The following is a 55,961-nucleotide window of genomic DNA, read 5'->3' on the forward strand; positions in this document are numbered from 1 at the left end:
TCGGCTCACTGCTGGGCGGCGCCCTCGCGGACCGCTGGGACCGGGTCACGGTCGCCCGCTGGTCGTACGCCCTCACCGCCGTATCCGTCGCGGGCGTCGTGTGGATACCGGGCCCGGCGCTCTACCTGTTCGTTGCCCTCACCTCGATCGGCCTGTACGTTCCCTTCTCCCTCCAGGTCACCCTCGGCCAGGACTACCTCCCCCACCGCGTCGGCACCGCCAGCGGCATCACCCTCGGCCTGACCGTCAGCGTCGGCGGTCTCGCGAGCCCGGGCATCGGGGCGCTCGCCGACGGCACGTCCCTCCAGGCCGCGCTGGCCCCGCTCGTTCTGATGCCTGTGCTGAGCTGGCTGTTCTTTCGTACGTTGCCCGAACCCGGCGGTCAGTCGCGTACGTGCAGCCCGAAGCCTGTCCTCCCCGCCGGCTCCAGTCCCTCCTTGAGCCGCAGCGACGGGATCTCGTAGTCGCCGTGGTTCTGCCGCCGGAACGCGATCGGCTCCGTCGATTCCAGGGTGAACAGGCGCTCTTCCCACGCCTTCGCGATGTCCGGGAAGTCCGCGTCGGTCGTCCGGTCGGCGCCGTGGACCGCGAACGGCGGGAGGACGTCCAGGCCGGGGTAGTAGAGGATGCCGTGGTGGATCGGGAACAGCAGGTCGTCGAGGGGGCCGTTGATGCCGCGCGGCGAGTAGTGCGACTCCGGGCCACCGATGGTCACCGACACCAGCGCCCGCTTCCCCGCGAGGGTGCCCTCGCCGAAGCGGTCGCCGTACTTCGTGTCGCTGTGCTCCCCGACGCCGTACGCGAAGTGGTACGTGAACACCCGGTCCACCCAGCCCTTGAGGATCGCGGGCATCGTGTACCACCACAGCGGGAACTGGAGGATGACCGTGTCGGCCCACAAAAGCTTCTCCTGCTCGGCGCGGACGTCGGCCGTGAGGGCGCCGGTGTCGAAGGCGCGGCCCGAGTCGAGGGCCACCTTCAGCGGGGACGAGGCGGCGGGGCCGTAGTCGGCGGCGTCCACGACGGCCTTCCAGCCCATCGCGTACAGGTCGCTCACCCGCACCTCGTGCCCGGCGCCCTCCAGGGTCTTCACGGCGAGGTCCTTGAGTGAGCTGTTGAGGGACTGCGGCTCGGGGTGGGCATGGACGATCAGCGTCTTCACGGGAACTCCTTCGGATCGGATGCCTTCGATCCTGGGGCCGCGAACGCCCGTTGTTCAGGGCCGCCCGTACCGTCGGACCGGACTTCCTGGTACTCGCAGGACCACCCTCGCGCCCGGCACCGAAGCCATACTGGAACCCATGGACGATCTCGCGGGCTTCCTGCGGACCCGGCGCTCCCGGGTCGACCCGGCCGCCTCCGGCATCCCCGTCGACAGACGACGCCGGGTCGCGGGCCTGCGCCGCGAGGAGGTCGCGCACCTGTCCGGCGTCAGCGTCGACTACTACGTACGCCTCGAACAGGGCCGCGCCACCCAGCCCTCCGAACAGGTCCTCGACGCCCTCGCCCGCGTCCTCGGCCTCGACGAGACGGAACACGAACACCTCCACCGCCTCGCCCACCAGCCCCGCCGCCGTACGAAGGCCCCGAGCGGACGCGTACGGCCGGAACTCCCGCGCGTCCTCGACCTGGTCACCGACGCCCCGGCGTTCATCCTGGACCACCGCCTGAACGTCCTCGCCGGCAACCGCCTCGCCGGTCTCCTCTACGGCCGCCCGGTCCCGGGCCTCAACGTGGCCCGCCACATCTTCCTGGAGGAGAAGGAGCGCGGCCTGTACGCCGACTGGGAGAAGTGCACCCTCGACGTCGTCGGCCACCTCCGCCTGGCCGCCGGCCAGTACCCCGACGACCCCCGACTGGCGTCTCTCATCGGTGAGTTGTCCATGGGCAGCGAACGCTTCCGCCGCCTCTGGGCCCGCGCCGACGTCCGCGCCCGCACCCACGGCCGCAAGGCGTACCACCACCCCCTCGTCGGCCTCCTCGAACTCCACCAGGAGAACTTCGCCCTGCCGGACGCGTCGGGCGTGGAGATGATCGTGCTCTCGGCGCCACCCGGCAGCGCTGCCGAGGACGGCCTGCGCCTGCTCGCGGGCCTCGGCGCCACCAGCGACGAACGGCCGGACAGAGTACGGCTGTTGCCCTAGCCGGATACGGCGGATCTCCTTCGGCCGGGTCTTCCTCGGCCGGGTCTTCCTCGGTACGGACGGCAGCTGTGAAGGCGGACGCATTCCGCATCCGCAAGGAGATCATCAAGGCCACCCGAGCAGGTGCGTGCGGTCGCCGTCATTCCCCGGTCAGGTCGCGATCGGCGCGCCCTTCGACCACCTCGCGCGCCACGTCGTTCAACGGCCGTTGGTGTGAACGCGCATGCCTGCGCAGGCGGGTGAAGGCGTCGTTCAGGGGCACCGACCAACGTGTCGCGAGGATGCCCTTGGCCTGCTCGATGATCACGCGGCTGGCCAGGGCCGTTTCCAGCTGGGCGGTGAGAGTCCGGCTGTGGTCGGCCTCCCGCGCGCGTTGCAGGGTGACGGCGGTGAAGTCCGCCATCGACTGGCCGAGGGCCAGCGCGTCCTGGGAAAGGGTGTGCTGCCGTGCGTCGGACAGCAACACGAGCGCACCGCTGGTCCGGGTCTGCTCGCGCAGGGGGAGGGCCGCCACGTGGGTGTAGCCCAGTCCCAGGGCCCGCGGGGCATAGTGCGGCCAGCGCTGCCTGGTCGGGCGGCTGTCGAGAGCCGCCTGGGCCGGCAGCCCGTGGGTGAGGTGGCAGTCGTGGCCGGGACCTTCCCGCCAGCCGACGGCGTCACGCTCCAGCCCCCACACCTCGGAGTCGGAACCCGTCACGCGCGTGGCCTCGTGCTCTCCGGGGGCGAACACCACGGCGGCGGCACCGGCGCCGAGCAGGGCCGGGCTGCGGCGCGCGAGGACCGAAAGGGTTCCGGAAACGTCTAAAGGACCCTCCGTCGTACCACCTGCCAGGGCCACGAATACGTCGGCCAGCCGCTGTTCGGGCGTCATGACACCTCTCCCTCAGTCGAGTTCCGGAGCTTCGTGCACGATCCTCTGTGCGATCACCTCGGTGGACACCTCCTCGGCGAACGCCCGGGCCTTGATGAGCGCCAGCGCGTCGCCGATCGTGCAGCCGATCCGTGCGGAGAGCATGCCCGCCGCCTGCTGCACGATCACCCTCAGATCGGTCCCGCCGTAGAGGTCCGGGTCGGCGTCGGGGCCGAGCAGCACGATGCGGGTGAGGGCCGCGGCGACATCGGCGAGACCGGCCGGCCCGGCGAGAGCGGGGTGCGGGTCGAACACCGTCAGTGCGCCGATGCAGCTGTCCTGCGTCTGTAGCGGAACGGCGGTCACCACGGTGATGCCCAGAGAGGTGACGGCGGGCCCGTAACCGGGCCAGCGTGTCTCGAGTGCCCGGCCCGACACCCGGACCGGGCGGCGGCCCGACGCCGCGTCCAGGGACGGGCCCTCGCCGAACACGTATTCCAGGTCCTGGGCGGCGCGGGACTGTTCGTCCGACACCGCGACCGCGAGCTGGTTGTGACTGGAGTCGACCAGGGTGAGCGCCGCGCTGTTCGAGCCGCACGCCTCCGCGACGCCGGTCATGAACCGGGGCTGGGTGCCTCGTCCGGCCCATTCCGTCGTGCGACGGGCGAATGCCTCATGGAGGGTCGCCGAGGAACGATGGCACGCGGCCGTGCGGCGGTGCGTCGCCGCGATCTGCGCGTACACCTCGCGTCCGGTCTTCTCCGCCAGTCGTTCATGACGCTCGGCGGACGCGTCGGCCCGCTCCGCGCGTTCCAGCGCCCGGGCTGCGCGGCGCCGTGCCACCGCTGCCAGACCGTGGGCTTCTTCCTGCCCCCGCGGGTTCATGCCTGAAGCGTACGTCGTGGTGTCAGACGGAGTCGTCGCTTCTGCTCTCCTCCATCAGCAGGACGACGCCTCCGTGGTGGCCGTCGAACGGGGAGCAGAACACGTCGCACGTGATGGACCGGCCGATGCGGCTCAGCGCCTCGACGCCGATCGGCCCGGAGCGCTCACGGGTCTTGAGGCAGGTGTGCACGACGGTCTGCAGCACATCGGTGGGCAGCCCGAAGTCCAGTGCGAAGAACTTCTCGTTCATGACCTCGTCCGTACGCAGTCCCCACAGGTCGACCGCGCCCCGGTTCCAGCCCTTGACCTTCAGGTCGCGGTCCAGAACCACCACGCCTGCCTCGATGCTGGTCAGGACGGCCTCCAGGAAGGCCCTGGCCTCGTCCAGCTCCTCGGTGCGGATGCGCATCTCGTCGTTCATGGTCTCCAGTTCCTCGTTGCCCGACTGGAGTTCCTCGTTGGTGGTCTCCAGCTCCTCGTTGGTGGACTGGAGTTCCTCGTTGGTCGTTTCCAGTTCCTCGATGCTGGACTGGAGCTCTTCGTTGGTGGTCTCCAGCTCCTCGTTGGTGGACTGGAGTTCCTCGTACGCCGTCTCCAGATCCTCGCGAACCCGCTTCACCTCGGCCTTCAACTGGGTGGCCACTGTGACGTCGAGGAAGGAGATGGTGGTGGCGACATGCAGACCGCTGGGCCCGGCGATCGGCTGGATGACGATGTCGAAGTACTGGAGGTCTTCTCCTGTCCTGCGCTCCACCCTGTTGACCCGCAGGGTCCGGCGCTCGTGCGTGGACTGGTCGATCAGGGAGCGGAGTTCGACCGGCCGGTAGGAGATCTCCAGGTCCTGGAAGGGGCGCCCGATGTCGCCGGGGGTCAGGCCGAACTGGATCCTCGCCTGGCTGTTGATCACCACGACGGTTCCGTCGTCGTCGATGGCGATCGACGGGGCCGGGCTCGCGTCGAGGACGAGGTCGCGCAGCTGGCGGGTGCGGGCCACCGAGTGGAGTTCGATGCCCGCGCCGGCCCTGATCTTCGTGGGTGTCGGGTGGTACGGCAGCCCGGCGTCGCCCGCGCGGCGCCGGAAGATCCGCTGCCGCATGTTGACCACGTCGAACCGGTCGGCGTCGTTCAGGAGCATCTCGGCCTTGCCGAGGAAGAGGAAGGCGTTCTTGCGCAGGGCGAAGTGGAAGCGGTCGATGATCTGGGTCTGGGCCTCGACGTTGAAGTACATCAGCGTGTTGCGGCAGATCAGCAGGTCGAGCCGGGAGATCGGGGCGTCGCTGGTGATGTCGTGCCGCCCGAAGATCACCCGGCGCCGCAGATCGGGGCGGAAGCCGAACTGCGCGCCGTTCTGCTCGAAGTACTTCTCGCGCAGCTCGGCCGGGAGCGGCTCCAGGGACTTGGCCGGGTAGAGCCCCGACCGGGCCTGGCGCAGCGCCTCCTCGTCTATGTCCGTGGCGTAGATCTTGACACGGCGCAGGCACTCCTCGACGCTGAGCGCCTCCGCGAACATGATGGCCAGGGAGTACGCCTCCTCGCCGCTGGAACAGCCGGCGCTCCACACCCTGATCTCCTGGTCGGGCGGGACGTCCGCGAGCAGCTCGGGGACGACCTCGCTCTGGAGGAAGGTCCAGGCGTCGGGATCGCGGAAGAACGACGTGACGTTGATCAGGATCGTGTTGAAGAGGGCGCCGAATTCGTCGGCGCTGGTTTCGAGGAGATCCTGGTAGTCCTGGTAGGAGCGGACGCCCACGTCGGTCATCCGCTTGTGGATGCGCCGGCCCAGGGTGGAGCGCTTGTAGCCCGTGAAGTCGAAGCCGCGGGCGTCTCTGAGGAAGACCAGCAGCTCCTCCAGCGCCTCGTCGGTCTGTGTGCCCTCTGGTACGCCCATCACTGCCTCTTGACCTCGACAAGTCCGCGGACGACCGCCGCGATCTCCTCAAGGGGTAGCACGAAGTCCACCGCTCCCGTGTCCACCGCGGCCTGCGGCATCCCCGCGAACTCCGCCGACCGCGGATCCTGGGCGATCACCGTGCCGCCGCGCGACTTGACGGCGTCCACGCCCATCGCGCCGTCGTGGCCGGTCCCGGTGAGTACGCAGGCGATCGCCTGCGGCCCGTAGGCGCCGGCGACGGACTCGAAGAGGAGGTCGGCGGAGGGGCGTACGAAGTGGACGAGCTCGGTGTCGGACAGCGACATGACGCCGTCGGCGCCGATGAGGAGGTGCCGGTCGGGAGGGGCGATGTAGACGGTGCCGGGCTGTGCGTGTTCCCCGGCCTCCGCGAGCTTGACCGGAAGGTCGGTGCGGCGGGAGAGGACGTCGGCGATCACCGTCCGGTGCCGGGGGTCGAGGTGCTGGACCACCAGCACGGGCACGGAGAGCTCCGGGCCCAGCGCCCCCAGGAGCTCGGTCAGCCCGTGGATGCCGCCGGCGGATGACGCGACAGCGACGATGGCGTATTGGTCCGTGGAGGACTGGTCGGCCGTCACACTGGCGAGCCTAGCGGAGCCCGGGGACGGGCGGGAACTTCCTACAGGCCGATCGTGTCAAGTCCCTGTGGCGAATTTCCTCCCGACGGAGGAGTTCAGCGCTTTGCGGAGTGCGTGGTGATCGTAAGCGGTCAGGGAGCGTGGAACGGGTTGCCCGGTGGCGTCGTTCGAGATCGAGTTGCCCCTTGAACGTCTCGTTGATCGACTCGATGACCTCGCGGACCCGCACCGTGGTCACCGCAGCGACATCGGCGCCGGGCTCCAGGCGGAGCACCGGCCGACCATCCGCCGCTCTCGGCAACGGCGCGTCCGTGCACAACAGCGCGTCGCGCAACTCGAACAACGCGTCGCCCTGATGCGCCGAACCCACGACCACGGCCTATGACAAGCTCACCCCACCCCCGCCTCCCCGAACCCCCGCATCACCGCCTCCGTCTGCCCCGGCGTCAACGCCCCCACCGACAACGGATGCGCCGCCTCCGCCCGCAGCCCGTCCAGCAGGAACCCGACGCTGCGGCGCCACGCGTCCGGCGCCACCCGTGACGTGTTGCGGACCAGCATCGCCGTGGACCACCACACGAACAGCATGTCCTCCCGCGTGAAGTCGGCCCGCAGCGCCCCCGCCCGCTGCGCCCGCTCGATGATCTGCCGCTCCCTGTCCTCGGTGACCCGGCACACGTCGGACAACCGGTCGGCGGCGTACCGCCGGGAGACGACGTCGTTGAGGGCGGGGTCGGACGCCTGGACGCGGCAGACGTCCTCCACGTACCCCGTGAACGCCTCCCAGGGATCGGCGCAGGCCAGCGCCTTGTCGGCGACCCTGTCCAGCGCGTCCTGCGCGAGGTCCGGCACGACCGCGTCGATGAGCGCCTCGCGCGAGCCGAACCGGTTGTAGAGGGTCCCCGCGCTGACCCCGGCCCGCTTGGCGATCTCCTCCAGCGGCGCGTGCAGCCCCTTCTCGCGGAACACCTCGACGGCCGCCGCCTTCAGCTTCTCGATGTTGCGGCGCGCGTCCGCCCGCAGGACCTGGGCCATCGAACCCTCCTCATAACTTGATGCCACCACCAACTTTACCGCCCGGACCCCGCACACACCCGGCGCAAGGCCCCCGCCCGGCGAGGCGGCGGAACCGGACAACCTCCACGGCACCACAAACCCGCCCCGATCACCGCGGAGCACACCGCACACCTCGTCAGCGCGTCGCCACAGCACACCGACAGGCGCTCCGCATAATGGCGACGGCAGTCAGGAGATCGGCTCATATGTGCCGACCCACCCCTCCGGGCCCAGGTGTCACGCTTGGCGATCTCGCTGTGCCGGGCAGCCTCGGAGGGATCGCTTCCGGCTTGCGGGAAGGGGGAGTTGGACGACTCGCACCCAGCCCGCCGTACGGCCCGACCGAGGCGACGCACCCTGAACGGCCGATTCGAAGGAGCTCGCATGTCCAAGCAGCAGAGCGGCGTCCTCAGCCGCAGACAGGTCGTCGGAAGGCTCGCGGCGACCGGAGTGGCGCTGACCGTCGCTCCGGCCCTGCCCGCCGAGGCGGAGGCCGCCGAGTCCGACGCCGTCCCCGGACCGACCGTCAGGGACCTGACCGTCGACGGCCGTACGGGACGCCTCCTCGGCGTCGACGACACCGCCCCCCGGCTCGGCTGGCGCACGGAGGGCGTGAACCGCGGCTGGACGCAGGCCGCGTACCGCATCCGCGCCGCGCGCGGCGCACGGGACCTGGCGGCGGGACGGTACCTCTGGGACTCCGGCACGGTCCGCTCGGCGGCCCAGCACGACATCCCCTGGGGCGGACCGCCGCCGGGCTCCCGGCAGGAGGTCGTCTGGCAGGTCCGCACCTGGGGCACCGACGGTTCCACGACCGGCTGGAGCAGCCCGGCGACCTGGGAGACGGGCCTGCTCAGACCCTCCGACTGGGGCGGGGCCCGCTGGATCGACCACCCCGCCCGCACCCTCGACCAGCCCCTCCCGCTCTTCGCCCGCGCCTTCTCGACGACGGGCCGCACCACCAGGGCCCGGCTGTACGTCTCCGGCGTCGGCCTGCACGAGGTCACCCTGAACGGCGCCCCCGTCACCGACGAGGTCCTCGCCCCCGGCAACTCCAACTACCAGCTCTCCACGGAGTACCGCGCCTACGACGTGACGCACCTCGTCCGCCCCGGCGCCAACACCCTCGGCGTCGCCCTGGGCCACGGCACCGCCCTGGTCACCCGCTCCGTCACCAACCCGGCGACCGGGCGCGCCGCGCCGTACTCCTGGTGGCAGAGCCAGTCCAAGGGCGACGGCACGCTCGTGGCACCGGCCGAGGCGGGCGCCACCACCGTCAAGGTGAGCGGCGTCGCCGGCTACCACGTCGGCGGCACCGTCAACGTCGACACCGGCGACGGCGGCGTACGCCTGGAGTCCCGCAGGATCACCGCCGTCGGCACGGCGGGCGCGGACGGCACCGGCATCACCTTCACCCCCGGCCTCACCGCGTCCCACGCCACCGGCGTACGGGTCACCGGCTCCGGCAACCCCCTCGCGAGCACCGACCCCAGCGCGGGCGCCGCCGTCGCCCCCCGCCTCATCGCCCGCCTCGAACTGACCGGCGCCGACGGCACGGTCCACGCGATCGTCAGCGACCGCACCTGGCGCACCGCGCTCGGCCCCGAGACCACCGCGAACTGGTTCTCCGGCTCCGACTACGACGCCCGCCGCGAACAACCCGGCTGGAACGCCCCCGGAGCCGACCTCACCCCCACCGCGCGACGCCGCGACGGCACCCCCGTCGACTGGACGGCGGCAGGCTTCGCACCGCCCCCCAACCTCACCACCGCCCTCGTCTGGCGCATCGGCGAACCGGTGAAGATCGCAGCCCGCCTCCGCCCGGTCGGCATCACCCAGCCCCGACCAGGCGTCTGGGTCTTCGACTTCGGCCAGAACTTCGCGGGCTGGCCCCAACTGCGCCTGACCGGCACGCTCCCCGCCGGGACGACCGTCACGATGCGGCCCGCCGAGTCCCTCAACGCCGACGGCACGGTCGACCAGCTCTCCGTCATGGGCGGCGGCGCCGTACGCGGCACGGACGTCTTCGACGCGTACACCACGTACGGCGCGCCCGGCGGCGAGACCTGGCACCCCCGGTTCCACTACTTCGGCATGCAGTGGGTCCAGGTCACCGGCCTGCCCGCCGGGTACACCCCGACCGAGGACACGCTCACCGGACTCCAGGTCCACGCCGACGTCCCCGCCGCCGGGGACGTACGCACCTCGAACGAGCGCGTCAACCGGATCCACCGCATGGCCCGGTACTCGATCATGAGCAACACCATGTCCACCTTCACGGACTGCCCCGGCCGCGAGAAACTCGCCTACCCCGCCGACTACCTCCAGCCCTTCGGCGCCCTGCACCGCACCTTCGGGTACGGCGCCTACCTGCGCACCATGGCGCGCCATCTGGTGGAGGGCCAGTCGCGGGCCGGGGACAACATCGGGAACGTCGCGCTGAAGGCGCCCGTGTACGACTACGGCTACCTCGGCCGGTACGGCGACGAGATCAACTGGGGCGACGGGATCGTCCTCACGCCGTGGCTGCTGTACCGGACGTACGGCGACACGCAGGCCATGGCCCGCGCCTACCCCCGGATGCAGGCATTCCTGGCCTACATCCGCACCAAGAAGGCGGGCACGGGCGCCGACGCGCACATCGTCGACGCGGCCCTCGCCGACTGGAGTTCCGCCGAGGCCACCTCCGGGCGGATCACCGGCACCTGGGCCTACCACCAGGTCGCCGACCGGATGGCGCGGATGGCCGCGCTCATCGGACGCGACGGCGACGCGAGCGAGTACCGCGACCTCGCCTCGACCATCAAGCGCGCCTTCAACGACGCCTTCTACAACAGCGCGCTGGGCCGCTACACCAGCCAGGGCGACCAGGGCACGGCCGGCGCGACCCAGGCCGCGCAAGGGCTCGCGCTCGACGAGGGGCTCGTACCCGACGCGGAGCGCGGGCGCGTGCTCGACGCGCTGGTCGAACTGATCGAGGGCTACCACCCGTTCGGCGGCGGCCCCCACCTCAGCGCCGGGACGATCGGGCTGTCCCCGGTGATCCGGTCCCTGATCGCCGGGGGCCGCGACGACGTCCTGTGGAACGTCCTCCAGGAGAACACCCGCCCCAGCTACGGCTACTTCCTGACCCCCACCACCGCCAACCCCCAGGGCCTGACGACCGTCCCGGAACAGTGGGACCTGCTCAACTCGAAGAACCACATGATCCTCCTCCAGATCGACGAGTGGTTCCACAGCGCCCTCGCGGGCATCCGGCAGACGGACACCTCCGTCGCCTACCGCGACCTCGTCATCGACCCCCGCCCGGTCGGTGACCTCACCGAGGCCGCCGGCAGCTACCGCACCCCCTACGGCGAGGTCACCTCCGCGTGGTCGCGCCAGGGAGGTGTCTTCCGCCTCACGGCCGTGATCCCGCCCAACACCAGCGCCGAGATCCGCGTCCCGGCCGGCGGCGGCGCACCGCCCGCGGCCAGTGGGGGCGCGGTCCTCCAGGGCATCGAGGGGGACCGGGCCGTCTACCGGGCGGGCTCCGGGACGTATCGCTTTGTCTCCCGCGTGAGCTCCTGAGAACACCGGGGCGCCGGCCGTCCCTCCGGCCGGCGCCCCGATATGTGTGACGCGGATCACCTCTTGAGGAAAACCTGACGCCCACGCCCCGCGTCTTGGGGGTGTGAGAGCACGAGGAAGACCACCCGGCGAGCTCGACGAGGAACACCTCGTCCGGCGCATCGCCCACGGGGACCGGGCCGCGTTCGAGGAGCTGTACCGGCGCACCTCGCCCTGGATGGCCGTACGGCTGCGCAGGCGCTGCGCCGACGAGCAGATCGTCGCCGAGGTCATGCAGGAGACGTACCTCGCGGTGTGGCGCGCGGCCGGCGCCTTCGTCGGAACGGCGGCCGGCGGGAGCGCCGTCGGCTGGCTGTGGACGATCGCGGCCCGCCGCCTCGTCGACGCGTTCCGGCGCCGCGCCCACCACGCGCAGCCCCCGGCCGAGGCCGCCCCGCGCCACCCGGCACCCGCCGCCGAGGACGAGGCGCTCGCCGCGGCCGTCGGCGGCGAGGTCGGCGACGCCCTGCACCGCCTCGCCCCCGAACTCCGGGACGTCCTCCAGGCGTTGGTGCTCGACGGGCTGTCCGTCCGCGAGACCTCCGTCCTGCTCGGCCTGCCCGAGGGAACCGTCAAGACCCGCGCCCGCCGGGCCCGGACCGAGATGCGGAAGGCGCTGACATGAACGCGGACCACGCGTCGACGCGACTCGTCGACGGCTACGCGCGCGGCGACACACACCTCGCCCCCGACGAGGTGTGGGCCCTGGAAGCCCACCTGGAGACGTGCCCCACCTGCCGCGAGCGGCTCTCGGCCGCCGTCACCACACAGGCACCCGCCGTCGCGGCCCTCACGGACACCGTCTGGGTCGGCCTCGAACCCCGCCTCACCCCACCGCCCGCCCGGCACCGCCGCACGGCACGCCTCGCCCGCTGGCTGACCCCCGCGATGGTCCCCTGGCTCGCCATGGCGGTCAGCGTCACCCTGATCGCCCTGCTCCTGGACCTGACCGGCGCGGGCAGGGTCTCGCTCGTCCTGCTGCTCGCCCCCGTCCTGCCCATCCTCGGCGTCGCCGCGTCCTGGTCGCGCGGCCTGGACCCGGCGTACGAACTCACCGCCTCCACCCCTCGGTCCGGGCTCTACCTGGTGCTGCGGCGCACCGCGTCCGTCCTCGCCGTCGTCGTCCCCGTGCTGCTCCTGTGCGGCTGGGCGACCGGGGCGAGCGCCGCGCAGTGGCTGCTGCCCTGCCTCGCGCTCACCTCCACGACGCTGGCGCTCGGCGGGGTCGTCGGGGTGACCCGGGCCGCCGTCGCGCTCGCCGCCGGGTGGGCCGCGGGAGTGGTGGCGCCGGCGCTGGCCGTCGGCCGTACGACCGTCGTCCTGGGGACGGGCGGGATGCCGGTGTGGGGGATCGTCCTCGCCGCCGGCGTGGGTGTGGTCGTCGTGCGCCGAGGGGCGTACGCCAACGAGGGAAGGAACACGTCATGGTGAGCGCGTCCGACATCGCGCCGACGACCTACGCCTGGCAGATCCGGGCGACCGGGCTGAAGGTCAGGGTCGGCAGGAACCGGATGGCCGTCGACGGCCTCAACCTGTCGCTCGGGACCGGAGTGCACGGCCTCCTCGGGCCGAACGGGGCCGGGAAGACCACCCTCATCCGGGCCCTGGCCACCGTCCTGCGGCCCACCGAGGGGAGCCTCGAACTGCTCGGAGAGTCCGTGGGGGAGCGGGGCGAGCACCGGGCCGTACGGCGGCGGATCGGGTATCTGCCGCAGGAGTTCGGCTACTACAAGCGGTTCACCGTCCGCGAGTTCGTCGAGTACATGGCCTGGCTGAAGGAGGTGCCCAAGGCCGACGTCCCGGCCGCCGTGCAGCGCGCCGTGGAACGCGTCGGCCTCGCCGACCGCGCCGACTCGCGCATGAAGACCCTCTCCGGCGGGATGGTGCGGCGCGTCGGCATCGCGCAGGCCATCGTCAACGACCCGGCGCTCCTGCTGCTCGACGAACCCACCGTCGGCCTCGACCCCGCCCAGCGCCTGCGCTTCCGTGAACTCCTCCAGGAACTCGGCCAGGACACCTGCGTCGTCGTCTCCACCCACCTCGTCGAGGACGTGGCCGCCGCCTGCACCAGCGTCGTCCTCTTCGACGAAGGACGCCTCGTCATCCAGGGCACCCCCGAGGAACTCGCCGCGGCAGGCGGACCCGACCACCTCGGCGACAGCCCCCTCGAACGCGGCTACTCCGCCCTGCTCCAGCACCCCGGACGAGGGAAGGGCTCCTGGTGAACGTCCTGCGCACCGAACTGAAACGCTCCGCCGCCCCCTGGGCCGGCGCCCTGGTCCTCACGACCTCGCTCGCCTTCCTCCACCTCCCCGACGCCGCCTGGTGGAGAGGCACCACCGCGTGGACCGCCCAGTGGACGCCCCTCGCCCTGTGGACCCGCTCCCTCCTCTTCTACCTGTGGCCCCTGGCCGTCGGCATCGGCGCCCTCCAGGGCCTGCGCGACCACCGCTCGACGATGTCCGAACTCCTGACGAGCACCCCGCGCCCCGCCTGGCACCGCGCCGCCCTCCGGGCCGGTACGACGGCGGCGGCGCTGGCCGTCGGCTTCGCGCTGCTCGTCCTCGTCGGCGGGGTCCAGGTCCTGGCCCACTCGGAATACCCGCACCTCGGCTGGCTCCCGGTCTCCCTCGTCGCCGTCCTCGCCCTCGCCGCCGGAGCCGTCCTCGGCATGGGCATCGCCCGCGCCCTGCCCTCCCCGCTCACCCCGCCCGCCCTCGCCGTCGGCGCGTTCGCGTTCACGGCGCTCCTGCACATGTCCCTCGGCCGCACGCGGACGACCACACCGGACGGCTTCCCCGTCTCCCGGCCGAACCGGCTCTCCCTCCTCTCCCCGGCCATCGACGACGTCCGCGCCGCCTACGTCACGCTCTCCGGCGCCGTCGACCTCGGCCAGACCCTGTGGTTCCTCGGCCTCACCGTCACCGGCTTCGCCCTGCTCGTCGCGACGACCCGCCGCACCCGCCTGCTCGCCCTCACCCCGGCCCTCGCCTGCACGGCCCTCGCCCTGCTGGTCCTGCCGACGGACCCGGGCCGCATGTACGTCGTCGACCAGGCCGCCGCCGCGCCGGTCTGCGACGGCCCCGTCTGCGTCACCAGGACCCACCGGGACCGCCTCACAGGCCTCGCGGGCCCCGGCAGGGAAGCACTCCGCCGCCTGCACACCGCCCTCGGCGACAGCGCGCCGGTTGCCGTGCGCGAGAACACGACGCTCCTGCCCGAGGGCTCCACACCCCGCTGGTCCCGCGACACCGTCCTCGTCGACTTCGACACCCTCACCCCCGAGAAGGGCGAGGCACTGACCCGGGCACTCATCGGGCTGGGGATGGTCCCCGGCTGCACGCCCGTCGGCTGGCAGGGCATGGGCGAGGAGGACATCGCGCGGACCGTCGCGGTGGGGTGGGCGCTGGGGAGCCTGGAACCCTCGGCCGACGCGCAGGCGCGTACGGCGTGGCGGGACCTGAGGGCACGGCCGTATCCCGAGCAGCTCGCGCGGATCGCCGCGATGCGGACGGCGGCGTACAGCTGCCGGGGCGAGCCGTTCGAGGCGCTGAAGGGCGGGGGCCGGTGAGGTGGCCGGCCCCGGAGGGGCGGATTCCGATGAGATGGCTGACGCTGTACGCCCGCTCCCGCCAGGTCCCCGCGACGCTCGCCGTGATCCTGATCGGTACGGCCTTGGCCCGGGCGTTCACCCGCGACGGCACCGGCGACCCGCGTCTGACCACCCTCGCCCTCGCGACCGGCGCGATGGCCGCCTCCACCGGCCTCGGCGGCCAGGACCCCGCCCTCGACCGCACCGCCGCGATCCGCTGGACCACCCGCAGAGCCGCCCACGTCCTGCTCGCCGCCGCACTCCTGACAGCGGCCCTGCTGGTGACGGGGACACCCGTCGCCCTGATCGCCCGCGACAGCGCGGGCCTGATGGGCCTGGCGGCCCTGGGCGCGGCCCTCCACGGCGCCCACCACGCCTGGACCCTCCCCTTCGGCTGGCTCGCCCTCGCGTTCGTCACCCCGCCCCCGACGAGCACGGCGACCCGGATCGCCTCCTGGCCCCTGCTGCCGCCCGACTCGACGGCAGCCGCCTGGACCGCGCTGGTCCTCACGGTCACCGGGGTCACGGCGTACGCGCTGGCGGGACCGTCCCGGCGAGGGTGAGCCGCTCAGCTCCACGCCCCCGGCAGATCCCGCGTCACGACCGTGCTCAGCACCCCTCGCGTCGACGCCGGGTCCAGGCCCGTGAGGTCGCGGACCCGGCGCAGGCGGTGGTCCAGGGTGCGGGGGTGGACGTTGAGTGTGCTCGCGGTGAGGGCGCGGTTCATGTCGCAGTGGTAGTACGGGTCGAGGGTCAGGAGCAGGTCGGGGCCGGGTGCGAGGAGCCGGGCGTCGGCGAATGGGGCGTCCGCGACCGCGAGGGTGTGGGGGCGCCGCCGGTCCGGCGCCCGGCGCAGGGGCGCCGTACGGCTGATGTGCCGGGCCCGGTCGAGGGCGTCGGCGAGAACCGGCCCGCCGGCGGTGCCGGCCGCGCAGGGGTGGCCCAGCGCCTCGGCGAAGTCCCTTACCAGGGCGGCGACTTCACGGCCCTCGGGGGTCAGCGTGATCAGCTCGCCGCAGCGGGACGCCACCACAGCGGCACCCGGTGCGTCCTCGCCAGCGCCTCGACCTCCGCGTCCAGGTCCCGCTCGTCACCGGGCCGGTCCGGCACCCGGATCACCGACACCTCGTAGGCGTCGGCCGGTTCGACACCGGCGACCCGCGCCAGCTCCTTCGCCACCGGGTATCGGCCAGCAGGGCCTTGGTGAGCAGCGCGACTTGGGCGACGTACGGCAGCCGCCGGCGCAGCGCCGTCACGAACCCCCGGCAGTAGGCGTCGATGCCGCGCTCACCCTGCGGGGCGAACCAGCCCATGACGCCCATGAGTTCGTCGAGGCTCCCGTCGCTGCGGGCCCGCGTAGCCTCGTCGATCTCGCGCAGCACCCCCTGCCGCGACGTGAGGGACATGCCGGTACCGGCCCTCAACTCGCCCATCGACGCGATGTGGTCGAGATCGCTGTCGGTCAACATCCCGCTGTCCGAGGCCGGTTCGACCGTGCGTCGCCTGAACCACACCGCGTACTCCAGGGCTTGGGCCTTCCCTCGGGAGTCGGAGTCGAGGGAGGCGAACTCCGGGATCTCGCGGGTGTACGCCTCGACCTCGCGACGGGCGTTGACCGGTGCCTGGCGGGCCGTCGGCGCGCGGGAGGGCCGTAGGAGAAAACCGGACCTGTGTTTGTCAGTCGGGGTGAAGGCGTGAAGAGTGTGGAGGCCGTGGGTTCGTGAGGGTGCGCAAAGTTCGCGGGGCGGGTGGGCGCGCGCTTAATGGGACCGCGAGGGCGCCCTCGCCATGGCCGGCACACCCGCCCCCACCGCGCCCGCCGTACCCAGCCTGCGAGCCTTCGGGATCACCGGCGACGGCACCCTGATGGCCACCTTCACCACCGACCGGCCCCAGGTCCTCGACTGGGTCCGCGTCATCACCGGACTCAGCGGCGACACCACGCTCGTCGACGTCGACACCTCCAACGACCAGATCGTCATCCAGTCGCCCCCGAACGCCGGGAACCTCGACGCGGGCATCGACATCTTCAGCACCCTCACCAACGGCAAGACGACCGCCAACGCGGCCTTCGCCTCCCTGACGCCGTACGGCGCGAGCACCCCGACCCTCTACGGCGTCGACATCCTCACCGGCTCCCCCACGGCGATCGGCCAGTTCCCGCTCAACACCACCGACCTCACCATCACCCTCACGGGCACCTACTGACCCGGCGCGCAGCGCCGCCGACTCATTCACCGCGTTGATGACCTACGCGCAAAATGACCGCTACCGGCCCGCCCGCACCCCGTCGACGATCGGTGCATGAGCACAACAGGACAGGCCGTCGCGTCCCGAACCCTCACGCCAGGGCTTCTCGTGGCGGCGACCGGTACGGCCGTGGCGTTCACACTCAGCTCCCGCGTACCGGCGGTGAGCGCGCTCACGGCCGCCGTCGTGCTCGGGGTCGCGGTCGGCGGGGTGCTTCCGGAGGAGACGCGGGACGGCATGACCTGGGCGGCGCGCAAGTGCCTGCGCCTCGGCGTCGTCCTGCTCGGACTCCAGCTCGGGCTCGGGGAGGTCCTCGGCCTCGGCGCCGGGACGGTCGCGGCCGTCGTCCTCACCGTCCTCGTCACCTTCGCCGGGACGCTCCTGCTCGGCCGGCTCCTGCGCGTCCCGCCCGGCCTCACGCTCATGGTCGCGACCGGGTTCTCGATCTGCGGCGCCTCCGCGATCGCCGCGATGGACAGCGTCACCGACACCGACAAGGAGGAGGTCGCCACCGCCGTCACCCTCGTGACCCTCTACGGCAGCGCCGCGATCGCCTTCCTGCCGTTCCTCGGCCGCGCCCTCGCCCTGAGCCCCGAACACCTCGGCACCTGGGCGGGAATCTCCGTCCACGAGGTCGCCCAGGTCGTCGCGGCGGCCTCCCCGGCGGGCCCCGGCGCGGTCGCGGTCGCCGTCGTCGTCAAGCTGACCAGGGTGGTCCTGCTGGCGCCGATGGTCGCCGGAGCCGGCGCCGTACACCGCCGCCGCACCCCGGGCGACCGCCCCGCGCTCGTCCCCCTGTTCGTCGCCGGCTTCCTGGCGACGATGCTGCTGCGCACGACCGGCACCGTCCCGATGGCGGTCCTGACCTCGGCCAGGACCACCACCACACTCCTGTTCACCGCCGCCCTCTTCGCCCTGGGCAGCGGCGTACGGATCGGCGCCCTGCTGCGGACGGGGAGGCGGGGGCTGCTCCTGGGGGCGCTGTCCACGGTCCTGGTCACGACGGTGGGGTACGGCGCGCTGACGGCGGTCGGCACCTTCTGACGGCCTTGTCCCGGACGGCTCGTGCGGGGGGATGATCTCGGCCGTGGCGCGTGGAGATCCGACTCACTCACACGGCTCGTTCCATGCAGACCAGCTGGTCCCGCTCGTCCCACGACTCGGTGACGGTGAATCCGAGCCGCTCGTACAGGGCGATCGCGCCTGCCCGCCACTTCCACACCGACAGCCGCACCGCGCTGACGCCGCTTTCCGCGGCATGCGCGAGCGCGGCGCCGACCAGGCTTGACGCGATGCCCCGCCCCCGGAACGCCGAGTGCGTCCAGAGCCTTTTGACCTCGGACCGTCCGTCGACAGGAGCGGTCACCACCAGGCAGCCCACCGCGGTGTTCCCGCTCAGAGCCAGCAGCACGACATCGTCGGCGAACACGGCCCGTGGATCCGCGACCTCTGCCCGGTAGCGCTCCGGCAACCCGTCCACACCGGCGACGGCCTCACCCTTCTCGGCCTGCGTCTGTAGATGGTAGGCCGCCAGCAGATCCGCCGGCCCGTCCTGGGCGGAAGGCGCCTGACCCGGCCAGCGGACGACGGCAACCTCGCGTCGATCAGTCATGACCTGAGCATCGCACGACACCTACCAGGGCGGCCCCGGCAGCACCGCCCGCCTGAACGCCGCCCTCGACGGCGTCGACGCCGAGGGGGCTCCTACGGCTTGAGCAGCTCGCGCATCCGCCGGCCCACCCCGGGATCGACCATGATCGGATGGGTCGCCCGGGCGTCGTACCAGGACACCTCGAAGCCGGGCGCGGCCCTGGGCCAGTACAACGCCAGCTCCTCCCGGGCCTCTTCACGGGCGAACGCCGTCACGGGCCCGTCGTACGGCAGGATCTCGAAGTGCTCCTGCGCGAACATGCCCGCCGACCACAGGACTTGGAGACGGGCGAACTCCTCCGGGGCGACGGCGTCGTCGTACCAGTGCAGCGGCCTGATGCGGGCCAGCGTCTCGGCGGGGTCCAGGGGCTGCGGGAGGCCGAACTGGGCGGACAGGGACGCCAGCCGGAACGAGAGAAGCTCGTCGAGGCCCCAGCCGGGGTCCACCAGGGACACCTGGGACGGCGGGTTGACGAGGACCAACGCCCGCACCTCCTCGCCGGACGCGCGCAGACGGCGGGCCATCTCGTAGGCCACCAGGCCGCCCTGGCACAGGCCGCCGAGGAAGTACGGGCCGTGCGGCTGGAGTTCGCGCAGCTCCAGGAGGTAGCGGTCGGCCATCGCGGTGAGCGAGATGAGGGGGCGTACGTCGCCCCGGTAACCGGGGGCCTCGAAGCCGTAGAACGGGCGGCCCGCACGCCAGCTCTCGACGACCGGCTCCGCGAACCGGATGTTGCCCGTGCCGACGTGCACCAGGAAGAAGGGCTCACCGCGGCCCTCGGGGGCGAGCGGGACCAGGCAGGTGACGGCGTCCCGGTCCCAGGGGCTCGCGGCGGTGCGCCACACGTCCGAAGCGGTGAGGACGGGCGCGGCCGGGGGAGCGGCGGGGGTGGTCAGGGCGGCGGCGAGCGACGCGACCGTACGGTGCTCGAAGAGGTCCTCCGCGCGCATCGCCAGGCCGCTGCGGCGGGCCGCGCCGACGACGTCGACGGCGAGGAGGGAGAAGCCGCCGAGCTCGAAGAAGTCGTCGTGGGGGCCGACTTCGGTGTCCAGGAGGTCTTCCCAGATGGCGGTGAGGGTCTGCCGGGCGTGGGCGACACCAGCGGCATCCACAGCGCGGGCGGCCTCCACGGTGTCAACGGCTCCAGCGGTGTTCATGACGTCTCCTTCGCAGTACGAGGCGCGCCGAGCGCACGCCGGTCCGTCTTGCCGGACGGAGTCAGGGGCAGCGCGTCCAGCACCTGATACCGGTCCGGCACCATGTGCGCCGGAAGCTCCGCCGCCGCGTGCTTGCGCAGCCGCCCCGCGAGCCCGTCCGCGTGCCCCGGCGCCGCCACCACCCCGGCCAGCAGAAAACTCGCCCCCGCGGCTGTCGTCGCCACGGTCACCGCGACGTCACTGACCAGCCCCGACCCCCGCAGCACCGCCTCGATCTCCCCGGGCTCGATCCGGAACCCGCGCAGCGCGAGCTGATCGTCCGCCCGCCCCACGAACTCCAGCTCCCCGCCCGGCAGTTCACGCGCCAGATCCCCGGTCCGGTAGTGCACGACGCGGTCCAGCGCGACGAACCGCTCCCGGGTCAGCTCCGCCCGCCCCAGATACCCGGACGACACCCCGGCCCCGGCGACCCACATCTCGCCGACGGAACCCACCGCCACGGGCCGGCGATCCGCGTCCAGCACCCGCACCGACAGATGAGGCAACGCCCGCCCGATCGGCGACCGCACCTCCCCGGCGAGCGCGTCGTCGTCCAGCTCCTTGTACGTGACGTGCACCGTCGTCTCCGTGATCCCGTACATGTTCACCACCGACGGCCGCACCCCGCCGGCCCCGCCCAGGAACTCCCGTACGACCGGCAGATCCACCCCCTCCCCGCCGAACACGAGCCACCGCACCGCGAGCCCCGGACACCCCGCCTCCCGGTACGCGGTCGCGGTGTAACGGAACACGGACGGCACCTGGTTGAGCACGGTCACCCCCTCCTCCACCAGCAGCTCTACGAACCGCTCCGGCGACCGCGCCACCTCGTCCGGCACGACGACGAGCGTCCCGCCGGTGACGAACGCGCCCCACATCTCCCACACGGAGAAGTCGAAGCTCAGCGAGTGGAAGAGCGTCCACCGCTCACGCGGACCGAACCCGAAGAGCGGCAGGGCCGCTTCCAGCAGTGCCACGACGTTGCCGTGGGTGACGACACAGCCCTTGGGTCTGCCGGTGGACCCGGAGGTGTAGATCACGTACGCGGGATCACCGGCGGAAGGCGCGGACGGCCGCCCCTCGGCGGGCCCGTCGGGAGCCAGCACCACGCCCGGAACCTCACGGGCACGAGGCCCCACCGAGACCCGCACGCCCGCATCCGCCACGATGTACCGCAACCGCTCGGCGGGATACGCCGGGTCCAACGGCACATACGCGGCACCGGACTTGAGAATCCCGAGCACCGTCACGACCGACTCCGCGCACCGCCCCACCACGGCCCCGACCAACTCCCCGGGCCCCACTCCAGATCCTGCGAGCACCCTCGCCACCCGGTCCGACCGCGCGTCCAGCTCCGCGTACGTCACCTCCTCACCCCCGCCCCGCAGCGCCACCCCGTCGGGCACACGCCCCGCGCTCGCGCGGAACAGATCGACCAGCGTCGTCATGCGACGTCTCCTTCCAGCCGTACGGCACCGTCGACGAGAACCTTCGAGGCCAGCCCCGCCGCGAGGAACACGGCCGCGAGGACCAGCCAGCCGGCCGCCCCCAGACCGACGGTGAGAGAGGTGACCAGCACCGGGCCGAGGAACTGCTGGACCCCGCGCCCGAGTCCGAACACGCCCTGGTACTCGCCCATCCGGTCGGCGGGCGGCAGCCCGAACGAGATGCCCCAGCTCCCGGCCGACTGCGCCAGCTCACCGAAGCCGAGGACGACAACTCCGGCCAGCAGCACGGCGGTCGCCACCGGCGCCGGACCGAAGGCGCTCAGCGCGAGCACCGGACAGGCCAGCGCGAGCAGACCCCCGGCCCGCAACTGGGCCCGCGCGGCCCCCGCCAGCGTGTCGGCCCCCCGGCTGACGGCGACCTGGAACAGCACGACCAAGACCGTGTTCGTCACGGACAGCGCCGCGTTCACGGCGGCGGGCGCCGAGGTGCTGGTGACGATCCACAGCGGCAGACCGACGGTCAGCACCGGCTGGTACAGCTCAAGCACCCCGCTGCTGAAGGTGACGAGCAGGAAGCGGACGTCCCGCAGAGCGGCCCCGGAGGACGCCGCCGTACCGGCCCGGCGGGTGGGCGGAGTCGGCGGGAAGCCACGCCCGATGAGTACGCAACCGAACTGCGCGACCGCGTTGGCGAGCGTCACGACATAGAAGGCCCGTCGGCCGCCGACGGCGAGAGCCGGCGCCGCGACCGCCGCCCCGGCGGCGAGCCCCAGGTTGAACAGGCCGCGCGTCTGGGCCCGCACCTTCGTGGCCCGCTCCCCGCCGAACAGGGCGTGGGTGAGGGCGCCGCGCAGCGAGCTGCCGGCCGTCTCGCACAGGGAGATCAGACAGGCGACGACGACGAACGACCCGTAGTCGTCGACGGCCGCGTACAGCGCGAACAGCACCGCCAGCAGCCCGTACATCGTCAGCAGCGGCCTCTTGGGCCCGATCCGGTCGGCGAGCCGGCCCGCCGGGACCGTCCCGAGGAACCCGCACAGACCGGCGGCCGACAGCCCCAACGCGACCTGCCCGGCGCCGAATCCGAGGACCCGCGTGAAGAAGACGGTGCTCGCGGTGAGGAAGAACCCCGTACCGCCCGCCTGCACCAGGACGAGGAACGCGAACCGCCGCGCGTCACCCGGCTCCGGGACCAGACCGGTGGCCCACCTCGTGCGAAGTGCGGTGTCAGACAAGGCCGTTGCCCCTGAGGTCGGCGGCCGTGGCGCTGCGGACACACCCGTCGTCCGTCGTGAACGCGTAGGAGAGCAGACCCGCCGCCTTCTCGACCGTCGCCAGCATCGCCGCGTGGTCCGGGGCGTGCCCGAACGCGATGTCCAGCGGCGCCGTGTGCACCCCGCCGGGCAGCCGCTCCCCGCGCCGCACCAGCGGCACGATCCCGGTCACACCTTCCAGCGCCCGTACGTCCGCGACGCCCTGACACCTCGTCAGCGTGCACGCCTCGCGCGGACCCGGCGTGGAGAACTGGAAGTGCACCCCGTCGAACGACAGCGGCGGCACCTGGACCCGCTCGCCGAGCGCGATCCGCCCCGCGACCTCGATCAGGTTCACCCCGGCCGCCCGCCGGGCGAGTTCACCGACCCAGCCGCCCAGCCTGCCGTTCACCTCGATGATCCGGGGCCCGTGAGGCGTGAGCTTGATCTCCGTGTGCGTGATCCCCGACCGGACCCCGAGGGCCCGTACGGCGTCGGCGGCGAGGTTCCCGAGCGCGGCCACCTCCGGCGCGGGCAGGTGGCTCGGCCAGAACTGGCCCGTCTCGCGGAACGGCGGCAGGAGTGCGGGCTTGCCGGTCACGGCGAGGACACGCACCTCGCCGTCCTGCACGAGGCACTCCACCGACACGTAGTCCCCGAAGGGCCGTTCGGACCGGCCGGCCAGGAACTCCTCCAGCACCAGGGCGGTTTCCGCGTCCGCCAGCAGCGCCTCGGCCAACTCCCGCCCCTCGTCCGGGTCCTGGACCAGGTAGGTGTTGCGGCTGCCTTCACCGCGTACGGGCTTGAGGACCGCCGGGAGCCCGGTGACGGCGACGGCCTCGGGCCACTGCGCGGCGCGGTCGAGGCGGTGACTGCGGGCCTGCGGTATCCCCGCCGCGCGCAGACACCGGCGCTGGGCCGCCTTGTCCGTGAGGAGGCGGACCGTCGCGGGGGAGTGGTACGGCAGCGCCAGGCGCTCGGCGAGGAGAGCGGTCGTGTGCTGCATGCGCTCGCTGAACGTCGTGACGGCCCGGACGCCGACGGCACGCAGCGCGTCCACGACGGCCTCGAAACCGGCGTCCAGCGACACGACCGGCCCGAATTCCCCGACCAGCGGACGCATCGACCGCGCGTGTTCCGAATCCCCGAGAACCGTCACCACGGGAATTCCGGTCCGTCGAATTCCCGCACCGATCTCACCGGCGGAAGCGGCACCTTTGTCGTACACGACGGCTATCGGGCCGACGGCGATATCTGGCACCCACCTGGTCCTTTCCTGCCGGTCCAACGTGGTCGAACGGCCCGACCACGCTGCCCGAATCTATCGTCCCTGGGTAATGAGGCGCCCGCGGGGAGGTAAAGGGAACGTCGTCGAGAAAGCCGTTCACATATTCTGAAGCCCACTTGACAATGCCGATATCCGCGCTCGCTCCACAGAAATCCCCGGCGCGAAGAACAAGGCCCGCATCCGCCCACGACCTGCCGCACTACGATGCCCCCATGCCAAGGACCGACCGCTCCGCCCGGCTCATCCCGGCCCCGCCGGCCGTCGTCTACGCCGCCCTCGTCGACCGTTCCGCCCTGGAGACCTGGCTTCCGCCGGCCGGCATGCGGGGACACGTCGAGCACTGGGACCCCCGCCCCGGCGGCGGCTTCCGGATGACCCTCACCTACCTCGACGCCACGGACGACCCCGGCAAGACCTCGGACGGCACCGACGTCGTGGACGTCGCCTTCGTGGCCCTCGTCCCGCCCGAACGGATCGTCCAGCGGGCCGTGTTCACGTCCGACGACCCGTCGTACGCGGGCACCATGACGATGACCTGGGACCTCACCCCCACCCCGGAGGGCACCCGCGTGACGGTCACCGCCACCGACGTACCCCCCGGCATCGGCCAGTCCGACCACGAGGCCGGAATCGCCTCGTCCCTGGCCCACCTGGAGACGTACGTGACGGGCCGGACCGGGGACTGACCCCGCGCTGCACGGCCGACCGGGCGTTGCCGAGTTCCGCCGGCCGCGCCGGCGCGGGGAGAGCCGCCGCGCGCGACGACACCCTTCAGCGGACCCGGCGCCCCGCCCGGTACACCGCCCGCACGTCCGTGACCGCCCCGATGTCGTCGACCGGAGACCTCCCGAGCACGACGACGTCCGCGTCGGCCCGAGGCTGCAACACCCCCTTGCGGCCGGTCATCCCGACCGCCTCGGCCGCCTCGGAGGTCGCGGACCGCAGGACGCCCACGGCGGGCATCCCCAGCTCGGCGAGCTGCCGCAGCCCGTGCGGATACATTCCGTGCGCCTTCTCGGGAGCGATCCCCGAGCCGGTGCCGGGAACGACCCGCGCACCGGAGGCGACGACCTTCGCCATGAGGTCGGTGAACTGCTCGAAGGCCGCCGCGATCGCCGGAGGAACGGTGCGGCCCGGCACCGTGCCCACCGTGAGACTCACGAACGTCCCCCGCCGCGCGACCTCGTCCAGCACGTCCGGCGGCAGGACGACCCCGGCCGGCGTCATGAACGAGAAGTGCTCGATCGTGTCGAAGCCGACGCCGACCGTGTCCACGACCGCCTGGAGCGCGTGCGCGTGCGCGGCGGTGCCCAGCCCCAGCCGGTGCGCCTCGTCGACGACGATCCGCAGGTCGGAGCGGCCGTACTGCTGCCGCGTCGGATCGGACCCGGGTGTCATGGTGCCCCCGCCTGCCATCACCTTCACCACCTCGCACCCCCGCGCGGCGCGCTCCCGCACCGCCGCCAGCAGCGCCTCGGTGCCCTGGGCCTCGCCGCCGAGGAAGTGGCAGTGCCCGCCGGGGGTGGTGATCGGCGGCCCCGCCGCGACGATCTCGGGACGTTCCTCGGCCGGAACCTTGTCCCGCAGGTCGAGGGTGAGGTAGTCCCGGTCGCCGAGGTCCCGGACGGTCGTCACCCCGGCCGCCAGCGTCGCCGCCGCCGAGACGCGCGCGCTCTCCAGGACGGCCGCCCGGTCGTCGGACGTCACCTGCCGTACGGCGTCGGGTCCGCCGTCCCAGGTCAGGTGGACGTGGGTGTCTATGAGCCCGGGCAGCAGCCAGGCGTCAGGGCCGAAGTCGGTCACCGCCGCGTGCTCCGGCGGCTGTGCGCCCGTGCAGTCGACGTCGAGGATCACGCCGTCCACGACCAGAACCGTGCCCGACGGCCGGACCCGCACGCCGTCGAAGACGTGCCCCGCTCTGAGCGCCAGCAGTTCGCCGCGCATAAGTCTCATCTCCAAGAACCGCAGTGGGGGGGGGAGGGGGCCGGAGAACGGGCCCCTGAAGAGAGACTCTCGCCGCTGACCAGGCACGTTGGGAACAGTCGATCACCGATGCCGGTCATCGACCGGGTCGATGCCCCAGCGCCCCCAGCCCCGCCGCCACGATCACGTCGGTCCGGTCGGGATGGTTCTCGTCGCGCCGCGCCATCATCGTCGCCGTCACCGCCCCGATCGCCGCCACCACCCGCACCCGCCGCTCCTCGTCCTCCCACGCACCCGGGTCGAACGCCTCCCTCAGCGTGCGCTGCGCCCCCGAGAGCCGCTCCAGCATCTCCGGCTCCCGCGTCAGCCAGAACGCCCCCATGACGAGCGCCCCCATCCCCGGCCGCTCCCCGAGCGTCCGCACCAGCGCCTCGACGAGTACGGCGTCCCGCCCGGGCCCGACGGGAGCCGCCGCGGCGATGCCCGCCAGCGTCGCGGCGGTCCGCTCCGCCTGCGCGACCACGGCGTCCTGGATGCGCTCCTTGGAGCCGAACCGCTTGAGGACGGCGGCCTTGGAGTAGCCGGCTGCGTCGGCGATCGCCTGGACCGTCCCCTGCGCGAACCCGTGCTGGGCGAACACGAAGGCCGCGACATCGATCAGCGCGTGGTCGATCTCCTCGCTCGTGGGTTTCACATTTGACTTCATGGCCGCAAGTTACCATCCTGGTCACCTAGTAACCAAAATGGTCACCCGAAGGGAATCGGTGCAGTGACGCACGACAACGACGACACGACGGCCCCCACGAGGCCGGGGCTCGCACTCTGGCTGACCCCCGCCGTCCTCGTCACCGTGGTCATGGCGGCCCTCGCGTCGCTGTACCTGGGCAGCTCGGTCAACTCCGCCGACCACCTCGACGGCTTCCCCGTCGCCGTCGTCAACGCCGACCGGGGTGACACCGGCGCGAAGATCACCGAGGGCCTGCGCAAGAACACCGACACCCACAAGTTCGACCTGCGCACCCTCACCCTCACCGAAGCCCGCGAGCAGATGGGCGAGGGCAAGCTGTACGGGGCGATCGTCCTGCCCGCCGACCTGACGCAGAGACTCGGCGCGCTGAGCGGCCCCGGCACCGACGTCCAGCGGCCCCAAGTCACCGTCTACACCAACCCGCTGGCGAACACCTCCAGCGTCTCCATCGTCAACGCCTACGCCACGAAGGCCCTGACGGGCGTCAACGAGACCGTCGGCAAGCAGCTCCTCGCCGCCGCCCCGAAGGCCCCCGGCATCGCCCGCCTCGTCCTCGCCGCCCCGCTGGACGTCCACACCACCCCGTACGAGCCCGTCCCGAACGGCACCGGCAACGGCCTCTCCGCCTTCTACTACGCCCTGCTGCTCGTCCTCGCCGGATTCACCGGCTCCGTCATCGTCGCCAACCTCGTCGACGCGCAGCTCGGCTTCATCCCCCTCGAATGGGGCCCGGTCTACCGCATGGCGGCCAACTCCGGCCACAGCCGCCAGTCCACGCTCCTGTTCAAGTGGGCGCTCATGGGCGGCCTCGCCGTCGTCGTCAGCAGCGCCTACCTCGGCATCGCGGCCTGGCTCGGCATGCCCCTCGACCACCCGTGGCAGCTCTGGCTGCTCGGCATCCTCGTGATCGCCGCCGTCGCCGTGGTCGCCCAGGCGATCCTCGCGCTGCTCGGCGGACTCGGCATGATCATCAGCCTCCTGCTGTTCGTCGTCCTCGCCGTCCCCAGCTCCGGCGGCACCACCCCGCTGGAAGCGCTCCCGCCGTTCATTCGCTTCCTCTCCGGCTTCGAACCCGTCCACCAGGCGTACGTCGGCGTCCGCTCGGTCCTCTACTACGGCGCGACCTGGGACGGCGGCCTCGGCCGCGCGGTGATCGCCTCCACGGCGGCCCTCGTCCTCGGCCTGACCGCGGGCTTCCTCGGCACCCGGGCGTACGACCGCAAGGGCCTGACCCGCAGCCACTCCGAGACCCCGGCCCCGGAGCCGGTCACCGCGTGACGGCGAGCACCTTGCTGTAGACCGTCGAACTGCGCCGCACCGTCATCCCGACGCGCTCGTACAACGCCGGCGCGCCCGTGTCCGAGTGCGTCCACAGCGTGCACGCCCGCTTGCCCCGCCGGTGGAAGGCCCCGAAAGCCTCCAGCAGGAGCAGGCGGGCGATGCCCCGCCCCCGATGGTCCCGCCGCACCGCGACCCGCTGGACGCGCCCCTCGGCGCCGTCGGTGGAGAGCACCACGCCGACCATCTCCTCCCCGGCGAAGGCGACCGGCGACGCCCCGGCCACGAACGTCGCCCGCCCGACCGTGTGCCGCACCCACTCCTCGTACGGCTTGCGCCGCTGCTGCCACTCGTCGAACGCGTCCTCGGTCACCCGGTACGCCGCCCGCTCGTCACCGGCCCGGAACGCCCGGACCGTGACCCCGGCCGGAGGCGCGGGCACCTCGGGCCCGACGGCCGTCGCGATCCGCAGGAGCCACTCGGTGACGAGCGGGGCGTACCCCCGCGACTCCAGGAGCGCGATCGCCGCGAGATCGCCGTGCGGGACGCTCTGCGCGAGCCGGTCACCCGTGGCCCGCGCCTCCGCCCAGGAGAGCAGCGAACCCCCGAGCCCGCGCCCCCGGTAGCGGGGATGCACATCGACCGTGGCCCGCCGCCCCCGCACCCACCCCCAGCCGGCCGCCTCCCCCCGCGGACCGAGGACGACCACCGCCTCCGAACCGGGCTCGCCGAGTTCGACGGCGACCCGGTCCGCACTGGTCGTGACCTCCCCGTGGAGACTCTCCTCGCACGCGGCGATCAGGCGGTGGACCACGGGTACGTCGGCGACGGTCGCCGGACGGCGCGACAGCGGACCAGTCATGCGCGAACCCTGGACCTCGCGCTCTCGGGCGGCGCCAGATATCCCGGCACCGCCCCCGCCGTACCGATGACGATCTGGTCCACGGCGATCGCCGCATCGACCATGAACAGCCGCAGCGTGTGGTCCCCCGGCGCCTCCACGACGACCGTCCCGGTCAGCTTCTCGACCCCTTCCTCCACGTTCCGCGCCCACGCGTCCCCCCGGTTCCCGGTGGCGACGGCCTGCCCCGACAGCACGACCGGCGCCTGACCGTCCAGCGCGACAGCCAGCCGCCGCCTGCCGCGCTCGTCGAGGGAGGGAAGCCGGAAGACGGTCACCGGAAAGGTCCCGGCCGACGTGAAGTGGACCCGGTACCGCAGCTCGGGCGAGCGCGTGCCGAACTCCTCCGTGACCGAGGGCGCGGTCGACGGCACGGCCTCCACGGCGCCGGTACGCCGCCCCAGCCCCTGTACGGTCCGCCACCGGGCGCCCCCGCGCGGAACCTGCCGGTCGAAGTGGGCCGCCTCGATGGACACGTACCCGTGCGCCTCGGCGAACCCCCGCACCGGCACAGGGGAGTTGACCACCCGCAGCGCGACGGCGACGCTCCGCCCCGCGCCCGTGAACGAGACACCCGGCGTGTGGGTACCCTCCGGCACCCGATCCCAGTCGATCTCCACCCAGACCCGCGTCTGGTCGGTGAGCGTGCCGCCGGAGGCACTCACCCGCACCCACGGCTCACTCGCCTCCGCCACCCAGTCCACCGGCAGGAACCCGGTGTTGAACACGTCGACGAACCGAAGCCCCCGGTCGCGGGAGTCGAACGACAGCGCCCGGACGGTCCCGACGTCGTTCCCCTCGGAGGCCACCCCCAGCCCCGACGTCTCCTGCCGGGCGACCCGCGTGACAGCCGGCCGCCCAGGGGCCTTCGGGATCTGGGACGGGTACGGATTGACGATCCCGTCCCACTTCCCGCCCGCGACCTGCGTGTTGTACCGCCGCGTGATCGCCTGCTCCTCGGCGTGCGCGGCCTCCGCGAGATCCGCGTACCGGTTCACCCCCGCACCCCGCCCCTGCCGGACGGCGAGCGCGTTGCGATCCGCCCAGTGGTACTTCAGGTTCATCAAGTACGCGCCGTGGACCGGGTATTCGACCAGCTCGAAGTAGGCGTCCCGGTACGACTCGGGAAGCCGCGTGCCCAGCGCGCGGACCCGTTCGAGGAGAGCCGCGTACGCGTCCATCCGGCGCCCCGCCTCGTCCCCGTGGTGCACCGTCGAGAACACGTCCCGGTCGATGAACTCCGGCCGCCGCTCGGCCGCGAGACGGTAGTACTCCGTACGGATCGCGGTCAGCTCCGGCGCGTGCTCCCGCCCGAACTGCCGCCCGTACCACCGCGCGAGGAACTCCTCGGGCCCCCGGCCGGCCACGTCCCAGGCCAGGTCGAGGCAGAACGACAGCCCCGTCTCGATGGACTTGAGATCACCCACGTTGAAGATCCACACGCGGTCCGCCCCGTGCTCGTGCACCCGCCTCAACTCCTGCCACACCTTGGCGAGTTGCGTGGTGTCGAGCCACAGGTAGCTGCGGGGCCGCCCCCAGTAGGAGAGGTGGTAGTAGATCCCGTTCCCGCCGCTGCGGGCCCGCTCGGCGCCGTCCGGGAGCTGGCGCATGTTGCCGTGGTTGTCGTCCGGCCAGATCAGGGTCACGTCGTCGGGGACCTGGACACCCGCGTTGTAGAGGTCCAGCACCTCCTTGTACGGGATGAAGATCTGCGGCTCGGCCCCCGCCCCGACCTCCTCGGCGAGGATGCGCCGCTGGTCGGCGATGATGTCGTTCATCACCACGACCTTCTCCGGGATCGTGGTCGCGCCCCGCGTCTCCAGCGCCGAGTCGTGCAGCCCGCGCATCCCCAGCGTCCAGCTGCTCTCGTAACGGGCGTTCTGCCGGGCCCGGGTCCGCCAGTACTCCGAGATCACCGCCGGGTTGACGGTGTAGTCGTACACCGGCAGGCTCCCGTCCGCGTTCCGGTGCTCGGCCGCCCACGGGTCCCACTCGTGAACTCCGTTGCGCAGCATGGCCTCCGGGTGACTGGACCCGACGACGACGCCGTAGCGGTCGGCCGCCTGCGGGTTCTGCGCGTACTTGTTGAAGAAGTCCGAGTACGGATGCATCGCGGGCCACAGGTAGTTGGCCTTGAGACGCAGCAGCAGCTCGAAGATCCGCTCGTAGGTGCGGGGGCCGATGTTCTTGTCCGGCTCCTGGGTGCGGTGGGACCACGTGGTCAGGTTCTGCTCGTCGTTGATGAAGACGCCCCGGTAGCGGACGCTCGGCTCGCCCCGTTCGAAGGTCCGCGCGGGGACGGTCACCGTGTCGCGGTGGACGATCGGGACATCGGCCCACCAGTGCCAGGGGGACACGCCGATGCGCTCGGACGTGTCGTAGATGCCGTAGACCGTGCCGCGCCGGTCGCTGCCGGTGATCGTCAGCGCGCGGTCCACGCCGGGGAAGGGGCGGTCGACGACACGGGTCACCGAGGCTTCCCAGCGGCCCCGCGCCGCCGAGGTGGTGATGACGACCAGGTGCCCGGCGCGCTCGGGCAGGGCGTGCAGGAGCCGGGGCCGGACGCCGCTGACCCGCTCGATGTCGGCCTGGAGGTCACCGGCCGCGCGGATCACCGCCGGGTGCTCCGCCGGGTCCACGTAGAGGTCGGTGGCGAGGCCGTCGGCGACCAGGGGGAAGTCCGGCCGTGAGGGCGACGCCCCGGCCGCCGCCGGGAGCAGCGGGGCGGCTCCGGCCGCCGCCATGCCGAGCAGGAACGACTTGCGGGTCCACAGGGGTCCGTCCGGCACGGGGCACTCCTGATCCACAGCGGGCGACAAGGGCATGAGCAGATCGAGAAAGCGCTTGCTGTGCACTGTAGGAGGCGCCTCACGGACCCGTCCAGAGGCGGGAGCGACCGATGGGGGAGCGGGTCGTTAGGGCTGACGTCGGCAACGTGAGAAAGACCGGGAAAGACGAGGCGCGGAATGGACGAGCTACGGGAGTCGTACGAGGCGTGCGAGGCCGAAGTACGCGGCCACCTGCCCGCGTTGTGGACCGTGACCGGCCTCCTCCCGCCGGAGGTACGGCCGTTCATGCACGCCATCCACGGCTGGACCGTGACCACGGACCGCATCGCCGACGAAGGACCCCCCGAGGGCCGCCGGGAACGGTTCGCGCGCTGGCGGGCCGACACCCTCGCCGAGCTGAGGACCGGCCGCAGCGAACACCCCCACCGCCGCGCCCTGATCGACACCGTGCACCGGCGAGGACTCGACCACGCCCTCGTCGAGGAGCACCTGGCGACCGTCGCCGCCGACTGCGCGGCCCCGCCCGCCTTCGAGACGTTCGCGGACCAGCGCCGCTTCCTGCGCGGCATCACCGGAGTCGTCGGCGAACTCTGGGCGCCCCTCCTGGAACCGCGCGGCCCCGAGAGCGCCCACCTGGTCGCGACCCTCTTCGACGCCTGCAAACTCGCCGACCTGTACGAGGACCTCCCCGACGACCTCGCGGCGGGCCGCTGCTACTGGCCCCGCGAGGACCTGCGCGCCCTCGGCCTCACCGCCGACGACCTGAACGCGGCCGGCCCCCGCGAGGCCCTCGACGCGTTCATCGACGTCCAGCTCGCCCACTGGCGCACCCTGCTGACCGAAGCCGTCCCCGCCACCTGGGCCGTCGCCGAACCGTACCGCCCCTTCCTGCACTCCCTCCTGCTCGGCGTCCAGCTCCACCACGACGAAGTGACCCTCCTGCGCTCCCGCGTCCTGACCACCGGCATCGACCAGCCCACCGGCGAGACCCGCCCCCGGCCCCCCTGGCCGGGCGAGCGCCCCGCCCACGTCGCCGTCATCATGGACGGCAACCGGCGCTGGGCCGACACCCACGCCGTCCCCGCCCGCCAGGGCCACCACGCCGGCTCCCGCGCCGCCCTGCGCCTGGTCAACTCCGCCCTGCGGCTCGGCATCCGCCACCTCAGCCTCTACGCCTTCTCCACCGAGAACTGGAGCCGCGCCCAGGAGGAGACCACCGCGATCTTCGACGCCCTCGCCGACTGGATCTCCCGGGGCGCCCAGACCCTCCACGGCCTCGGCGTCCAGGTCCGCTGGTGCGGACGCCGCGACCGCCTCGACACCTCCCTCGCCTCCGCGATCGCCCTCGTCGAGAACATGACGTACGCCAACGACGTCCTCACCCTCACCCTGTGCGTCGACTACGGCGGCCGGGAGGAACTCACCGCCGCCGCCCGCGCCCTGGCCGCCGAAGCGGCAGCCGGCACCCTGCGCGCCGAGGACATCACCCCCGACGACCTCGCCCGCCACCTGTACGTACCCGAACTCCCCGACGTCGACCTGCTGATCCGCACCTCGGGGGAGCAGCGGATCAGCAACTTCCTGCCCTGGCACCTCGCCTACGCGGAACTCGTCTTCGACCCCACGCCCTGGCCGGACTACGACCTCACCCGGCTCAGGGACGCGGTCGCCGCCTACACGGAACGCGAACGCCGCTTCGGCGGCACGGCGCTCACGCCGTCCCCGGCTTCTTCGGCGGCGTGTACACCGCCTCCGCGGTCACATACGCCAGTACCGAGTCCGCGGTGATCTCGTCGGTGCCGAACGTGGCCGCGAACGTCTCCAGCAGCTCCGGCGCCGGCCGCAACGGCACCTCCGCCACCCTGACCTTCATCGGCGACCCCAGCGGCACGGTCTCCGTCTGGAGAACCCCCTTGTCGAGCCCCGGCCGCACCGTCGCCCGGTGACCGACGTCCAGGCCGTTGACGACGCACTTCCCCCACGCCACCCCGTCCTGGAGGAAGCCCTGCAACTCCGTCACCCGGACCGTGCCCTGGGGCGTGCGCACCTCGACGCCCCCGGCCAGCCGCCCGTCGCCGTGCGCCTTCGCCGGGTTCAGCAGGGACGGGTCACCGTTGCCGGACAGCACCGGGAAGCGGATCGCGCCCCCCTTCGGGGCCATCGTCGCGGGCTCGACCGCCGCCACCGTCGCCTGGAACCGGCCCAGCAGCGCCTCGCCCAGCGGTGTCCACCTGACCTCCGCCCACCCGTCCGAGACCGTACCGAGCGACCCGTCCGCCGCACCGGCATCGGCCGCCCCCGCGAACTGCGCCAGCAACGGGGCGGCCAGAACGGCGCCGAGAACCGAACGTCGTGTGTTGTCCATCGTCATCCTTCCGGGGCCGCACGGCGCGACCCGGCAAGGATCATCGGGGCCCACGCGCACCGCGCAGGCCGTACGGGGCCGTGAACCCCTCGAAAGTGCGTCCCGGACCACCCGATCGTGGGACGGCCACGAACCTTACGAGTCCCTGACATGCCCCCGAAACCCTCGCCCGGAAGCCGCCCCGGACCCAGGATGGACGACGTCACCGCGGTGCCAGTGAAGCGGCCACCGCGGTGACACCCCGGACGGCCGGGGCCGGGGCACCGCAGACGTCCTCGCTCCGTAAGGAGTCGGTCCATTCCCCACCCGGCCCTCGCCCGATGGGATGGACACCATGAAACCGCACGTCTCCCCACCGGTGTTCAAGGGCCGGCTCCACGACGCCCGCACCGCCACCTCGATCGGCCGCTGGCTCGGCGCCGCCTTCCTGGTGTGCTTCGTCACCGGCCTGATCAGCCACTTCATGCAGCACCCCCCGGCCTGGCCCAGCATTCCCAGCCGACCCGTGTGGGGCTACCGCCTCACCCAGGGCCTGCACGTCGCCTCCGGCATCGCCGCGATCCCCCTGCTGCTCGCCAAGCTGTGGACCGTCTACCCCCGCCTGTTCACCTGGCCCCCCGTCACCTCCCCGCGCCACGCCCTGGAACGCCTCTCGGTCGCCCTCCTCGTCGCCGGAGCCCTGTTCCAGCTCGCGACCGGACTCCTCAACACGGCCCAGTGGTACCCGTGGACCTTCTCCTTCGTCCCCGCCCACTACGCCGTCGCCTGGCTGGTCACCGGCGCCCTCCTGCTGCACCTCGCGGTCAAGGCACCCGAGATCCGCGCCCACTGGAGCCGCCGCTCACCGGCCACCCTCACCCTGGACGACCCCGACCGCCGCTCCCTGCTGCGCGCGGTGGCCGCCGCCGTCGGCGCCGTCACCCTCACCACCGTCGGCCAGACCGTCACCCCGCTGAAGAACCTCGCCCTGTTCGCACCCCGCCACCCCGACCACGGCCCGCAGTCCCTCCCCGTCAACCGGACCGCCGCCCAGGCCGGCGTGGGACGCGTCGCCGACGACGCGTACCGCCTCGTCGTGACCGGCCCCCGGCCCTACACCCTCACCCTCGCCGAACTGCGCGCCCTGCCCCAGCACGAGGCGGAACTGCCGATCGCCTGCGTCGAGGGCTGGAGCCGCCCCGCCCGCTGGACCGGCGTACGCACCGCCGACCTCCTGGACCGCGCCGGCGCACCGCCGAACGCCCGCGTACGCGTCGTCTCGCTCCAACTGCGCGGCGGATACCGGGTGTCGGAGCTGGCCCACACTCACGCCCGCGACCCCCTCACCCTCCTCGCCCTGCGCCTGAACGGCGAGGACCTCCACCCCGACCACGGCTACCCGGCCCGCCTCATCGCCCCCAACCGCCCCGGCGTCCTCCAGACCAAGTGGGTCGGCCGGCTGGAGGTCCTGTCATGAGACTCCTCACCGGCCTCACCGGACTGGCCTTCGCAGGTTTCGGCGCCTCGCTCCTTCTCGGCCTCCCGCACGCCGGCGACGTCCTGCTCTGGCTCGCGGTGGCCGTCGCCGTGCACGACGGGCTGATCGCGCCGCTCGTCCTCCTGATCGGCCGCGCGGGCCCCGTACGCGGCCCGGTCCGCGCGGCGCTGATCGTGTCCGGCGCGCTGACGGCCGTGGCGCTCCCGGTCCTGCTGCGCCCGGGCCCCCGCCCCAACTCCTCGGTGCTGCCCCTGGACTACCCGCGCAACTGGCTGATCGCCCTCGCGGTGACCGCCCTGGCGGCGGCCGTCGCCCACCGGGCCGGGAAAAGGCTTACGAACCGCTGACGTCCCCGCGCCGAGCCCTCCAGGGCCACTCCCAAACCCCTACGGTCGAGGGCATGTTGATCCTGGTCACCGGCGGCGCGGGCTTCATCGGCTCGCACATCGTCACCGCCCTCACCGCCGCCGGACACGACGTCCGCGTCCTCGACGCCCTGCTCCCCGCCGCCCACCGCACACCCCCGCCGGCCCCCGAAGGCGTCGTCCGCCGGGTCGCGGACGTCCGCGACCCCACCGCCGTCGCCGAGGCCCTGCGCGGCGTGGACGCCGTCTGCCACCAGGCCGCCATGGTCGGCCTCGGCAAGGACTTCGCCGACGCCCCGGACTACGTCAGCTGCAACGACCTCGGCACGGCGGTCCTGCTCGCGGGCATGGCCGAGGCGGGCGTACGGCGCCTCCTGCTGGCCGGCTCGATGGTCGTCTACGGCGAGGGCCGCTACGCGTGCCCCCGCCACGGCGTCGTACGCCCCGGCCCCCGCGACCCCGCCACCCTCGACGCAGGCGGCTTCGAACCCCCCTGCCCCCGGTGCGGCGCCCCCCTCGCCCCCGGCCTGGTCACCGAGGACGCCCCCACCGACCCGCGCAACGTGTACGCCGCCACCAAACTCACCCAGGAACACCTGGCCGCCGCCTGGGCCCGCGCCACCGACGGCCACGCGACCGCGCTGCGCTACCACAACGTGTACGGCCCCGGCATGCCCCGCGACACCCCGTACGCGGGCGTCGCCTCCCTCTTCCGCTCGGCACTCGCCCGGGGCGAGGCACCCCGCGTGTACGAGGACGGCGGCCAGCGCCGCGACTTCGTCCACGTCCGGGACGTCGCCGCCGCCAACCTCGCCGCGCTGGACGCCCCGAGCGGCGTCGGCCTGCGCGCGTACAACGTCGGCAGCGGCGACCCGCACACGGTCGGCGAGATGGCCGAGGCCCTCGCCGCGTCCTGCGGCGGCCCGGCCCCCGTCGTCACCGGCGAGTACCGCCTCGGCGACGTCCGCCACATCACCGCGTCCTCGCAGAGGCTGCGCGAGGAGCTGGGGTGGCGGCCCGAGGTCGGATTCGCGGAGGGGATGCGGGAGTTCGCGGGGGCGGCGCTGCGGGCGGGATGAGGGCGACGGTGCCTTCGAGGGGGTGCCTGCGGGGCGCGGCCCCGCCGCGTCGCCGGGGACGCACCTGGAAACCACGCCACGCACCCCTACACCGTCGCCGGCAGATGCACCTCGAACCGGCACCCCCCGGGCACGTTCGACACCGCCGCCCGCCCCTGGTGCGCCTCCACGATCCCCCGCACGATCGCGAGCCCCAGCCCCGCCCCCGCGGGCGGCGTACGGGCGTCCGTGCCCCGCCACCCGGTGTCGAACACACGGGGCAGGTCCTCGGGCGGGATGCCACCGCAGCCGTCGGTCACCGCGAGCACGACCCGGTCGGCCTCCCGGCGCGCGGACACGGCCACCGTGCCGTCGGCGGGGGTCCGGCGGATCGCGTTGACCAGGAGGTTCGCGAGGACCCGGGACATCTCCCGCCCGTCGACCTCCACCGGCACCTGCTCCACCCCGGCGCCCACCAGCCGGACGCCGTGCTCCCGGGCGAGCGCGTCGACGCCCGCTATCGCGTCGCCGACCAGGTCGTACACCGACAGCCGGGTCGGGGAGAGCGCGAGGACACCGGCCTGGATACGGGAGAGCTCGAAGAGGTCGCCGACCATGTCGCCCATGCGCCCGACCTCGGCCCGGATCCGGGCGTGGTAGACGCGGGGGTCGCCGACGACGCCGTCCTCCAGCGCCTCGGCCATCGCCTGGAGCCCGGCGAGCGGGGTACGCAGGTCGTGGGAGATCCAGGCGACCAGCTCGCGGCGGGAGGCTTCGAGGGCCTGCTCGCGTTCCCGCGACGCGGCGAGCTTGGCGCTGGTCGCGGCCAACTGGCGGCTCAGCGCGGCCAGTTCGGCGGTCGGCGCGGCAGCGGGCGGGGTGAAGCTGCCGTCGTCGCCGAGCGCCCGGGTCGCCTCGGCGAGCGCCCGGCTGCCGTGGACGACGCTGCGCCCCAGCAGCAGCGACACGACGAGCGCCGCGACCGAGGCCATCGCGCACACCATGGTGACGACCCACAGGTCGTGCTCCGACAGGAACATCGCCCACGACACGAGCATCGTCCCGGCGAGCATCGCCGCGACCGTCACGCCGGACACCACGCCGAGGGACAGCGCCACGGACCGGTTCCGCAGCAGCCTGAGGGCCGCCGCTCCGGCGAGCCCGCAGAGGGCGGCGCCGATCCCCGCGTACAGGGCGATGAGGAGGGTGTCACCGAGCATCGTCGGCCTCCTCGACGGGCGGGTCGAAGCGGTAGCCGACGCCCCACACCGTGCTGATCAGCCGGGGCTCGGCCGGATCGTCCTCGACCTTCTCGCGCAGCCGCCGCACATGGACGGTGACCGTCGACAGGTCACCGAACTCCCACCCCCACACCTCCCGCATCAGGTCCTCGCGGCTCGTGGCCCGCCCGGGGTGGCGCAGGAAGAACGTCAGCAGGTCGAACTCCCGGATCGTCAGGGCGAGTTCCGTGCCGTGCCGGGTGGCCCGGCGGGCGACGGGGTCGACGGCGAGGGGCCCGCTGCGCAGCCACGGCCCGGTGCGGGCGGCCGGGGGAGCGCCGGTGGCCCGGCGCAGCACCGACTCGACCCGCAGGACCAGTTCGCGCGGGCTGAACGGCTTGGTGACGTAGTCGTCCGCACCGACCTCCAGGCCCAGGATGCGGTCCTCCTCGTCGCCCCGCGCGGTCAGCATGATCACCGGCAGCGGTCCGTCCGCGCGGACCCGGCGGCACACCTCCAGGCCGTCCATGCCGGGCAGCATCAGGTCCAGGACCACCAGGTCGGGCGGGTGGGCGGCGGCCCGGGCGACGGCGGCGGGCCCGTCGGCGGCCACCTCGACGGCGAAGCCGGCCCGGTCCAGATACCCGGCGACGACCTCGGAGACGGTGGGGTCGTCGTCCACCACGAGTACACGTTTCACCCCGCGAGTCTGACATCAGGCCGAGGGCTCCCGTGCTGGTCGCCGGGGGAGACGTCAGCGAATCGTAAGGAGCGGCGACGTCAGCGGTTCGTAAGGAGACCAAGTCCCTTATGTCCGCTTCGCGTTCGTAGGGTGAGTGACGTGACCGAGACCTCCCCACCCACCGTTTCCGTGGACGTCGTCCTGCCCTGCCTCGACGAGGCCGAGGCCCTGCCCTGGGTCCTGGAGCGCATCCCGTCCGGCTGGCGCGCGATCGTCGTCGACAACGGCTCCACCGACGGCTCGCCCGACATCGCCCGCGCGCTGGGCGCCCACGTCGTCCACGAACCCCGCCGGGGCTTCGGCGCCGCCTGCCACGCGGGCCTGACGGCGGCCACCGCCGACGTCGTCTGCTTCTGCGACTGCGACGCCTCCCTCGACCCCGGCCTCCTGCCCCGCGTCGCCGGCCCCGTCCTCGACGGCACCGCCGACCTCGCCCTCGGCCGCCGCAGGCCCACCACCCTCGGCGCCTGGCCCGCGCACGCCCGCCTCGCCAACCTCGAACTCGCCCGCCTGGTCCGCCGCCGCACCGGCCTCGCCCTGCGCGACCTCGGCCCGATGCGCGCCGCCCGCCGCGAGCGGCTCCTCGGCCTCGGCCTCACCGACCGCCGCTCCGGCTACCCCCTCCAGATGGTCGTCCGCGCGGCCGACGCGGGCTGGCGCGTCCACGAGACCGACGTCCCCTATCTCCCGCGCGCGGGCCGCTCGAAGGTCACCGGCACCTGGCGGGGAGCGTGGCAGGCGGTACGGGACATGCGCGTCGTCCTCGCGGAACCGGCCGTGCAGAACCCTGCCGCGCAGACGGCCCCCGCCCAGAACCCCGCCGCGCAGGAGGCCACCCGATGACCCCCACCCTCCTCCTGATCGCCAAACAACCCCTCCCCGGCCGCGTCAAGACCCGCCTCACCCCGCCCTACACCCCCGAAGAGGCCGCCGCCCTCGCCGAAGCCTCCCTCACCGACACCCTCCACACCCTCCTGCGCGTCCCCGCCCGCCGCCGCCTCCTCGTCCTCGAAGGCACCCCCGGCCCCTGGCTCCCACCCGGCTACGAGGTCGTCCCCCAGACCCCCGGCGACCTGGCCGACCGGATCGCGGGAGCCTTCGCCCACTGCACCGACGGCCCCGCCCTCCTCGTCGGCATGGACACCCCCCACCTCACCCCCGGCCTCCTCGCGGGCGTCGGCGAGGACGGCCACGACGCCTGGTTCGGCCCCGCGGCCGACGGCGGCTTCTGGGCCCTCGGCCTCGCCGACCCGGCCCGCGCCGGACACCTCGTACGCGGCGTCCCGATGTCCACCGACCGCACCGGCGCGATCCAGCGCCGCCGCCTCACCGACGCCGGCCTGACCGTCCGCGACCTCCCCGTCCTGCGCGACGTCGACACCGCCGCCGACGCCGCCGAGGTCGCCGCCCTGTGCCCGCCCGGCGCACGCTTCGCCGCCGCCACCGCCGCGTACGCCGGGGCCCTCAGGTGAGCGCCGGGGAGGGCCTCGCGACCCGGCCGCGCCCCGCGCCCTGGACCGACGACCCCTACGCCCACGCCCTGCGCACCGGCCGGGGCCCGCTGTACCTGCGCTGCCTCGACACGGCCCGCCTCCTCCCGCTGGACGTGGAGCGCTGGTGCGCCGCCGCCGACGCCGCCGACACGGCCGTCCTGCGCCGCTGCACCGGCCGCGTCCTGGACGTCGGCTGCGGCCCCGGCCGGCTGGTCGCCGCGCTCGCCGCGACCGGCGTACCGGCGCTCGGCGTCGACGTCAGCCCCGCCGCCGTCGCCCGCACCCGGCGGCTCGGCGGCACCGCCCTGCGCCGCTCGGTCTTCGACCGGCTGCCGAGCGAGGGCCGCTGGGACACCGTCCTGCTCCTCGACGGCAACGTGGGCATCGGCGGCGACCCGGCCGCCCTCCTCGCCCGCCTGCGCGAACTCCTGCGCCCCGGCGGCCGGCTGCTCGCAGAGACGGCGTACGACGACGTCGACGACCGCCTCACCGTCCGCGTCGAGAACGCCGGCGGCCACCACGGAACGGCCTTCCCCTGGGCCCGCGTCGGCCCCACCGCGCTCCTGCGCACGGCCGAGGCCGGCGGCTGGACGGGCGCCGGCCTGTGGACGGCGGGGGAGCGGTGCTTCGTCGACCTGCGGGCCGCCGCGTCATGACCGCCGTCGTCGCCCTCCTCCTGGCCGCGCTCACCGCGACCGTCACCCTCACCCTCCACGCGGGCGACAACCTCCACGCCCCCGGCACCCTGCTCGCCGGGAACGCCGTCGCCTGGACCCTGTTCGCCGCCGCCGCGTGGACCGTACGCAAGGTCCCGCGCCGCCACGCGACCCTCCTGGTCCTGCTGGGCGGCGCCGCCGTCGCCCTCGCCGGCCTGACCGCACCGCCCCGCACCAGCGACGACATGTTCCGCTACGCCTGGGACGGCCGCGTCCAGGCCGCCGGCATCTCCCCCTACGCCCACCCGCCCGCCGCCCCCGAACTCGCCCGCCTGCGCGACGAATGGCTCTTCCCGACGAAGGAGTCCTGCGAAGGCTGGGGCCTCACCCGCGCCCCGGGCGGCCTGTGCGTGCGCATCAACCGCCCGACCGTCCCCACCATCTACCCGCCCGTCGCCGAGGCCTGGTACCTCGCCGTCCACACCGTCTCCCCGCCCGACAGCCGCCACAAGCCCCTCCAGATCGGCGGCGCGCTCCTCGCCTTCGGTACGACCCTGGCCCTGCTGAAGCTCCTGCGCCGCACCCCCGCCACGGCGGCCCTGTGGGCCTGGTGCCCGGCGGTCGCCTTCGAGGCGGTGAACAACGCCCACATCGACACCCTCGGCGTCCTGCTCACCGTCCTCGCCCTGGGCGCCACCGGCACCCGGCGCGGCGCCCTCCTCGGCGCCGCGATCGCCGTGAAGATCCTCCCCGTCCTCGCCCTCCCCGCCGCCCTCAGCGGCCGACGCCCCCTGCGCGTCGCCGCCGCGGCGGTCCTCACGGTGGCCCTCGCCTACCTCCCCTACGCGGTCGCCTCCGGCCCCGGCGTCCTCGGCTACCTGCCGGGCTACCTCCACGAAGAGGGCTACGACCAGGACGACGTACGGCGCTTCGCGCTCCTGCGCCTGTTCCTGCCGCCCGTCGCGGCGGGCCCGGCCGCGGCCGTCCTGCTGGCCCTGACCGCCCTGTACGTGTGGCGGCGCGGCGACCCCGGCCGCCCCTGGACCGGCGCCCTCCTCATGACCGGCACGACCCTGCTCCTCCTCTCCCCGAACTACCCCTGGTACTCCCTCCTCCTCATCGCCCTCGCCACCCTCTCCGACCGCTGGGAATGGCTCCCCGTCACCCTCGCCGGCACCACCCTCTACCTGGCCGGCCGCCTGCTGCCCGGCTTCCCGCTCCAGGCGTGGACGTACGGCACGGCGGCGGCCGTGGTGCTCGCCGGGACCTGGTGGCGTGCGCGGACTCAGCCGACGGCGAGGCGGCCGGACAGCCCGGCGGCGGTGAACGCGGCGGTCAGCTCCCCACGCCCCTCGGTGAAATGAGTCCAGCTGTCGCAGTGCACGGGCACGACCCGCCGCGCGTCCAGCAGCCGCGTCGCCTCGACGGCCCGCGCACTGTCGAGGACGAGGAGCGCGCTGTCGAACAGCCGGGCGACACGGGGAGCACCCGCGAACAGAACGGCCGTGTCCACGGGAGCGAACCGCCCGGCGATCTCCCGTACGGCGTCCAGGGACGCGTTGTCGCCGCTGACGTACACCGTCGGCAGCCCCTCGCCGGTCAGCACGAACCCGACGACCTGCCCCGTGAACGGCTCGACGTCCTCGCGCTTGCCGGGCCCGTGGATCGCGGGGACCCCGGTGACGGTGAGCGTGCCGCCGCCGGGGCGCTCCAGTTCCACCGACTCCCAGTCGGCGAGCCCCCGCGCGGTCCCGCCGAGGCGCTGCCCGCCGCCGGGGGTGGTCAGGGTCAGCGGTACGTCCGCGAGGAGGGCGCGGCCGGAGGTGTCGAGGTTGTCGGGGTGCTGGTCGTGGGAGAGCAGGACGACGTCGACGGGCCCGAGGTCGCCCGGGGCGGCGGCGGGCGGGGCCGTCTTGGTGAGACTGCCGCCCGGTACGGGGTAGTCGCCGGGCGCGTCGAAGGTCGGGTCGGTCAGGAAGCGCAGGCCGCCGTACTCGAAGAGCGCGGTGGGGCCACCGAGGACGCGGACAGGGAAGGACACGACAATCTCCTCACGGATGTTCCGAGTTGAACCGTGAGGAGATCGTAGACGGATCTCACGGATGAGGACAAGCTGTTCCGTGAGAATCCCGGGACGTAGCATGACGCCGTGGAAGATCCCGTGACGCCCGCGCCGGGGGAGGAGCGCCACCGCGCCCTCGCCCTCGCCAACAGCGCCCTCGCCCTGCCCGGCGGACACTCCGTCGACCTCCTCGGCACCCCGCGGGCCGCGAACCGCTGGCTCGTCGACCACGCCCTCGCCCCCGACGACGTCGACCTCGGCGAGACGTGCACGGCCCAACTGCGCGCCCTGCGCGAACAGATCAGAACCCTCTTCGCCTCCCGCGTGGCCGCCCTGCCCGCCCCGCCCGCCGCCGTCGCCGCGATCAACGACGCCATGACCCGCGTCCCCACCGCCCCCCTCCTCCGGTGGGACGAGAAGACCGGCCCCTACCGCACCACCACCCACCCCACCACGGCCCTCGTCGACCACGCCCTCGCGACCCTCGCGGCCGACGCCGCCGACCTCCTCACCTCCCCCGACGCCGACCGCCTCACCGCCTGCGCCTCCACCCCCTGCAACCGCTACCTCCTGCGCCACGGCCGCCGCCACTGGTGCTCGACGCGCTGCGGCGACCGCGCACGAGCGGCGCGGGCGTACGCGCGCCGGACGCGATCGGGCACTGCCTGAACCACGCCCGAGCGGCCCGTGCCTACGGCTGCCGCAGGCACCCCCCGTGCCCGGTACCCGGACCCGCCGACAGAGAAGAGGCCCCCATGACCGCCGGACCCCTTCACGACCACCCCCACCCCGTCCCCCTCGACCCCCACGGCATCGACCTGCCCGGACAAGCCGCCTGCTTACGCGAACTCGGTGACGTCGTCGCCGTCGAACTCCTCGGCGGCGTCCGCGCCTGGATGCCCACCTCGCGGCGCGTCCTGGAACCCCTGCTCACCGACCCCCGCCGCCCCGCTCAGCCCCCTGCGGTTCGCCACCGAGGACCTCACCACAGGCGGCGTCACCATCCGCTCCGGCGAAGCGGTCCTCGCCGCCTTCGGCTACTTCGCCTGGGACTCCGCCCACCACGGCCCGACCGCCGACCGCTTCGACCTCACCCGTCCCACCCCCATCCGCCACCTGGCCTTCGGCCACGGCCCCCACCACTGCCTCGGCGCCCCCCTGGCCCGGGCCGAAGCCCTCACAGCCCTCCCCGCCCTCTTCACCCGCTTCCCCCGCCTGACCCTCGCCGCCGGCCAGCCCTTCGACCACGTCCCGTCGTTCCTCGTCCACGGCTTCCGCGAGATCCAGGTCATCCCCGGCTGAACACCGGCCGCACCGGCCTCCAGGACCCGGCAGATCCCGGAGGCCGCAGGCGGATTCAGCGGGCCCCCGCCGGCAACGGCCGGCCCAGGAGGAACGCCCGCAGCAGCGAGGTGTAACGGCGAGGCTGATCGCGTGAGATGGCATGCCCGGCGCCCGCGACGGTCACCAACTCGGAGTCCGGCAGGGTGTGTTCGTACTCGGCGGTCACGGCGGGTTTGATGAAGTCGCACTCCCCTCGCATGACCAGCGAGGGGACGCGCAGGGTACGCAGCCGGGGCCGGGGATCGGGGAGCCGTTCGAAGTCCCTGACCGTCAGCTGGTTGACGTAGAAACCCTGAGGATTGTCGTGCGGAGTGGTGGGGGACGCGCCCGCGCAGGAGGCGCTGTCCTTGCCCTGGAGAGCGACTTCGTGCATCCAGCGGTCGGCCTCACGGTCGCCGACCAGCGCGTGGGCGGCGCCGGGGTTGACCGGGAGGAGCAGGCTCGCGGCGAGGATGCGGGGTTCGCCGTTCAGCCGGTCGAGCCGCGCCTGCTGGGCGGGGGAGAGGCGGTTCCAGGGTTCCCCCGCCTCGGACCCGGGATACTCACGCCCCCACAGCGCACCCGGCGAGGTGAACACCGCCTTGGCGACATGCTCGCCGTGCGCCGCCAGGTACTGCGCGCTGAGCGACCCGCCCCAGGACTGGCCCACCAGAACGATCCGCTCGGCGCCGAGCGTGCGCCGGATCGCCTCCAGGTCGGCGACCTGACGTGCGACGGTGTATCCGGAGACGTCCCCCAGCCGGGTGGAGCGACCGGCGCCGACCTGGTCGTACGCGTACACGTCGAACCCGTCCGCGGCGAGTTCACGGCCCCCCGTGGGGATGCCCTCACCGGGGGTCCCGGGACCGCCGTGCAGGAAGATCACCGGAGTCGGACGGGGTTTCCCGGCGGCGGAGGCGTGGACGTACGCGATCCGCGAACCGGTCGGCAGATCCCAGAACCGCACACCGGCCGGGACGGGAGCGGCCGTGGTGGCGGGCATCGGGCGCAGGACGGTGGCGACGGCGAGGACGGCGACGGCGGCGGTCAGACCGACCGCGAGGAACGCCGACGCACGCAGCGCGGGACGACGGCCGAGGCCGGACAGGGTGAACGCCGCCCACCCGAGCAGCCCGCCGGCCAGCGCGCCGCAGAGGAGACCGGCGAGGACGAGGACCGGCACACTCGCGGTGACGAACGCCGCGGCGAGGAAACCGGCCGCCGCCACGGCGGGGGACAGCGGCAACGCCAGGAACAGCAGGACACCGCCGGCGACGCGGCGCAGAAGTATGCGTGACATGCCTTCGAGGCTAGGAACCGGACACGGACGATCCGTCCGGCTCAGGGACGGTCCCGCTGGCCACGAGGACCGCCTCACGGCGGGGTGTCACCCCCGCCTCACGGCGGGGGCCTGACGTCACCCGGCCGGATCAGCCCCGTCTCGTACGCCGCGATCGTCGCCTGCACCCGGTCCCGCACCCCCAACTTCCCGAGCACGACGGACACATGGTCCTTCACGGTCGGCGCACTCACCCCCAGCACCCCCGCGATCTCCGCATTGGACAGCCCCCGGGCGACCTGCCGCAGCACCTCCGTCTCACGCGGCGTCAGCCCGTCGAGGCGAGCCGTGTCGAGCGGACCGGGACCGTCCGTGAAACGGTCGATCAGCCGCCGGGTCACCGCCGGATCGAGCAGCGCGGCACCCCCGTGGACCACCCGCACCGCGTCGATCACCCGCTCCGGCTCGGCGTCCTTGAGCAGGAAACCGGCGGCCCCGGCGCGCAACGCGGCGAACAGATATTCGTCGAGACCGAAGGTCGTGAGCACCAGGACACGCGTCGAAGGACTGCGCTCGGTGATCGCGGCGGTCGCCGCCAGCCCGCCGATCCCCGGCATCCGGACGTCCATCAGCGCGACGTCCGGCCGCGCCGACAGCGCGAGTTCGACCGCCGTGTCACCGTCCGCCGCCTGCCCGACGACACACAGGCCGGGCTCCGCGTCGAGGATCGCCGCGATCCCGGCCCGGACGACGGCCTGGTCGTCCGCCACGGTCACTCTGATCGCCATGGGAACGCCTCCGGAAGCCACACCCGCACCGCACCGCGGCCGGTCGACGAGAGGGTACCGCCGGCGGCGTCGGCGAGAGCCCGCAGCCGCCGCTCCACTCCCGGACCGGCCGGGCCGGAGACCTCCACACCGTCAGGGAGCGTACGCACGGTGACGGTGACGCCGACGGCCAGGAGCGCGGAGGCGGTCCGGTACGCGAACACCTCCACGGCGGCCGGCAGCGGACGGCGCGCTCCGGTATACCGGACGACGGCGCCGCGACGCGCGGCCAGCGAGGCGATCCCGGCGACAGTGGGAGGCGGGGAGCCGCCGTCCTCCGCACGCACCCCGGACAGCAGGTCCCGCAGAGCGGCCAGACCCGCACGAGCCTCCTCCCGTACGGCCGACAGGTCACCTCGCTCCGCCGCGACAACCACCGCCCGCGCATGCCGCAGCGCCGAGTCCCGCAGCCCGGCGGCGAACGCCAGCCGCTGCGCGGACACGGCCGCGTCGGCGTCCCCGTCGAGCAGAACCCGCCGCCGGACGGCAGCCGCCCGCAGCCGCTCGTACCGCCGGGCGGTCCGGCGCCCCCAGGACCAGACGGCCAGGGAGGGAAGAACCAGCGCACCCGCCAGCACGGCCCAGGCAGCCGTACGACTGCCGGTGATACCGCTGCCGCTGGCCAGCGCGACCCCTCCCACAGCGGCCACGGCGAACGGCGCGAACACACCCCGCCGCCACGGAAGCCGCACCCCGGCGCTGTACACGAGCGTCAGCTCCACCCACCCGTACACCAGGAAGACATCGCTCACCGGAGGCCGCGTCCACCCGGCCCGGTCGCACGCCCACCACAGCAGCAGCGCCGACAGCACCGCCACGAGAGCCCGGCCGGGCGCCCGCGAACGCCAGGCCAGCGGTACGGCGTGCAGGCCCGACAGCACGACGGTCACCAGCGCGGACAGCACCCCGCCGAAGGGGGCCTCGGCGGTGATGAGGCTCGCGCCGAGCGACAGGGCGATCGCCAGCGCCACCAGCGCGTAGTCGAGCGCGGCCGTCCCGCGCCACAGGGGCCACCGGCGCAGGGCCGGATCCGTCGCCGCGGGCAGCGCGGCCCGCACGCTCCAGCCCGCCCGGCCCTCGTCCGGCCCCGCGCGCAACGTCCCGCCCGCCGCGGTGACCGTGGCCGCCAGCCCCGCGAGACCGCGCCCGGTCCCGAGATCCGGCTCGGCGGCCGTACCCCCGTCGTCCGTGACAGTGACGACGAACATGCGGTCGCCGTCGCCCCGGCCGTGGGCCGGCTCGATCCGGACGCGTACGGCCGCACCCTCGGCGTACCGGGCCGCGTTGGTCAACGCCTCCCGCACGACCCGGTACGCGGCCCGCGCGCTGCCCGCCGGCGCCGTGTCGACCGTCCGCCGGTAGTCCACCGCGTGCGCGGCGGCCAGCGCATCCACCTCGGCGAACCCCGCCGCCGTCGCGTCCAGCCCGGTGAGACGCTCCAACTCCCGTACGGCAGCCCGGCCCGCCACCCCGGCATGACGCAGCGCGTCCCCGCTCCGCTCCGGATCGGCGAGCCGGAGCGCGGCCCCCGCGGCCACCACGATCCCGGTCAGCCGGTGCGCGGCCACATCATGCAACTCCACCGCGAGCCGCTCCCGTTCGGCAAGCGCCGCGAACAGGGAAACCACCGCGGTACCGGCCTCGTAATCGGCCAGCGCACCCCGACGGGCCGACCGCCGCCGCCGCGACCGCCCCACAGCCCAGACGACGGCCACCAGGCCACCGACGGTCAGCGCGACCCCCACGACATAGTGCGCCGCCTCACCACGGACAGCCGGAACCACCGCGACACCCAGAACAAGCACGACCGCCCCCACGAGGGAGGCCCCGGCAGTCCTGCGCACGGCCAACAGATAGACCGCACCGACCGCACCGACGAGGACGAGCCCCCACACGGCCCCCATGAAACCGTTCACCGGCAACTTTCCTGTTCAATCGACTTGCTCGTGAGACCAAGTCGGTAATATGGGCCCATGGCTCATGTCTCAGCGGCCGAACGCCGCCCCCAGCTGATCAAAGCAGCCATCGACCTCATGACCAGAGAAGGAGTCTCAGCCGGCAGCACTCGTGCCATCGCCACCGAACTGGGCGTCGCCCAGGCCACCGTGCACTACACGTTCGGCACGAAGGAAGGGCTCTACCGCGCCGTCATGGAACAGCTCACGGCGGAGCTGCTGGCGCAGGTCGAGCAGGCCGCTCCGGAGGATGCCGGATTCGAGGAGACGGTCAGCACCTTGGCCTCGGCCCTCTGGAACACCGTGCGCGAGAAGCCGGGCCACCATCTGCTCCTCTCGGAGCTGAGCATGTTCGCGCTCCGCACGCCCGCGCTCAACGAAGCCCTGGAGAGCCACTACCGTGGGGTGGCCGAAGCGACGGCGAGGCTCGTGACGCAGGCGGCCGAGCGCACGGGCCAGCCCCTGGCCCAGCCCGCGGAAACAGTCGCGCGGTTCTTCCTCTCCGGTTTCGACGGGCTCGTCATGCAGCGCCTGACCCACCCCGACGAAGAGGCCGAGGCGACGTGCCTGCAAGCCTTCATCGCCGCCGTCGTGGCACTGGCGCGCGGCCAGCTGACTCCCGCGGCCGTCCCGGCGTCCTGACCGGACCGACGGTGGAGTCCGGCCCCGGCGCCCCTGAACCTCACGGGCGCCGGCTCGTGCGATACCGCCCCGGCGGCCCGGCACCAGTCCCGCACGGCACACACCCAGGTCTCTCCCACAGCCTGTTCTGCCGTACGGGACACGACATGACGGAGGATCACGGATTCGAGCGGGTGAGCTCGGCCTCCTTCTCCTGAGCGACCGAGGTCCCTGCCTCGGCCCTTGCTTCCGCACCACGGCCCTTCCCCGGAAGCAGGAGAGCCACGGACACCGCCCCCACTCCCAGGATCGCCGCGCCCACGAGGCTGGTGTGAGCCACCGCGTCCGCGAAGGACGAGCCGACCGCGTCCGCAATCCGGTGCGCGCCGTCGGCGAGTTGGTCAGCCTGCTCCTGGAGCCGCGCAGCCTGCTGCGGTTCGACCGCCCGCGCCGCCTGCCCGGCGAGCTGCCGTGCCTGGCCGCCGAGGGCATCGGCGACCCCGTACCCGGCGGCGACGGATTCCTGCGCCTGGTTCAACGCGTCGGCCGGCAGCTCGCTGCCCGCAGTGGCGTCCGACAGGTTCGACGAGTACGAGGTCGCCAGCAGCGAACCGAGGATGGCGATGCCGATCGCCCCGCCCAGCTCCTGCGAGGTGTCGTTGACCGCGCTGCCCACGCCCAGCTCCTCCTCGGGGAACGCGCCCATGATCGCGTCCGTGCAGGGCGAGAGCGCCAGCCCGATCGCGAGCCCGAGCGCGATGAGGGGTGCCACGAAATCGCCGTACGACGACGACTTGTCGACCTGGGTGAGCAGCGCGAGCGCCGTCGTACCGCCGACCATGCCCGCGACGATCGTCGCCTTCATGCCGACGCGCGGAGTGAGGTAGCCGGTCAGCACGGAACCGGCGAAGACCGCACCGGCGAGCGGCAGCATGCGTACGCCGGTCTCCAGCGCGTCGTACCGCAGGACGAACTGGAGGTGCTGGGTGAGGTAGTAGAAGGCGCCGAAGACCGCGAGGAGGAACAGGACGACGGCGATGTTGGCCCCCGCGAACGCGCGGTCCGCGAAGCGGCGCGGGTCGAGGAGGGGGTGCGGGTGGCGCAGCTCCCACAGGACGAACGCCACGAGCCCCGCGACCGTGACGACCGTGCCCACGAGGGCCTTGGCGTCCCAGCCGTGCGGGGCCTCGATGAGCGTGAAGACCAGCGCGGCGATCCACACCACCGACAGCAGCCCGCCGACGTAGTCGATCCGGGGCGCGTTCGTGGCCTTGGACGGTGGCACCAGGGCGAAGGCGCCGGCGATGCCGAGGGCGATCACGGGAACGTTGATCAGGAAGGTGGACTGCCAGCTGAAGCTCTCCAGCAGCATGCCCGCGATCAGCGGTCCGGCGGCGATGGCGAGACCGGCGGTGCCCGCCCAGAGGGTGATCGCCCTGGTCCGCTCGGCGCGCGGGAAGGTCGCGGCGAGGAGGGAGAGCGTGGCGGGCATGATGAGCGCCGCACCGACACCCATCACCGCACGGGCCGCGATGACCCCGGTCGCGCTGTCGACGAGTGACCCCCCTATCGCTCCGCCGCCGAACAGGACGAGCCCGAGAACGAGCGCGCCGCGTCGGCTGTACTTGTCGCCGATCGCGGCGAACAGCAGCATCAGGGCGGCGTACGGGATGGTGTAGCCGTCGATGACCCACTGCAAATCTGTGCTGGACAGGCCGAGGTCCTGGGTCATGGAGGGAGCCGCGACCGTGAGGGCGGTGTTGGCCATCACGATCATCAGCAGGCTCAGGCAGAGCACGAGCAGCGCCCACCAGCGCCGGGCGTAGGGCCCGTCCATCCTCTCGACCGGTTCGTTGATGAACACGCGCATGAGCTGGGGTCCTTTCGCGAAGAGCATTCGTTCGACAGACTTTATCATGCGACAAAGTCGATGGATCAAAGGAGGGTGCGGCAGAGGCCGGAGCGCGTTTCGCAGGGGGAGCCCCTCCGGCAAGGTGCTGCCGGAGGGGCTCCTCGGGGAACGGATGGGGCCGCAGAGCTCTGGGGGAGGGCACGGGAGTTCGGGGGCCTTCCCCCGATCCGGTGATCCCGGTCCGACGTGCGCGCTGCGGTGGTCTTCTGGACGAACTCCTGTCCGGCTGCCTCCGGATCGGGGCCAACAGTGTCGTGCCCCAACAGCGCTCCGCAGGTGACGCGGAAAGAAGTTCACCGACGAGAGCCGGCAGGAGACCATGCGGTCTTCGTGGCCGGGGGAGTGGGACCGACTGTGCGGGCCGTGTGCGACGCCGACCGCGCGAAGAGCTTCCGCGTGCGGTCGCGCGTTGACCTCCTGCTCCGAGAGCCCGAGAAGCGGGTCGGCGGGCAACACGACCTGCACCGGCACCGAGGGCCACCAGAGCTGACCCACCCCTCGGCGTCCCGGTAATCGGAAGGCCCGTTGTCGGACCCGGTCCGTAGCCTGGTGCTCAGCCTCTTGGGCTGCGGCACGGATGCCGGGCCTTGGATCACGGGAAGCGGGACTTCATAGTGACGTCGATCTACCTCTCCTCCGACAGCCCCCGATGGATGCCGAAGACCGAAGCCGACCTCCAGGCCGCGGTCGATGGCGGCCTGTTCGAGGAAAGCCATCACGTGGACCTGAAGAAGGCGCCGAACAGCAAGGGTGACAACAAGGAACTGGCGCGCGATCTCGCGTCGTTCGCCGTGGACGGCGGCACCCTGATCATCGGCGTGCAGGAGAACAAGGACAGCCGCACCTTCGAACTCGCCCCTCAGCCCCTGAACGGGTTGCCGGAGAAGATCGAGCAGGTGGCCCGCACCATCCCCGACCCGCCTCTGACCGTCATCACCGAGGAGATCAGTTCGGCGGCCGACGACGGCACCGGCTACCTCATCGTGCACATCCCGGCCAGTCCCGTTGCACCGCACATGGTCGACAACCGCTACTTCGGCCGCGGCGACAAGACGAAGTACCAGATGGCCGATGCCGAAATCGTCGCCCTCCACGCACGGCGACGCGACACTGAGGCCGACACCCTCACCCTGCTGCGCAAGGAGATGGACGAGGACCCGCTGCGCGACGTCGGAGCCCAGTCCCACCTCTTTCTGGTCGCCCAGCCGACCGCCGGACGACGGGACATGTGCCTGCCCATCACCGGTGCCAAGGACTGGAACCAGCGCCTGCGCACGCTGATCCAGCGAGCCCTGGAAGCCCCCCGTACCCGGGCAGCGCTTTACGGAGGATTCAGCCCTGATCTGTCTTCCGCGCACCAGGGACACCGGCGCGCGCGAGGCGTGGCTCTCAGTTCCTCGGGGCTCGGGGCCGACCGCGTCTACACCCCGCAAGGCGGCTCGTATGACGAGTCCCTCGTCGAGCTTCAGCTCTTCGAGGACGGCGGGCTGCGGCTGCTCATGACCCGCCTCTCCGAGGGCACCTCCCAGCCGTACGAGTCGCCAGACGAGGGCGAGCAGGTCATCTTCGACTCCGCAGCCGTCGTCTTCACCCGGCACATGCTGGACCTGATCCGCCTGATCTCCGATGACGTGGGCTACCACGGCAACTGGGCCGTGGCCGTCGGAGCCAACCGGCTCCGCGGCCGCCGCCGGTACCAAGGGCGGTCGGGATTTCTCAGCAACCACATGTACAGCGCCGACACGTACGAGGAGAGCACCGGCGCCACGCTGGCCGAGCTGCGCGATGCGCCAGGCATGGTGACGCGAAGGCTCCTCGGTCCCCTGCTCCGCTCACTGGACTCCGAAGAGGCGTTCGCGAAGGCCCTGACCGACGAGGAGTGATGCTCGCTGCTCTGTGAGACGGCATGATCCCCGGACGATCAGCCCACCGTGTGTCAGTGGGGGCTGAGATCATAGAAGCGGGGCGAAACCGCCCTCACGGGACAGCAGTTGACGATGGAGACAACGCGCACCATGAGACTGGCACTGAATGAGGAGTGGGCCGTCGGCGCCCGCATCGGGGATGGCGGCTTCGGCGCCGTGTTCGAGGCGGTGAGCACCGATGGCGAGAAGGCGGCGGTGAAGCTCGTGCCCAAGACGCCGGGTACCGAGCGCGAGATGCTGTTCACCGACCTGGACGGCGTCCGCAACGTGGTGCCGGTCATCGACAGCGGTGAGCACGAAGACCAGTGGGTGTTGGTGATGCCTCGTGCTGAGAAGTCCCTGCGGGACCATCTCCAGGAGCACGGCCAGCTGCCCCTCAACGAGGCGGTCGCCGTCCTGTCTGACGTCGCCGAAGCACTTGCCGACCTCAAGGACCGCGAGGTCGTCCACCGCGACCTCAAGCCGGAGAACGTCCTGCTGCTCGGTGGCCGCTGGTGTCTGGCCGACTTCGGCATCGCCCGCTACGCCGAAGCGACCACCGCCCAGCACACCTACAAGGGCGGAGGAAGCCTGCCGTACATGGCACCCGAGGTCTGGAAGTACCAGCGGGCCACCGGCGCGACCGACATCTACGCCTTGGGCGTCCTAGCCTACGAGCTCCTGGAGGGAGTCAGGCCCTTCACCGGACCGGCCGAGCACGACTTCCAGGAGCAGCACCTGCACGGAACCCCGCCACCGCTCGCTACTGCTCCGCCCCTCCTGGCCGCACTGATTACCGAGTGCCTCTTCCGTGCCCCTCAGGGCCGCCCAGCTGCTGGCAACGTACTCGCTCGGCTGGGGCAGATCCCCGCGGCCCCACTCTCCGGCGGGCTGGCCGCACTTGCGCAGGCCAACCAGGGCGCGGTCGCGCGCCAGGCCGAAGCCGACCGCCGGGCGTCGGCACACGCCACCGAGACCGACCGCCGCAAGGCCCTGCTGGAGGCCGCCACGGCCTCCTTCTCCTTCATCGCCGACGCCTTCCTCACGGCCCTCACGGCTGCCGCCCCGAGCGCGGAGGTCCGCAGGGGCAATCAGGGAGGGTGGACCGTCCGCATAGACAACGCTCAGCTGACCCTGTCCGGACCCAGGGAGACCGCCCCCGAAGTCTGGCGCACCACCTCGACGCCGGCGCCGTTCGACGTCATCGCGTCCGCGACTCTTTCCCTGAAGGTCCCCGCCAACTACCACGGGTACGAGGGCCGCAGCCACTCCCTCTGGTACGCCGACGCGCAGATGGAAAACCAGTACCAGTGGTTCGAGACCGCTTTCATGGACACCCCGCTGCGCGCCACGACGAAGACCATGGAGCCCTTCGCTCTCGACCCTCACCACGAGTCACGCGCCGCCGTCGGCCCGGGGATGATGATGCACCAGGTGGCCTGGCCCTTCAGCCTGCTCGTCATTGGGGACCTGGACGAGCTCATCGGCCGGTGGGCCGACTGGCTCGCCCAGGCGGCGACGGGCCGACTCGCCCACCCCAGCCGCATGCCCGAACGTGACCCCCAGGGCTCCTGGAGGCGATGACCACACGGGGCCGCCGGCCTAGGGCGTGTTCCTGGTTCGGATCAAGGTGTGAGGTATGGATGGCTGGTCCGAGCTGGTAGAACGCCAATGTGGCGCGTGCGGAACTCACCGATGATGACTGGGAGTCGATCGAGCCGTTCCTGCCGATAGGCAGGTCCGGCCCGTACCCGGAATGGCTGAGGCCGCAGTTCGAAGGCGTGATCTGGCGGATCCGCACCGGCAGTCCGTGGCGCGACATGCCTCCCAAGCACGGGGCCTGGCAGACCGTCTGCCACCGGTTCATGCAGTGGCGTGACGCGGGCGTGTTCGATCGACTGATGGAGGGCCTGATCGCCGAGGCCGCACGGCGGGGGCAGGTCGATCTGTCGCTGGTCAGCGTGGACTCTACGGTGGTCCGCGCCCACCACGACGCGGCCGGCATGGTCGTGCGCGAGGAGGTACTGGCCGCCTTGGAGGAGCCGCCGTGGACGAAAGGGGGGCGCCTGCAGGGACAAAAGGCGCAGGTCGTCGCGAGGGACAGCGAAGGCGAAGGCTCGGGTAAGGATGAGCGGCGACGGATCAGACGTCGGCGCCGAGCCCGCCTGAAGGCCGCCCGGCTGGGCCGCTCACGCGGCGGGCTGCCCAGCAAGGTCCACCTCGCTGTCGAGCGGCGCTGCTGCCCGTTGTCCTTCGAACTGACCGAGGGGCAGGCCCCCGACAGCCCCCGCTTCATCCCGGTGCTGGAGAAAATCAAGGTCCGCAGCCCGGTGGGCCGCCCGCGCACCCGCCCCGACGCCGTGGCTGGCGATAAGGCGTACTCCTCCCGCGCCAACCGCGCCTACCTGCACAGGCGCCGCATCAGGGCGGTCATCCCGGAGAAGACCGACCAGGGTGCCAACCGCAAGAAGAAGGGCCGCCAGGGTGGGCGGCCCCTCTCCCACGACACCGAGCTCTACGGTGACCGCAACACGGTGGAGCGCTGCATCAGCAAGATCAAAGCCTGGCGCGGACTGGCCACCCGTTATGACAAAGCGCCCGAGAGCTACCTGGCCGGGCTCCACCTACGCGGTGCACTCATCTGGCTCCGCAGCCTCCGCCCCAAACCTTGATCCGAACCATCCTGCTCAGCCCCCTGCGGGCTCGCCGCGTCAGTGCTGGGAGATGTCACGGCCCAGGAAGGCCAGGAGCCGCCGGTGGGCGGGGGCGTCGGCCGGGGCGGGGAGTTCGGGGCCGAACATGCCGGGGCGGCGGAAGTCGTCGAAGTCCATGCCGCGCATGACCGTGAGCAGCTCCTCGCACAATGGTTCATCAACGAGCGCCTCTTGGTCTGTGGCGACCGCCAGGTCGACGCCGTGCCCGAGGATCTCGGTGAGGTGGATCAGCGCCGCCATCTGCCCGGGGATGGTGCCGAACCCCAACCGCACGGTCGTCGTGAGGACGTCCGGGCGGTGCCACGCTGCGCGGTCGAGATCGGCTGCGATGGCGAACGCGGGCTGTGGGCTGGAGCCGAGCCAGTCGTCCTCGTGGGCGGCGCCGGCATGGGTCCCGGTGAGCTCAGCGGCGAAGATCTGCATGCCGCCCACCAGGTGGTTGAGCTCGGTACGTACGTCCCACCCTGCGCAGGGCGTGGGGGCCCCGATCCGGTCGTCGGTGACACCCTTGACGATGGCTCCGGTCATGTCGATGGCCCGGTGGATCTGGTGGATCACGCTTGTCATGTCGTTCCCCCATATTCTCTTCAGGCACGCTTGGCCATGACATCATCCAGCCGGCCGTAGACCCGGGCCTAGG

At 72.8% G+C, this 55,961-nt stretch carries 52 protein-coding genes and 1 pseudogene (1 of these 53 cut by a window edge); 26 read left to right on the forward strand and 27 right to left on the reverse strand.

All coding sequences use genetic code 11. From position 1 onward, the window contains the following. Nucleotides 1-464: the 3' end of an MFS transporter gene (locus tag ACQCO7_RS43640; RefSeq protein ID WP_464077061.1), read on the forward strand. It extends 748 nt beyond the left edge of the window; 464 of the gene's 1,212 nt are visible here — the last part of the coding sequence; its start codon lies off the left edge, out of view; the stop codon is at nt 462-464. Here the strand turns inward: ACQCO7_RS43640 and ACQCO7_RS43645 are convergent. After that, nucleotides 383-1,162 (reverse strand): NAD(P)H-dependent oxidoreductase, encoded by a 780-nt coding sequence (locus tag ACQCO7_RS43645; protein ID WP_464077062.1) that lies wholly within the window; start codon nt 1,160-1,162, stop codon nt 383-385. The genes ACQCO7_RS43640 and ACQCO7_RS43645 overlap by 82 nt on opposite strands. Nucleotides 1,163-1,301: 139 nt before the next feature. Between ACQCO7_RS43645 and ACQCO7_RS43650 the strand changes: the two genes are divergently transcribed. Next, the gene (locus ACQCO7_RS43650; RefSeq protein WP_464077063.1) at nt 1,302-2,144 is read left to right on the forward strand and encodes a helix-turn-helix transcriptional regulator; all 843 of its coding nucleotides are present in this window, start codon (nt 1,302-1,304) and stop codon (nt 2,142-2,144) included. Nucleotides 2,145-2,283: 139 nt separating this feature from the next. On the opposite strand, the gene ACQCO7_RS43655 is transcribed toward ACQCO7_RS43650, so the two are convergent. The 6 genes and pseudogenes from ACQCO7_RS43655 to ACQCO7_RS43680 all read right to left on the reverse strand — a co-directional run bounded on the left by ACQCO7_RS43655 (nt 2,284) and on the right by ACQCO7_RS43680 (nt 7,401). Next, the gene (locus tag ACQCO7_RS43655; protein ID WP_464077064.1) at nt 2,284-3,015 is read right to left on the reverse strand and encodes a GAF and ANTAR domain-containing protein; all 732 of its coding nucleotides are present in this window, start codon (nt 3,013-3,015) and stop codon (nt 2,284-2,286) included. 12 nt (nt 3,016-3,027) lie between these two features. Further along, the gene (locus tag ACQCO7_RS43660; protein ID WP_464077065.1) at nt 3,028-3,879 is read right to left on the reverse strand and encodes a GAF and ANTAR domain-containing protein; all 852 of its coding nucleotides are present in this window, start codon (nt 3,877-3,879) and stop codon (nt 3,028-3,030) included. A 22-nt stretch (nt 3,880-3,901) separates the two neighbouring features. Continuing rightward, entirely contained in the window at nt 3,902-5,767 is a 1,866-nt protein-coding gene (locus ACQCO7_RS43665; protein ID WP_464077066.1) for a CheR family methyltransferase, read from the reverse strand. Continuing rightward, nucleotides 5,767-6,366, reverse strand: a complete 600-nt coding sequence (locus tag ACQCO7_RS43670) for a chemotaxis protein CheB (protein ID WP_464077067.1) — start codon at nt 6,364-6,366, stop codon at nt 5,767-5,769. Before ACQCO7_RS43670 ends, ACQCO7_RS43665 begins: the two co-directional genes overlap by 1 nt. A 117-nt stretch (nt 6,367-6,483) precedes the next feature. Then, a pseudogene (locus ACQCO7_RS43675) lies at nt 6,484-6,589 on the reverse strand (IS982 family transposase); the annotation flags it as partial. Nucleotides 6,590-6,756: 167 nt separating this feature from the next. After that, a complete protein-coding gene (locus tag ACQCO7_RS43680) occupies nt 6,757-7,401 on the reverse strand; it encodes a TetR/AcrR family transcriptional regulator (RefSeq protein WP_464077068.1) in 645 nt (214 codons plus the stop codon). Between the two features lie 405 nt (nt 7,402-7,806). Between ACQCO7_RS43680 and ACQCO7_RS43685 the strand changes: the two genes are divergently transcribed. The 6 genes from ACQCO7_RS43685 to ACQCO7_RS43710 all read left to right on the forward strand — a co-directional run bounded on the left by ACQCO7_RS43685 (nt 7,807) and on the right by ACQCO7_RS43710 (nt 15,186). Next, nucleotides 7,807-10,992: a family 78 glycoside hydrolase catalytic domain gene (locus ACQCO7_RS43685; protein ID WP_464077069.1), complete on the forward strand. Its 3,186-nt coding sequence runs from the start codon at nt 7,807-7,809 to the stop codon at nt 10,990-10,992. A 103-nt stretch (nt 10,993-11,095) separates the two neighbouring features. Further along, nucleotides 11,096-11,656 carry an RNA polymerase sigma factor gene (locus ACQCO7_RS43690; RefSeq protein ID WP_464077070.1) on the forward strand — a complete coding sequence of 187 codons (561 nt, stop codon included), beginning with the start codon at nt 11,096-11,098 and terminating at the stop codon, nt 11,654-11,656. Next, on the forward strand, nt 11,653-12,462 hold the full coding sequence (locus ACQCO7_RS43695) for a zf-HC2 domain-containing protein (RefSeq protein ID WP_464077071.1): 810 nt from the start codon (nt 11,653-11,655) through the stop codon (nt 12,460-12,462). Before ACQCO7_RS43690 ends, ACQCO7_RS43695 begins: the two co-directional genes overlap by 4 nt. Next, entirely contained in the window at nt 12,456-13,256 is an 801-nt protein-coding gene (locus tag ACQCO7_RS43700; protein WP_464077072.1) for an ABC transporter ATP-binding protein, read from the forward strand. The genes ACQCO7_RS43695 and ACQCO7_RS43700 overlap by 7 nt, the downstream gene beginning before the upstream one ends. Continuing rightward, nucleotides 13,253-14,602 carry a hypothetical protein gene (locus ACQCO7_RS43705; RefSeq protein ID WP_464077073.1) on the forward strand — a complete coding sequence of 450 codons (1,350 nt, stop codon included), beginning with the start codon at nt 13,253-13,255 and terminating at the stop codon, nt 14,600-14,602. Before ACQCO7_RS43700 ends, ACQCO7_RS43705 begins: the two co-directional genes overlap by 4 nt. 29 nt (nt 14,603-14,631) lie before the next feature. Next, a complete protein-coding gene (locus tag ACQCO7_RS43710) occupies nt 14,632-15,186 on the forward strand; it encodes a hypothetical protein (protein ID WP_464077074.1) in 555 nt (184 codons plus the stop codon). 5 nt (nt 15,187-15,191) lie between these two features. On the opposite strand, the gene ACQCO7_RS43715 is transcribed toward ACQCO7_RS43710, so the two are convergent. Both ACQCO7_RS43715 and ACQCO7_RS43720 read right to left on the reverse strand, forming a co-directional pair. Next, nucleotides 15,192-15,656, reverse strand: a complete 465-nt coding sequence (locus ACQCO7_RS43715; RefSeq protein ID WP_464077075.1) for a helix-turn-helix domain-containing protein — start codon at nt 15,654-15,656, stop codon at nt 15,192-15,194. An 82-nt stretch (nt 15,657-15,738) separates the two neighbouring features. Beyond that, nucleotides 15,739-16,089: a hypothetical protein gene (locus ACQCO7_RS43720; RefSeq protein ID WP_464077076.1), complete on the reverse strand. Its 351-nt coding sequence runs from the start codon at nt 16,087-16,089 to the stop codon at nt 15,739-15,741. A gap of 322 nt (nt 16,090-16,411) precedes the next feature. Here ACQCO7_RS43720 and ACQCO7_RS43725 point away from each other — a divergent pair, with 322 nt between their 5' ends. Continuing rightward, entirely contained in the window at nt 16,412-16,831 is a 420-nt protein-coding gene (locus ACQCO7_RS43725) for a DUF4394 domain-containing protein (RefSeq protein WP_464077077.1), read from the forward strand. A 96-nt stretch (nt 16,832-16,927) separates the two neighbouring features. Then, nucleotides 16,928-17,917 (forward strand): YeiH family protein, encoded by a 990-nt coding sequence (locus ACQCO7_RS43730; protein WP_464077078.1) that lies wholly within the window; start codon nt 16,928-16,930, stop codon nt 17,915-17,917. Nucleotides 17,918-17,984: 67 nt separating this feature from the next. Here the strand turns inward: ACQCO7_RS43730 and ACQCO7_RS43735 are convergent, their stop codons facing one another. The 5 genes from ACQCO7_RS43735 to ACQCO7_RS43755 form a co-directional block, all read right to left on the reverse strand. Next, the gene (locus ACQCO7_RS43735; RefSeq protein ID WP_464077079.1) at nt 17,985-18,485 is read right to left on the reverse strand and encodes a GNAT family N-acetyltransferase; all 501 of its coding nucleotides are present in this window, start codon (nt 18,483-18,485) and stop codon (nt 17,985-17,987) included. A 92-nt stretch (nt 18,486-18,577) separates the two neighbouring features. Then, complete coding sequence (locus ACQCO7_RS43740) at nt 18,578-19,681, reverse strand: thioesterase domain-containing protein (RefSeq protein WP_464077080.1); 1,104 nt, start codon at nt 19,679-19,681, stop codon at nt 18,578-18,580. Continuing rightward, nucleotides 19,678-21,168, reverse strand: a complete 1,491-nt coding sequence (locus tag ACQCO7_RS43745; protein ID WP_464077081.1) for an amino acid adenylation domain-containing protein — start codon at nt 21,166-21,168, stop codon at nt 19,678-19,680. Before ACQCO7_RS43745 ends, ACQCO7_RS43740 begins: the two co-directional genes overlap by 4 nt. Then, nucleotides 21,165-22,403, reverse strand: coding sequence for an MFS transporter (locus ACQCO7_RS43750; protein ID WP_464077082.1), 1,239 nt, complete (start codon nt 22,401-22,403; stop codon nt 21,165-21,167). The genes ACQCO7_RS43745 and ACQCO7_RS43750 overlap by 4 nt, the downstream gene beginning before the upstream one ends. After that, nucleotides 22,396-23,682: an ATP-grasp domain-containing protein gene (locus ACQCO7_RS43755; protein ID WP_464077083.1), complete on the reverse strand. Its 1,287-nt coding sequence runs from the start codon at nt 23,680-23,682 to the stop codon at nt 22,396-22,398. Before ACQCO7_RS43755 ends, ACQCO7_RS43750 begins: the two co-directional genes overlap by 8 nt. A 239-nt stretch (nt 23,683-23,921) precedes the next feature. On the opposite strand from ACQCO7_RS43755, the gene ACQCO7_RS43760 reads away from it, so the two are divergent. Further along, on the forward strand, nt 23,922-24,395 hold the full coding sequence (locus ACQCO7_RS43760; RefSeq protein ID WP_464077084.1) for an SRPBCC family protein: 474 nt from the start codon (nt 23,922-23,924) through the stop codon (nt 24,393-24,395). Nucleotides 24,396-24,480: 85 nt separating this feature from the next. Here the strand turns inward: ACQCO7_RS43760 and ACQCO7_RS43765 are convergent, their stop codons facing one another. Together ACQCO7_RS43765 and ACQCO7_RS43770 are read right to left on the reverse strand one after the other, a co-directional pair. Next, entirely contained in the window at nt 24,481-25,653 is a 1,173-nt protein-coding gene (locus ACQCO7_RS43765) for an amidohydrolase family protein (protein WP_464077085.1), read from the reverse strand. Nucleotides 25,654-25,768: 115 nt separating this feature from the next. Then, nucleotides 25,769-26,326: a TetR/AcrR family transcriptional regulator gene (locus ACQCO7_RS43770; RefSeq protein ID WP_464077086.1), complete on the reverse strand. Its 558-nt coding sequence runs from the start codon at nt 26,324-26,326 to the stop codon at nt 25,769-25,771. 75 nt (nt 26,327-26,401) lie between these two features. Between ACQCO7_RS43770 and ACQCO7_RS43775 the strand changes: the two genes are divergently transcribed. Continuing rightward, the gene (locus ACQCO7_RS43775; protein ID WP_464077087.1) at nt 26,402-27,658 is read left to right on the forward strand and encodes a YhgE/Pip domain-containing protein; all 1,257 of its coding nucleotides are present in this window, start codon (nt 26,402-26,404) and stop codon (nt 27,656-27,658) included. Here ACQCO7_RS43775 and ACQCO7_RS43780 read toward each other — a convergent pair. Both ACQCO7_RS43780 and ACQCO7_RS43785 read right to left on the reverse strand, forming a co-directional pair. Then, entirely contained in the window at nt 27,648-28,520 is an 873-nt protein-coding gene (locus ACQCO7_RS43780; RefSeq protein ID WP_464077088.1) for a GNAT family N-acetyltransferase, read from the reverse strand. The two genes, ACQCO7_RS43775 and ACQCO7_RS43780, sit on opposite strands and share 11 nt — an antisense overlap. Continuing rightward, complete coding sequence (locus ACQCO7_RS43785; protein ID WP_464077440.1) at nt 28,517-31,303, reverse strand: glycosyl hydrolase 115 family protein; 2,787 nt, start codon at nt 31,301-31,303, stop codon at nt 28,517-28,519. The genes ACQCO7_RS43780 and ACQCO7_RS43785 overlap by 4 nt, the downstream gene beginning before the upstream one ends. Before the next feature lie 222 nt (nt 31,304-31,525). Between ACQCO7_RS43785 and uppS the strand changes: the two genes are divergently transcribed. Beyond that, on the forward strand, nt 31,526-33,136 hold the full coding sequence (gene uppS / locus ACQCO7_RS43790; RefSeq protein WP_464077089.1) for a polyprenyl diphosphate synthase: 1,611 nt from the start codon (nt 31,526-31,528) through the stop codon (nt 33,134-33,136). On the opposite strand, the gene ACQCO7_RS43795 is transcribed toward uppS, so the two are convergent. Further along, nucleotides 33,060-33,713 carry a hypothetical protein gene (locus tag ACQCO7_RS43795; RefSeq protein ID WP_464077090.1) on the reverse strand — a complete coding sequence of 218 codons (654 nt, stop codon included), beginning with the start codon at nt 33,711-33,713 and terminating at the stop codon, nt 33,060-33,062. The genes uppS and ACQCO7_RS43795 overlap by 77 nt on opposite strands. Nucleotides 33,714-34,047: 334 nt before the next feature. On the opposite strand from ACQCO7_RS43795, the gene ACQCO7_RS43800 reads away from it, so the two are divergent. The 3 genes from ACQCO7_RS43800 to ACQCO7_RS43810 are packed head-to-tail and all read left to right on the forward strand — an operon-like array spanning nt 34,048 to nt 36,634. Continuing rightward, nucleotides 34,048-35,169: a molybdopterin-dependent oxidoreductase gene (locus tag ACQCO7_RS43800; protein ID WP_464077091.1), complete on the forward strand. Its 1,122-nt coding sequence runs from the start codon at nt 34,048-34,050 to the stop codon at nt 35,167-35,169. Beyond that, nucleotides 35,166-35,537 (forward strand): hypothetical protein, encoded by a 372-nt coding sequence (locus tag ACQCO7_RS43805; protein ID WP_464077092.1) that lies wholly within the window; start codon nt 35,166-35,168, stop codon nt 35,535-35,537. The genes ACQCO7_RS43800 and ACQCO7_RS43805 overlap by 4 nt, the downstream gene beginning before the upstream one ends. 53 nt (nt 35,538-35,590) lie before the next feature. Continuing rightward, nucleotides 35,591-36,634, forward strand: a complete 1,044-nt coding sequence (locus tag ACQCO7_RS43810) for an NAD-dependent epimerase/dehydratase family protein (RefSeq protein WP_464077093.1) — start codon at nt 35,591-35,593, stop codon at nt 36,632-36,634. 86 nt (nt 36,635-36,720) lie between these two features. Here ACQCO7_RS43810 and ACQCO7_RS43815 read toward each other — a convergent pair whose 3' ends face one another. After that, entirely contained in the window at nt 36,721-37,833 is a 1,113-nt protein-coding gene (locus ACQCO7_RS43815) for a sensor histidine kinase (protein ID WP_050374121.1), read from the reverse strand. Then, complete coding sequence (locus ACQCO7_RS43820) at nt 37,823-38,533, reverse strand: response regulator transcription factor (protein ID WP_050374122.1); 711 nt, start codon at nt 38,531-38,533, stop codon at nt 37,823-37,825. Before ACQCO7_RS43820 ends, ACQCO7_RS43815 begins: the two co-directional genes overlap by 11 nt. Nucleotides 38,534-38,674: 141 nt before the next feature. Here ACQCO7_RS43820 and ACQCO7_RS43825 point away from each other — a divergent pair, with 141 nt between their 5' ends. Genes ACQCO7_RS43825 through ACQCO7_RS43840 form a run of 4 tightly spaced genes read left to right on the forward strand, consistent with a single transcriptional unit; the run spans nt 38,675 to nt 42,088 of the window. Next, entirely contained in the window at nt 38,675-39,418 is a 744-nt protein-coding gene (locus tag ACQCO7_RS43825; RefSeq protein ID WP_464077094.1) for a glycosyltransferase family 2 protein, read from the forward strand. Continuing rightward, a complete protein-coding gene (locus ACQCO7_RS43830) occupies nt 39,415-40,047 on the forward strand; it encodes a TIGR04282 family arsenosugar biosynthesis glycosyltransferase (RefSeq protein WP_464077095.1) in 633 nt (210 codons plus the stop codon). Before ACQCO7_RS43825 ends, ACQCO7_RS43830 begins: the two co-directional genes overlap by 4 nt. Continuing rightward, the gene (locus ACQCO7_RS43835; protein WP_464077096.1) at nt 40,044-40,724 is read left to right on the forward strand and encodes a class I SAM-dependent methyltransferase; all 681 of its coding nucleotides are present in this window, start codon (nt 40,044-40,046) and stop codon (nt 40,722-40,724) included. The genes ACQCO7_RS43830 and ACQCO7_RS43835 overlap by 4 nt, the downstream gene beginning before the upstream one ends. Further along, nucleotides 40,691-42,088: a glycosyltransferase 87 family protein gene (locus tag ACQCO7_RS43840; protein WP_464077097.1), complete on the forward strand. Its 1,398-nt coding sequence runs from the start codon at nt 40,691-40,693 to the stop codon at nt 42,086-42,088. Before ACQCO7_RS43835 ends, ACQCO7_RS43840 begins: the two co-directional genes overlap by 34 nt. Here ACQCO7_RS43840 and ACQCO7_RS43845 read toward each other — a convergent pair. After that, a complete protein-coding gene (locus tag ACQCO7_RS43845; protein ID WP_464077098.1) occupies nt 42,010-42,765 on the reverse strand; it encodes an MBL fold metallo-hydrolase in 756 nt (251 codons plus the stop codon). The two genes, ACQCO7_RS43840 and ACQCO7_RS43845, sit on opposite strands and share 79 nt — an antisense overlap. 108 nt (nt 42,766-42,873) lie before the next feature. On the opposite strand from ACQCO7_RS43845, the gene ACQCO7_RS43850 reads away from it, so the two are divergent. Next, the gene (locus ACQCO7_RS43850; protein WP_464077099.1) at nt 42,874-43,455 is read left to right on the forward strand and encodes an ABATE domain-containing protein; all 582 of its coding nucleotides are present in this window, start codon (nt 42,874-42,876) and stop codon (nt 43,453-43,455) included. A gap of 183 nt (nt 43,456-43,638) precedes the next feature. Further along, nucleotides 43,639-44,088 (forward strand): cytochrome P450, encoded by a 450-nt coding sequence (locus ACQCO7_RS43855; RefSeq protein WP_464077100.1) that lies wholly within the window; start codon nt 43,639-43,641, stop codon nt 44,086-44,088. Between the two features lie 55 nt (nt 44,089-44,143). On the opposite strand, the gene ACQCO7_RS43860 is transcribed toward ACQCO7_RS43855, so the two are convergent. The 3 genes from ACQCO7_RS43860 to ACQCO7_RS43870 form a co-directional block, all read right to left on the reverse strand. Next, entirely contained in the window at nt 44,144-45,409 is a 1,266-nt protein-coding gene (locus tag ACQCO7_RS43860) for an alpha/beta fold hydrolase (protein ID WP_464077101.1), read from the reverse strand. Nucleotides 45,410-45,507: 98 nt separating this feature from the next. After that, a complete protein-coding gene (locus ACQCO7_RS43865) occupies nt 45,508-46,176 on the reverse strand; it encodes a response regulator (protein WP_464077102.1) in 669 nt (222 codons plus the stop codon). Continuing rightward, on the reverse strand, nt 46,161-48,131 hold the full coding sequence (locus tag ACQCO7_RS43870) for a histidine kinase (RefSeq protein WP_464077103.1): 1,971 nt from the start codon (nt 48,129-48,131) through the stop codon (nt 46,161-46,163). Before ACQCO7_RS43870 ends, ACQCO7_RS43865 begins: the two co-directional genes overlap by 16 nt. Nucleotides 48,132-48,188: 57 nt before the next feature. Here ACQCO7_RS43870 and ACQCO7_RS43875 point away from each other — a divergent pair, with 57 nt between their 5' ends. Continuing rightward, nucleotides 48,189-48,812: a TetR/AcrR family transcriptional regulator gene (locus tag ACQCO7_RS43875; RefSeq protein ID WP_464077104.1), complete on the forward strand. Its 624-nt coding sequence runs from the start codon at nt 48,189-48,191 to the stop codon at nt 48,810-48,812. A gap of 157 nt (nt 48,813-48,969) precedes the next feature. On the opposite strand, the gene ACQCO7_RS43880 is transcribed toward ACQCO7_RS43875, so the two are convergent. After that, complete coding sequence (locus ACQCO7_RS43880; RefSeq protein ID WP_464077105.1) at nt 48,970-50,661, reverse strand: MFS transporter; 1,692 nt, start codon at nt 50,659-50,661, stop codon at nt 48,970-48,972. A 695-nt stretch (nt 50,662-51,356) separates the two neighbouring features. Between ACQCO7_RS43880 and ACQCO7_RS43885 the strand changes: the two genes are divergently transcribed. From ACQCO7_RS43885 to ACQCO7_RS43895, 3 genes are all read left to right on the forward strand, one after another. Beyond that, nucleotides 51,357-52,586 carry an AlbA family DNA-binding domain-containing protein gene (locus tag ACQCO7_RS43885; RefSeq protein ID WP_464077106.1) on the forward strand — a complete coding sequence of 410 codons (1,230 nt, stop codon included), beginning with the start codon at nt 51,357-51,359 and terminating at the stop codon, nt 52,584-52,586. 132 nt (nt 52,587-52,718) lie between these two features. Beyond that, on the forward strand, nt 52,719-54,191 hold the full coding sequence (locus tag ACQCO7_RS43890) for a serine/threonine-protein kinase (protein ID WP_464077107.1): 1,473 nt from the start codon (nt 52,719-52,721) through the stop codon (nt 54,189-54,191). A gap of 89 nt (nt 54,192-54,280) precedes the next feature. Beyond that, nucleotides 54,281-55,279, forward strand: a complete 999-nt coding sequence (locus ACQCO7_RS43895) for an IS5 family transposase (protein WP_464077108.1) — start codon at nt 54,281-54,283, stop codon at nt 55,277-55,279. 39 nt (nt 55,280-55,318) lie between these two features. On the opposite strand, the gene ACQCO7_RS43900 is transcribed toward ACQCO7_RS43895, so the two are convergent. Next, complete coding sequence (locus tag ACQCO7_RS43900; RefSeq protein WP_464077109.1) at nt 55,319-55,888, reverse strand: TIGR03086 family metal-binding protein; 570 nt, start codon at nt 55,886-55,888, stop codon at nt 55,319-55,321. Between the last annotated feature and the right edge of the window lie 73 nt (nt 55,889-55,961).

The organism is Streptomyces saintjeani (assembly GCF_055409605.1).

Bases quoted from the DNA above. Each gene is read 5' to 3' on its own strand.
- ACQCO7_RS43655 (WP_464077064.1), bottom strand. From the start codon at position 3,015: ATGACGCCCGAACAGCGGCTGGCCGACGTATTCGTGGCCCTGGCAGGT.
- ACQCO7_RS43800 (WP_464077091.1), top strand. From the start codon at position 34,048: ATGAAACCGCACGTCTCCCCACCGGTGTTCAAGGGCCGGCTCCACGAC.
- ACQCO7_RS43865 (WP_464077102.1), bottom strand. From the start codon at position 46,176: ATGGCGATCAGAGTGACCGTGGCGGACGACCAGGCCGTCGTCCGGGCC.
- ACQCO7_RS43810 (WP_464077093.1), top strand. From the start codon at position 35,591: ATGTTGATCCTGGTCACCGGCGGCGCGGGCTTCATCGGCTCGCACATC.
- ACQCO7_RS43745 (WP_464077081.1), bottom strand. From the start codon at position 21,168: ATGACGACGCTGGTCGATCTGTTCCGCGCGAGCGCGGGGCGTGTGCCC.
- ACQCO7_RS43795 (WP_464077090.1), bottom strand. From the start codon at position 33,713: ATGGACAACACACGACGTTCGGTTCTCGGCGCCGTTCTGGCCGCCCCG.
- ACQCO7_RS43725 (WP_464077077.1), top strand. From the start codon at position 16,412: ATGGCCGGCACACCCGCCCCCACCGCGCCCGCCGTACCCAGCCTGCGA.
- ACQCO7_RS43650 (WP_464077063.1), top strand. From the start codon at position 1,302: ATGGACGATCTCGCGGGCTTCCTGCGGACCCGGCGCTCCCGGGTCGAC.
- ACQCO7_RS43735 (WP_464077079.1), bottom strand. From the start codon at position 18,485: ATGACTGATCGACGCGAGGTTGCCGTCGTCCGCTGGCCGGGTCAGGCG.
- ACQCO7_RS43875 (WP_464077104.1), top strand. From the start codon at position 48,189: ATGGCTCATGTCTCAGCGGCCGAACGCCGCCCCCAGCTGATCAAAGCA.
- ACQCO7_RS43890 (WP_464077107.1), top strand. From the start codon at position 52,719: ATGAGACTGGCACTGAATGAGGAGTGGGCCGTCGGCGCCCGCATCGGG.
- ACQCO7_RS43780 (WP_464077088.1), bottom strand. From the start codon at position 28,520: ATGACTGGTCCGCTGTCGCGCCGTCCGGCGACCGTCGCCGACGTACCC.
- ACQCO7_RS43680 (WP_464077068.1), bottom strand. From the start codon at position 7,401: ATGGCCCAGGTCCTGCGGGCGGACGCGCGCCGCAACATCGAGAAGCTG.
- ACQCO7_RS43685 (WP_464077069.1), top strand. From the start codon at position 7,807: ATGTCCAAGCAGCAGAGCGGCGTCCTCAGCCGCAGACAGGTCGTCGGA.
- ACQCO7_RS43785 (WP_464077440.1), bottom strand. From the start codon at position 31,303: ATGGCGGCGGCCGGAGCCGCCCCGCTGCTCCCGGCGGCGGCCGGGGCG.
- ACQCO7_RS43760 (WP_464077084.1), top strand. From the start codon at position 23,922: ATGCCAAGGACCGACCGCTCCGCCCGGCTCATCCCGGCCCCGCCGGCC.
- ACQCO7_RS43815 (WP_050374121.1), bottom strand. From the start codon at position 37,833: ATGCTCGGTGACACCCTCCTCATCGCCCTGTACGCGGGGATCGGCGCC.
- ACQCO7_RS43860 (WP_464077101.1), bottom strand. From the start codon at position 45,409: ATGTCACGCATACTTCTGCGCCGCGTCGCCGGCGGTGTCCTGCTGTTC.
- ACQCO7_RS43880 (WP_464077105.1), bottom strand. From the start codon at position 50,661: ATGCGCGTGTTCATCAACGAACCGGTCGAGAGGATGGACGGGCCCTAC.
- ACQCO7_RS43700 (WP_464077072.1), top strand. From the start codon at position 12,456: ATGGTGAGCGCGTCCGACATCGCGCCGACGACCTACGCCTGGCAGATC.
- ACQCO7_RS43695 (WP_464077071.1), top strand. From the start codon at position 11,653: ATGAACGCGGACCACGCGTCGACGCGACTCGTCGACGGCTACGCGCGC.
- ACQCO7_RS43805 (WP_464077092.1), top strand. From the start codon at position 35,166: ATGAGACTCCTCACCGGCCTCACCGGACTGGCCTTCGCAGGTTTCGGC.
- ACQCO7_RS43740 (WP_464077080.1), bottom strand. From the start codon at position 19,681: ATGAACACCGCTGGAGCCGTTGACACCGTGGAGGCCGCCCGCGCTGTG.
- ACQCO7_RS43660 (WP_464077065.1), bottom strand. From the start codon at position 3,879: ATGAACCCGCGGGGGCAGGAAGAAGCCCACGGTCTGGCAGCGGTGGCA.
- ACQCO7_RS43885 (WP_464077106.1), top strand. From the start codon at position 51,357: ATGCCGAAGACCGAAGCCGACCTCCAGGCCGCGGTCGATGGCGGCCTG.
- ACQCO7_RS43830 (WP_464077095.1), top strand. From the start codon at position 39,415: ATGACCCCCACCCTCCTCCTGATCGCCAAACAACCCCTCCCCGGCCGC.
- ACQCO7_RS43900 (WP_464077109.1), bottom strand. From the start codon at position 55,888: ATGACAAGCGTGATCCACCAGATCCACCGGGCCATCGACATGACCGGA.
- ACQCO7_RS43765 (WP_464077085.1), bottom strand. From the start codon at position 25,653: ATGCGCGGCGAACTGCTGGCGCTCAGAGCGGGGCACGTCTTCGACGGC.
- ACQCO7_RS43730 (WP_464077078.1), top strand. From the start codon at position 16,928: ATGAGCACAACAGGACAGGCCGTCGCGTCCCGAACCCTCACGCCAGGG.
- ACQCO7_RS43710 (WP_464077074.1), top strand. From the start codon at position 14,632: ATGAGATGGCTGACGCTGTACGCCCGCTCCCGCCAGGTCCCCGCGACG.
- ACQCO7_RS43665 (WP_464077066.1), bottom strand. From the start codon at position 5,767: ATGGGCGTACCAGAGGGCACACAGACCGACGAGGCGCTGGAGGAGCTG.
- uppS (WP_464077089.1), top strand. From the start codon at position 31,526: ATGGACGAGCTACGGGAGTCGTACGAGGCGTGCGAGGCCGAAGTACGC.